A 55,731-nucleotide genomic window follows, 5' to 3' on the forward strand; every position below is an offset into this window, starting at 1 on the left:
ACCCGCAGGGCAAGTTCTCCAACCAGCTCTGGTTGCGCTATCTCTGAGCCCGGGGATTGTCGTTCGGCGACCGCATCGGGGGTTTTGGAGGAACCCGCGTGGCGGGCCGCGGAAGATAGTCGCACGCATGGGTTCCCACGCTTTGTCACGGCGGCGCTTTCTGGCCTTGGGCGCGACCCGCCTGTCTTGGGGCGCAGGCGCGCGCGCGTCGGCGCGCATGTCGGTCGATGTGGTGATCGTGGGCGCGGGCGCGGCCGGGCTGACCGCGGCGCGGCGCCTGCAGGCCCAGGGCCACAGCGTGCTGGTGCTCGAAGCCGCGCAGCGCATAGGCGGGCGCGCCTTGACCGACGCGCATTCGTTTGCCCTGCCCATGGACCTGGGCTGCAGCTGGCTGCACCAGGCCGACCGCAATCCGCTCACGCCCATCGCGCGCGCGCTCGGCTTCACGCTGCTGGCGCATGACGGCGCGGCCCGGCATTATCTCGATGCCGGAATTGCGCTCGACGCTTACCAGCGCGCGGCCATTCTTGCCGCCGAAAAGCGCCTGGCCCAGGCCATGGCCCGCGTGGGGCCGGCCGACCGGGCGCTGGCCTGCCTCGTTGACGACCCCCGGGATGCCGCAATGCTGCGCGCGCTGCGCCAGATCGGCGAACTCGATGCGGGCGGCGCTGCCGAGGACACTTCGGTGCTGGGCCTGCGCGCGCAAGGCAGTACCGCGCCGAACTGGCTGGTGCGCCAGGGCATGGGGCGCATCGTCGCGTCGCTCGGCCGGGGGGTGAACATCGCCCTGGGCCAGCGCGTCACGGCCATCACGCAGGGCGCGCGCAGCGTCAAGGTCGCGACCGCCACGGGCGGCATCACGGCGGCGCACTGCCTGGTCACGGTGTCGACGGGCGTGCTGCGCGGCGAAGGCATACGCTTCACGCCGGGCCTGGGCCAGGGCGCGCTCGCGGCGCTCGATGCCTTGCCCATGGGGCATTTCAACAAGGTGATCCTGGAGTTCGACGGCCCGCTGTCCGGCCTGGCACCCGGCGACTGGTTCGGTGAAGGGCGCAGCTTTCAGCCGGACAAGGCGCTGGACTTTCTGGTCCACCCCTTTGATTCCCGCCTGATGGTCGCGTTCGCGGGCGGTGCCTATGGCCGCGCGCTGTCCTGCGCGCGCCCGCGCGACGCGGCGCATGAAGTGCTGGCGCGGTTGCGTGCCTGCGTGGGCGGGCTGGGCAGGCCCAAGACCTGCGCCGTGACCGACTGGTCGCGCAATGCGCTGTTTGGCGGCAGCTATGCCTATCTGCGCAGCGGCGGCGGCGCTGCGCGCGCGCAACTGGCGCAGGCGGGCGGACCGCGCCTGCACTTCGCCGGCGAGGCCTGTGCCAGCGAACTGGTCCAGACCTGCGGCGGCGCCTGTCTGAGCGGCCTGCGCGCCGCCGACACCATCCACGCGCGGCTCATTTCAGCCGCTTGAGGCCCTGGGTAATGGTTTGCCTTGTCGTCCAGTAGTCGCTCCACGGGTCGCTGTTGCGCAGGCTCAGATAGTCGCGCGCCGTGGCAATCGTCCAGTGCGCCGCGCCCGACAACGTGGGCAGCTGCTCCCAGGACACCGGCATCGACACTCCCATGCCGGGCCGCGCGCGCGCCGAAAACGCCGCCACCGTGGTCTGGCCGGGGCCGTTGCGCAGGTAGTCGATGAAGATTTTGCCCACGCGCTTTTGCGGCCCCATCACCGCGACGAACTTTGATGGAATGACGCGCGCCATATGCTGGACCAGCGCCTGCGAGAACGCCTTGACCTGGGCGTGGTCGCGCCGCGGCGTCAGCGGCACGACGACATGCAGGCCCTTGCCGCCGCTGGTCTTGGGCCAGCTTGCCAGGCCCAGCTCGGTGAGCATCACGCGCGTGAGTTCCGCGGCTTCCAGCAGCTCGGCCCAGCCCACGCCTTCGCCCGGGTCCAGGTCCAGAACCAGGCGATCGGGCTTGTCGATATGGGTGATCTTCGAATTCCAGGTATGGAACTCGATCACGTTCATCTGCGCCGCGGCGATCAGCGCCTGCGCCGAATCAATCGCCAGCAGCGGCGCATGGCCGGGCGACAGCGCGGGATCGAGTTCCTTGACGCCGGCAATCTTGCCTTCGGCGTGCTTCTGGAAGAACTGCTGGCCGACTACGCCCGCGGGCGCGCGCAGCAGCGAGACCGGCCGGTTCTTGAGATGCGGCAGCAGCCACTCGGCAACGCTTTCGTAATAGCGCACCAGATCGATCTTGCGCAGCCCGGTCGTCGGGTCTATGACGCGCTGCGCATGCGTGACCGTGACCGCGCTGGCGCGCGTACGTGCCGGTGCCGGCGCGGCGGCGGCTTGCCTGGCCTGTTCCCTGACGACTTCCCTGGGGGGCTTGTCGCCGCGGATTGCCTTGAACACCGCATGGCGCAGTTGCTGGTCGGGCGTCCAGGCGCCAAAGCCGACTTCGACCACCAGCGACGGCCTGACCCAATGTTCGCTGCCAGACTTGCGCTGCGGCCAGCGGCCGGGCTTGGGCGGGGCTGCGGCGGGCTGGTCGATTTCCAGCGGCCGCAGCAGCGCCAGCAGCTGGCGCGCCGTTGCCGCGTCCCAGCCCGTGCCCACGGCGCCCGCGGCGCGCAGTTCGCCGTTCTCGTGGTAGCCCAGCAGCAGGCTGCCGACCTCGCGGCTGGCGCCGGCGCGCAGCGTGAAACCCAGCACCACGAATTCCTGGCGCAGCTGGCACTTGAGCTTGAGCCAGGTCGTGCTGCGCCCCGATACATAGGGCGCATCGGCCTGCTTGACCATCACGCCTTCGAGACCCATTTCGCAGGCGGCGCTCAGCAGCTGCGCGGGCGCCGCCTGCAGGGTCTGGCTCAGGCGCAGCTGCGCGTTCTCGCGCCCGTCCAGCAACTGTTCGAGCAACTGACGCCGGGCGCGCAGCGGCAGCGCGCGCAGGTCGCTGTCGCCCAGAAACGGCAGATCGAACAGGAACAGCACGATGTCCCCGGCCTGGGCGCTGTCGATCGCGTTCTGCAATCGGTGCAGGTCGGGCAGGCCTGCGTCGTCGAAGACCACGATTTCGCCGTCCAGCCAGGCATGGGTCAATCCAAGTGCGGCAATGGCCGGCACCAGCGGCGCGAGCTTGTCGCTCCAGTCATTGCCGTTGCGCGTGAACAGCCGCACCTCGTCGCCATCGACACGCGCCAGCACGCGGTAGCCGTCGAACTTGCTCTCGACAATCCAGTCGCCCTCGGGCACCGAGGACACCAGCGTGGCCAGCTGGGGCGTGAGTTGCGCGGGCAGCGCGGCCTTCTTGGCGCCGGTCGGCGCGCCCACGGTCAGCGCGGGCGCCGCCAGCGGCTTCTGGATGACGCTGTCGGGCAGCGCCGTGAGCACGTCGTACTCGCTGCGCGGCCTGGCCCAGGCGTCGCGTTTCTTGAACAGCAGCCACTGGTTGCGCTTCTTGTCCGCAGGCTTGGAGATGCGCACCAGCTCCCACAGGCCCGCGAGCTTTTGCCCGTGCAGCGTGAAGACCAGCTTGCCTTTGGCCAGGCCCGCGCGCGCGTCGCTCTGGGGCTGCCAGCTGCCGCGGTCCCAGACGATCACCGTGCCCGCGCCGTACTCGCCCTTGGGAATCTCGCCTTCGAAGCGGTTGTAGTCCATGGGGTGGTCTTCCACCTGGATGGCCAGCGTCTTGACGCCGGGGTCCAGGCAAGGGCCCTTGGGCACGGCCCAGCTGCGCATCACGCCGTCGAGTTCCAGGCGAAAGTCGTAATGTAGATGCGAGGCCCAGTGCTTCTGGATGACGAACTGCAGCGGCCCGCACGCGCTGCGCGGCGCGACCACGCCCGCGGGCTCGGCGGTCTTGTTGAAGTCGCGCTTGGCGTTGTAGGGCCCCAGCGGCGCGGCGGGCTTTGTCATCGCGGGTGCTGCTGCGCTCAGGCGGCTTTCTTGCGCACCGTGGCCGCGCCGGATTTTCTGGCGGCGGCCTTGGCCGGCGCCTTGGTCGTTGTCTTGGCGCGCGCCTTGGCCGGCGATTTTTCCGGCGTTTTTGTGGGCGCCTTGGCACCGCGCAGGCTGCGCTGCAGCAGCGCCGTGAGGTCCAGCACCTGCGCGCTGTGCGGCGCTTCTTCCTCGGGCTCGACGACTGTGTGGCTGTCGCCGGCCTTGGCTTTCTTTTCCACCAGCTGCATGACCTGCAGGCGAAACTCGTCCTTGAAGTCGGCCGGATCCCATTTGCCCGACATTTCGGCGACCAGTTGCTTGGCCATCTTGAGTTCGGTGGCGTTGACGTTCTTCGCGCCCGCGGGCGGCAGCTCCAGGCCTTCGAAAGTCCGGACTTCGTCGCCCCAGCGCAGCAGGTTCAGCACCAGCGCCGGCCCCGAAGGCACGAGCGCGGCAAGATGCTGCCTGGTCGAGATCACCACCTTGGCCAGGCCGATCTTGCCGGTGGCAAGCAGCGTCTCGCGCAGCAGCGCATAGACCTTGTCGCTCTTGTTGATGGGCGCGATGTAATACGGCCGCTCGAGGAACACGAACGGCATTTCGCGCGCATCGATGAAGCGCTCGATCTCAATCGTCTGCGTGGTCCTGGGAAACACCGCTTCTATCTCTTCGGGGCTGATCAGCACGTACTTGCCGTCTTCGTACTCCACGCCCTTGACGATGTTGTCCTGGCCGATCTCGCGGCCGGTGCGCTTGTTGATGCGCTTGTAGCCCACGGGGTCCATGGAGCGCTTGTCGAGCCAGTCGAAATCTATGCCCTGCTCGGTGGCCGCGGTGTGCAGCGCGACAGGAATATGCACCAGGCCGAAGCTGATGGCGCCTTTCCAGAGCGTTCGACTGGCCATGTCTGCCTCCTTACGTTCCCGTATCGTCAGGCGCCGGGCGCCGCCCGCCGACCCACATGCCCATGGCCAGGCCCAGCACGCCCATGGCGACCACCGTGCCCACGGCCCGTTGATTGGCCTGTCGCTGGCCGCCATCGATTGCCGTGACCACCGACGGCGTGAACAGATTGCCGTCGGAAGGCATCGCCGGGCGCGCGCGCCCCAGCGCCCAGCGCGTCACGCGCTGCATGCTGGCACCCAGCCACTGCGGCGCGATCGCCTGGGCCAGCCGGCCCGCACCCGCGCCCGCGCCCACCCAGGTCACGGCGCGCGGCCGCTGCGCGAGCGCGACCACGGCGCGCGCGACGCGGCGCGGGTCGACCAGCGGAATCGGCACGCGGATATTGCTGCCCGTGTAGTTGGCGCCGTGCGAGAGTCCGGGCGAGTCGACAAAGGTCGGCGCGACATCGCAGACATGGACCTGCGGCAGATCGGCGACTTCGGCGCGCAGCGCCTGCGAAAGCCCGCGCAGGCCGAACTTGCTCGCGGTGTACGCCGCCGCATAGGGCGCGGGAATCCAGCCGCCCACGGAAATCAGATTGATCAGCGTGCCGCGTCCGCGCTCGCGGAAGTGGCGCAGCGCGACATGCGCGCCCTGCAGATGGCCTATGAGATTGGCTTCGACCACACGGCGGTGCGCTGCCAGCGGCGTTTCGTCGAAGCGCCCGATGGCGCCCACGCCCACGCCGTTGACCCAGATATCGATATGGCCGTGCAGCGCGAGCGCGGCTTCGGCCAGCCGCTCGACCGCATTGGCATCGGTCACGTCGGTGGGAACGACCAGCGTCGAGGGGGCGCCGGCCGCGCGGCAGGCCGTGGCCACGGGAGCGAGCGTTGCCACGTCGCGCGCCGCGAGCACCAGGCGCGCGCCGCGCTCGGCAAAGGCCAGCGCGCTCGCATGGCCAATGCCGCTGGAAGCCCCGGTGATCACGACCACCAGGTCCTGGGGCTGTGTGGAGTTCTGGTCATCGGCAGAAATGGGTTCGGAGCGTTCCATCGTTCTCAGCCCTTTCCGGCCGCTGCGGGCGTGATCACGCCGCAGGCGATGCGTCCGCCCGAGTTGCCCGCAGGGTTGCTCGCGTAGTCGTCCTCGCGCTCATGCACCACCAGCGCGCGGCCCATCACCGAAGTCTTGCCGGGCTGCAGCGTCACATGGGGATTGGTGAAGCGCAGACTGCCCTGGCGGTCGGTGCCCACGAGAATGTTGGGCGCTTCGCCCGCATGGGCTTCGTGCGCCGACTGGCCGGGCCGGCCATGCTTGCCGGTCATGAACGGATCGAAATGTCCGCCGGTCGCGCCAAAGGCAATGGTCTGGCCCGCGGCATCGGGTCCGGGCGCGCAGGCGCCGTTGGTGTGGATATGGAAGCCGTGCGGGCCCGGCGTCATGTCCTGCACCTGGATGGTGATTTCCACGCCCGCGCCGCCGGGCAACACGCGCAGCGTGGCATTGCCCGCGGGCGCGCCGCTGGCCGTGACCAGGGCGACCCGCGCGCCCGGCGTGGAGTTCGCGCCGGACATGCTGCCGCTGGCGGCGCAGCCGGTCAGAAACAGCGCAAGCGCGGAAAGCACGGCGGTGCTGGCGGGAATCAGGGGGCGGTGGTTCATGGCGGCAGGTTCCTCAAAAAATCGATCGGCGGACGGCAGCAACAGCGGTGCGCCGCAGCGTTCTATCCTCCGCGCAGGCGCCAAATCATTGGCAGGCGCATTCCTCCAACCGCTGTAGGACACGCTCGGTCTTCGTCGCGACCTCGACGCCCGACCATCTGCAAAATTGATAGCTTTTAACTTTCAACTTCAGTTTTTTGATCTGAGGATTGCATGTTTTGCAATCCGGCGCCGAGCGTAGGCGCCCAGCGCGATGGGGAAATCACAATGGAGAACGACAGCGACGCGGCAGGACTTCACGATGGCGCGGCCCTGGGCACGCGCGACATCGTGGTCAGCCGCTCGGGCTACCACCTGGTGCTGCGCCTGCGCGATGGCACGCACAGCCTGACCCTCAACGACTACTTCCGCAGGAGCGCCATGGGCGGCTATGTGCGCGATGAAGTGCGGCTGGTCGACGGCGGCCTGTGGACGCTGGCCCAGCTCCAGGCCCGGCGCAAGCCCGCTCCCGTACCCGCGCCCTAGGCCGGCTGGCTCCGCATCTCGAAGAACTGGCTTGGGGTCTGCCCGAAGTGCTTGCGGAACATGGTCGCGAACGCGCTCGGACTGTCGTAGCCCAGGGCCAGCGCGACGTCGATCACCTTGTCGCCGCCGGCCAGCAGCTCGAGCGCGCGCAGCAGCCGCGCCTGCTGGCGCCAGCGGCCGAACGTCATGCCGGTCTGGGCCGCAAACAGCCGCTGTATGGTCTTGGCGTCGATTGCGGCCTGGGCCGCCCAGTCGGCCAGCGTCGAAGTGTCGTCGGGCCGCAGCTGCAGGCGCCGGCAGATGGCCAGCACGCGCGGGTCGGTGGGCATGGGCAGGTGCAGCGGCAGCACGGGCAGGGCGTGCAGCTCGTCGAGCAGCAGCCGCAGCAGGCGCGCATCGCGCGAATCGGGCGGCGAGGGCGGCTGCACCTGGACCGCCGCGCGTATCAGCTCGCGCAGCAGCGCCGAGACGCCCACGACCTGGCAGCTGTCGAACAGCTGCGGCGCGGCGTCACGCTGCACGAACAGGCTGCGCATCTGCACTTCGCCTATGCAGCGCAGCGAATGCGTCATGCCCGCGGGCATCCACAGCCCGCGGCTGGGAGGAACAATCCACTGGCCGGCGTCGGCATGCACCACCATCACGCCCTGCAAGGCATGCAGCAGCTGGTGCTTGCCGTGGGCATGCGGCGGAATGGTCCAGCCCGCGGGATAGTCGGTCGCGCGGCAGGTCACGGCGGCGGCGCTGCTTTCGACCTGGGCCAGGGCCTGCGGGTGGGGCGTGGTTTGCGGCGTGTGGTGCATGTCCTTTTTGCGATGGTTGAGCACCAAATGGCGCAAGACAGACTTTAGCGCGCTTTCTAGAATCCGTACGGCTGCCCGGCACTTCCGCGGGGCGAGCTTGCTACATCACAAGGTTACTGTCCCATGTCCCTTTCCAGCGCTGCCGTGACCATCGATGCACCGCCGCAGTCCCCACCTTCTCCGCCTGCGGGATTCGCCTACCGCATCGTCGGCGCCGCGGCCTTCGCCCACTTGCTCAATGACCTGATCCAGGCGCTGCTGCCGTCGATCTACCCGATGCTGAAAACCGATTTCGCGCTGAGCTTCGCGCAGATCGGCTGGATCGCGCTGGCCTACCAGATCACGGCTTCGCTGCTCCAGCCCTGGATAGGCCTGTACACCGACAAACACCCCAAGCCCTACCTGCTGCCGGCGGGCATGACCGTGACGCTGATCGGCATCGCGCTGCTGGCGACCGCGGGCAGCTATCCCATGCTGCTGGTCGCGGCCTGCGTGGTCGGCGTGGGCTCGGCCACCTTCCACCCCGAAGCTTCGCGCGTGGCGCGCATGGCTTCGGGCGGGCGCTTCGGCACCGCGCAGTCGACCTTCCAGGTGGGCGGCAACACCGGCTCGGCCATAGGGCCGCTGCTGGCCGCGGCCATCGTCGTGCCGTTCGGGCAGTCGGCAATTGCCTGGTTCATGCTGGTCGCGCTGCTGGCCATCTGGGTGCTGTGGCGCATCACGGGCTGGACGCTGCGCCACGGCCAGGCCCAGGCCAAGAGCATGGCGCGCCACCACGCCAAGGGCCTGGAGCGGCCCGAAGTGATTCGCGCGATGGCGGTCATCGCCGTTCTGATGTTCGCCAAGTTCGTCTATATCTCGGCGTTCACCAACTACTTCACGTTCTATCTGATCGAGCGCTTCGGCACCAGCGTGCGCGAAAGCCAGCTCTATCTGTTCGTGTTTCTCGCGGCCGTCGCGCTGGGCACGTTTGCCGGCGGACCGGTGGGCGACCGCATAGGCCGCAAGGCTGTGATCTGGGTGTCGTTCCTGGGCGTGGCGCCGTTTGCGCTGGCGCTGCCGCATGCCAATCTGTTCTGGACCGCGGTGCTGGCCGTGGTCATCGGCCTGGTGATGTCGTCGGCCTTCGCCGCGCTCGTGGTCTACGCCCAGGAGGCCGTGCCCGGCCGCGTGGGCATGGTCTCGGGAATCATGTTCGGCCTGATGTTCGGCATTGCGGGCATGGCCGCGGCCGGCCTGGGCCAGCTGGCCGACGTGCACGGCATCGCCTGGGTCTACCAGCAGTGCGCGTATCTGCCGCTGCTGGGACTGGCGACGGCGTTCCTGCCCAGGACCGGAGGCAAGCGCTAGAGGCCAGGGATGAACGGGCGTCTGGCCTCGGGACGAGACGCCCTTCGACAGGCTCAGGGCGAACGTTGGGCGGGAAGACTGCCCACCGCGCCACATGAAAAACGTTGGTCCTGAGCCGGCATCGCCGGCGGTGCATCAACTTTTTGCCTTGGCCCCCGCCGCGCGCCTGGCCGGGCGCTGCAGGCTTTCCGAACGGTAGTCGCGCACCACGTCAAGCATGGAGTACAGCAGCGGGGAGCGCTCGTTCTTCAGGTAGAAGCAGTGCAGGTCCATGTAGGCATCGGGGCTGGCTTTGAGCGGGATGTAGCGCACGCCGGGAAACATCACATGGGTCATCGAGGTGGGCACCAGCGCTACCTCGGTGCCTATGGCCGTGAGCAGCGTCGACATGATGACGTCGCTGGCCGCGGGCGCGAAATGCGGCTCGAAGCCATGGCGGTGGCACATTTCGACCAGGCGCGCGGCTTCCATGGGCGCGTTGCCTATGCGCAGGGTCTCGGTGCGCAGCTGCGTCATCTCCACCGACTTGAGGCCCGCGAGCCGGTGGTTCTCGTTGACCGCGACGACCAGCGGCTCGCGCGCCACGAGTTCGATCTCTATGTCCGCGTCGTTGGGCAGCAGGCGCTCGAAGACGATGGTCACGCGGCCCTGGCGCAGCGCCGATACCTGGGCCGGCGACTGGGCGTAATGCAGCTGGATCTCGACATCCGGGTGGCGGGCGCGAAAGCGGTTGAGCACCTCGGGCACGGCGCCAAAGGTCGCCGAGCCGTAGATGCCCACGTCCAGGCGGCCGAGCTGGCCCAGGCCCGAGCGCCGGGCGCGCTCGCCGGCCGACTCGACCATGCCGAAGACCGCGCGCGCGTCGCGCAGCAGCGTCTCGCCGGCATTGGTCAGCACCATGCCGCGCGGCGTGCGCACGAACAATTCCACGCCCAGCTCCTGCTCCAGCGCCTTGATGTGGCGCGTGAGCGGCGGCTGTGACAGGTGCAGGCGCTCGGCGGCGCGGCGCAGATGGCGTTCCTCGGCGACCGTGACGAAATAGTGGAGTTGTCTGAGATCCATGTCTTCCTAAACAAAAAGGTATCAATGTCTGCGAACCGAGAATATCTGCTGTTGGCACCGGCAGCGCATGAGTCGAACCGCTCCAGTAAGTGAAAAACTGCGGGTTTCCACTATATCCAGCGGCACCGTAGCTCGCGAAGCAGGTCAGAGCGTGAGAAACAAAAAGGTATCAACATCCACTAAATAAGAAATAGAAGTTTTGCGCATACGGTTTCAGAATTGCAGCATGCGCCAGCCTGGCAACGGGCGGACGCTGACAAGAGGGCCCAGCCACCGTGCATGGGCTCCAAAAGGAGACAGCAAGGACTCGTGACGATGCGCGCGATAGAGGCTGCCTGAAATGTTCTACCCGGCGGCTGGGCGTCCATGCCCCGTTCGCGCATCCAAGGAATCACATGAAGAAGTTCTTCCACGGCGCCATTGCCATTGCCATCGCGCTCACGGTCTCGGGCGTCTCGGCACGCGAATTCCGCTCCTCCGACAACCAGCCCACGGATTACCCCACGGTCGAGGCCGTGCGCTCCATGGCCAAGGCGCTCAAGGAGCAGTCGGGCGGCAAGCATGGCATCAAGGTGTTTGCCAACGCCGTGCTCGGCGCCGAGCGCGACACCATCGAGCAGCTGAAGATCAGCGGCCTGGACATGATGCGCATCAACGTCGCAGTGCTCAACAACATCGTTCCCGAGACGATTGCAATCTCGCTGCCCTTCGTGTTCCAGTCGACCACGCACATGCGCCAGACGCTGGACGGCCCCATAGGCCAGGAAGTGCTGGACGCGATGGCCGCGCAGGGAATGATCGGCCTGGCCTACTACGACAGCGGCGCGCGTTCGCTCTACACGGCCAAGCGCCCGATCAAGAGCTTTGCCGACGTCAAGGGCATGAAGGTGCGCGTGCAGCAGTCCGACCTGTTCGTTGCCATGGTCGAGGCCATGGGCGCCAACCCCACGCCCATGCCCTACGGCGAGGTCTATACCGCGCTCAAGACCGGCATCGTCGACGGCGCCGAGAACAACTGGCCCTCGTATGAATCCTCGCGCCACTTCGAGGCCGCGAAGTACTACAACGTCACCGAGCATTCGATGGTTCCCGAGGTGCTGGTGTTCTCCAAGAAGATCTGGGACACGCTGCCCAAGGAAGACCAGGCGCTGATCCGCAAGACCGCCAAGGAGTCGGTGCCCGTGATGCGCAAGCTCTGGGACGAGCGCGAAGCCAAGTCGCGCCAGGTCGCCGAAGCCGGCGGCACGCAGGTGATCACCATTTCCGACAAGAAGCCGTTTGTCGATGCGATGGCGCCGGTCTACGCCAAGTTCGCCAACACGCCCAAGCTGCAGGATCTGGTCAAGCGCATCCGCGAGTCGGCCAAGTAAGCCCGCGCCAGGAGCTCCATCATGAATGTCCTGATTCAAGGGGGCAGCGGCAAGGCCGGCCCCGGCAGCGCCGTGCCTGCGCCGGCGCGGCTTCTGACGCGCATCAACGCGCCGCTGGCCAAGGCCTGCATGGTCGCCAGCGTCGCCGGCCTGCTGTTCATCGTCGTCATCGTGTTCTGGCAGGTGTTCGGGCGCTATGTGCTCAACAGTTCGCCGACCTGGACCGAAAGCCTGTCGCTGATCATCGTGCTCTACGTCACGCTGCTGGGCGCGGCCGTGGGCGTGCGCGACGCCGGCCATATCGGCCTGGAGTCGCTGCTGGTGCTGGCGCCCGACAAACTGCGCCAGCGCATCGAGTTCGTGATCCATGCGCTGGTGGCCATCTTTGGCGCGGCCATGGTCTACAACGGCCTGATGCTGGGCGAGTCGGTGATCAGCTACAAGATACCGAACCTGGCCCTGCCCGAAGCGGTGCGCTACGCGCCGCTGGTGCTGTCCGGTCTGCTGATCATTTTGTTTTCCATAGAACACATCGTTGCCCTGATCGACGGCACGGAAGTGGAGCCCTCATGGCACTGACCATTCTCTGCATTGCATTCTTCGGCCTGCTGGTGCTGGGCGTGCCCGTGGCGTTTGCCATCGGCCTGGCGTCCATCGTCACCATCCTCTACGAGGGCCTGCCCATAGGCGTGCTGTTCCAGCAAATGATGTCCGGAATGAACATCTTCTCGTTCCTGGCAATCCCGTTCTTCGTGTTCAGCGGCGAGCTGATGCTCTATGGCGGCGTGGCCGACAAGATCGTGCGCCTGGCCAACAGCGTCGCCGGCCATGTGCGCGGCGGCCTGGGAATGTCCAACGTCGTGGCCTGCACGCTGTTTGGCGGCGTCTGCGGCTCGGCCGTGGCCGATGTCTCGGCCATGGGCTCGGTGATGATTCCGGCGATGAAGAAGGAGGGCTATCACGCCGACTACGCGGTCAACGTGACGACCCATGCGGCCCTGGTCGGCGCGCTGATGCCCACCAGCCACAACATGATCATCTACGCTTTGGCCGCGGGCGGCTCGGTGTCGATAGGCGCGCTGATCACCGCGGGCCTGCTGCCGGCCGCGCTGCTGATGATCTGCATGCTGGTCGCGGCCTATCTGGTGGCCGTGCACCGCGGCTATCCCGCGGGCACTTTCCCCGGCTGGTCCGGTGTCTGGCGCGCTGCCGTGGCCGCCGTGCCGGGGCTGCTGATCATCGTCGTGATCCTGGCCGGCATCCTGTCGGGCGTGTTCACCGCGACCGAGGCGGCGTCGGTGGCCGTGGTCTACACCATCTTGCTGACGTTCTTCATCTACCGCACGATGAGCTGGCACAACTTCATCAAGGCCGCGGCCAAGGCGGTGAAGACCACGGGCGTGGTGCTGCTGCTGATCGGCGTCTCCGCCATGTTCCAGTACCTGATGGGCCTGTATGAAGTCGCGGACTTCATGGGCAGCTGGATCTCCAGCGTGTCGCTCGAACCCTGGCAGGTGTTCCTGCTGATCAACGTGATCCTGTTCCTGCTGGGCACGTTCATGGACATGGCGGCAACGATCCTGATCGCCACGCCCATCTTCCTGCCTATCGCCATGAAGTACGGCATGGACCCGGTGCAGTTCGGCATCGTGATGCTGCTCAACTGCGCGCTGGGCCTGAACACTCCGCCCGTGGGCACGACGCAGTTCGTCGGCTGCGCCATCGGCGGCATCTCGGTCGGACAGGTGATGCGCACCATCTGGCCGTTCTACGGAGCCTTGGTGGCGACGCTGATGCTCGTCACCTATGTACCTGCGTTCTCGCTGGCCTTGCCGCGATTGCTCATGGGCTATGCACACTGAAATCGCAAGGAAGAAAAAAATGGTCAAGGTTGCACTGAGTGGTGCCTGCGGGCATGTAGGCACGGTATTGCGGCGCGAGCTGCCAAAGCACGGCATCGATCTGCGCTCGTCCGTGGGCCTGGAGGCGGCGCCGGCGCTGCATGCCGGCGAGGATCTGACGCATGGCGATCTGCGCGATGCGGCGGCCGTGGACGCGCTGCTGCAGGGCGTCGATGTGCTGATCCACATGGCGGGCACCAGCATAGAGCGGCCGTTGCAGGAAATCATAGACAACAACCTGATTGCGCTGCACGCGGTGTATGAAGGCGCGCGCCGCAACGGCGTCAAGCGCGTGGTGTTCGCCAGCTCCAACCATGCGTTCGGCATGTACGGCGCGGACGTCAAGCTGCGCTCGGACGCCGCCTACCGGCCCGACGGCCTCTATGGCCTGTCCAAGGTCTGGGGCGAGGCGATGGCGCGCATGTACTGGGACAAGCACGGCATCGAAGGCATCTGCCTGCGCATAGGTACGACCAAGGACTGCCCGCCCGAGGACTTTCGCCAGCTCAGCACCTGGATGGGGGCCAAGGATCTGGTCGCGCTGGCGCTGCGCTGCATAGAGGCTCCGGTCGATTTCGCCGTGGTCTGGGGAATTTCGGACAACGAACGCGCCTACTACGACCTGTCCGAAGGCAACCGCATAGGCTTTGCGCCGCAGCAGAACGCCGAGGATTTCGCGCCCGAGATCCTGGCGCGGCCCAACCGCATGAACGCCGTGGCGCGCAGCTTCCAGGGCGGCGAGTTCGTCACGCTGGACTACACGCCGCCCGCGCAGCGCCCGGGCACGCAGCGCGCGGGCTGAAACGACAGGCCGTCACGGCCAAAGGAGTGGGCAGATGGAAGTGAAGGTCGAATTGCTGGTCGATGGCCGGCATGCCACGGGCGAAAGCCCGGTGTGGCGTGCCGAGGAAAATGCGCTGTTCTGGGTCGATATTCCGGCACGCAGGATTTGGCGCTGGCAGGCGCATGGCGCCAGCCTCGTGCATTGGCTGCTGCCCGAGCAGGTCGCATGCATCGCGCCCGCAGCAGGGGGGCGCTGGATCTGCGGGCTGGAAAGCGGCGTTGCGCTGGCCACGCTCGCCCCCGAGGGCGGGGCGGCGCAGCTGCAGTGGCTTGCCAGGGTGCAGCATCCGCTGGCGCAGATGCGCTTCAACGACGGCCGCTGCGACCGCCAGGGGCGGTTTCGCGCCGGCACCATGTTCCAGGACATGGCCGCGGCGCGCGCCGTGGGCACGGTCTACGGGCTGGACGCGGAATCCGGCGCGGACCTGCAGCCGCTGCACACGGGCCTGCTCACGCCCAACGGCATGGCCTTCAGCCCCGACGGGCGCACCATGTACCTGAGCGATTCGCACCCGCAGTCGCAGCAGATCTGGCAGTTCGACTATGACCCGCAGGACGGCACGATGTCGGGCCAGCGGCTGTTTGTCGACATGCGCCAGCACCCGGGCCGGCCCGACGGCGCGGCTGTCGACGAAGACGGCGGCTACTGGATCTGCGCCAACGACGCCGGCCTGCTGCTGCGCTTCACGCCCCAGGGCCGGCTGGACCGCTCGATTGCCGTGCCGGTCAGCAAGCCGGCGATGTGCGCGTTTGGCGGCGCGGGGCTGGACACGCTGTTCGTGACCTCGATACGCCTGCCAGGCACGCCCCAGGACTCGCCCGCGGGCGGCGTGTTCGCGCTGCGCCCGGGCACGCGCGGCATTGCGGAAACCGAGTTTCCCGCGCGCGCCGCTACGCCAGCAGCTCGGTGAAACGCGTCTGCACCCAGGCCGCGGTGGGCCCGGGCTGCCAGCCCTGGCACCAGAGCACGCGCACCGACAGCTGGGGCAGGGCCAGTGACGGGCAGTCGAGCTGCTGCAGCGGCTTGCGGTAGGTATCATCGGTCGCGATGTTGACCGGCAAGATGGCCCAGCCCAGGTCGTCGGCGACCATTTCGGCCAGGCTGTAGAAGCTGTCTGAGCGCCAGACCTTGGGGCTGTAGGCGGTCTCGTGCACGTCTTCGGCGTGCAGTATCAACTGGCGGTAAGGCACGAGGTCCTTGCGCTGCACCGGCTGACGCCGCGTCAGCGCATGGCCGCCGGGCACGAACAGGCCCTGGGCCACGGTGCCTATATGGCGTTGGTCGAAGCGCGCGGAAATCGCGCCGCGCACGAAATGGATGGCCATCTGCGCGCGCTGCTGGTCCACATAGTCCGCGACTTCGGTCGCCGTGCCGTTGAGCAGCGTCAGTTCCAGATCGGGAAAGCGCTGGGCGATCTCGCGTATCAGCGTGCTCACGGCCGTATAGGGCAGGGCTTCGTCCAGCGCCAGCGCCAGCTTGGCTTCGCCGCCGGCACTCAGCGACTGCGCGCGCTGGTCCAGCGATTGCGCCTGGCGCAGCAGCTCGCGCGCTTCGAGCAGCAGCAGCTCGCCGGCATCGGTGAGCTGGGCATTGCGCCGTGAGCGATCGAACAGCGCGATGTCGAGGTCGGCCTCGAGCAGGCCTATGGCGGTGCTGACGGCCGACTGCGCGCGCCCCAGCCGGCGCGCGGCCTCGCTGAAAGAGCCGCTTTCGGCCGTGAGTACGAATTGACGTAATTGGTCCAGAGTCCAGTGCATGGCGCTACTCTATCTAAAAATCAGATGGATGTTGACTTTTTCAATTGGAAGAGTGCTTGAAATAATGGCGGCACAGCGGCAACAACGCTGTTCTTCTTCTCAACTTCAAGGATGGACATGGTCTCGCGCCCCTGGATTTTTCTGCTCGCGGCGGTGGCCACTGAAATCGTCGGCGTCAGCGCCATGAAGCTGGTTTCGCAGGACGCGGGCTGGACGGCGCTGCTGTTCATGTACGCCATGATCGGCCTGTCGTTCTTTCTGCTGGCCACGGCCATGGAGCACATTCCCATGGCCGTGACCTATGCCACCTGGGAAACGCTGGGCCTGACGGCCGTGGCCTTCATAGGCTGGCGCTTCTTCGGCGAAAGCATAGGACCGCTCAAGGCATTGGGAATGGCGGTGCTGGTGGCCGGCGTGGTGCTGGTCAACGCCAGCGGAAAGCCGGCCCAGGAGTAAACCATGCAAAACGCACAATTCATCCACTATGCGTACATGGCACTGGCCGTGCTGCTCGAAGTGGCGGCCAATGTCTTCATCAAGCATTCTTCCGGCTGGCGGCGCAAAAGCTGGGGCTTGCTGGGCATCGTGTGCGTGCTCGCGTCCTTCACCGCGCTGTCCCAGGCCGTGCAGGGCATCGATCTGTCGGTGGCCTATGCGCTGTGGGGCGGCGCGGGCATCGTGCTGACCACGGCGGCGGGCTGGATCTTCTTTCGCCAGCCGCTGGCGCGCCGCGGCTGCGTGGGCATTGCGCTGATCGTCGTCGGCGTGCTGCTGCTCAAGCTTTCCTGAAACCTGCTCACCATGCAATCAAGCACCATGCCACCGATCTTCGCTCACCTGTTGGCCCTGGCCGCGTCCGGGAGACGCGCATGACGCTGGCAATCCTGGCCGCACTGGTCGTTCTCGCCGCGGCCTGCTCCGTGCTGCGCTGGCGACGCACGGGACGTTCGCTGTACGCGCTCGCGGCGCTGCTGTTCCTGGCAGTGGGCTGCGGCATTCTTCCTGCGTGGCTGCTGGAAAATTTGCAGTCGGCCTATGAAATCAAGCCGGCCGGCGTTTGGGCGCAGCGCAATGCGATCGTGGTGCTGGGCGGTGACACGCAAAGGATCGCCGCCACCGGCGAGGTCGAGCCCGGTGCCACCGCCCAGGCACGCATCGCCGCCGCCGCCACGCTGCAGCGCGACTGCCGCAAGACCGGCGCACAGTGCAAGATCATCGTAAGCGGCGGTGATGCGCGCTGCACCGGAGTCGCCGATGCGCTGGTCTACCGGCATGCGTTTCTGGCGCTGGGCATGGACGCGGCCGACGTGCTGGTCGAGACCCACAGCACCGGCACCTGGCAGCATGCGCAGCTGACCAGCGACGTGCTGCGCAATTTCGCTGCCGACCACGTGGTGCTGGTTTCTTCCGGCGTGCATCTGCGGCGCAGTCAGCTGTATTTTTCGCACTTCGGCGTCGCGGCGACCCAGGTGCGCTCCGACCACCTGTGCGCCGTGAAGTCCACGCTGCCGACGGCGCACAACTTCCGCGCCGCCGATCTTGCGCTGCATGAATACTTGAACATCGCGCGCTACCACGCGCGCATCGCGGTGGGTGAGCTGCAACGCAGCCGTGGCTGACGGGCTGGCTGGAACTCAGCGCGCCATCCTTGTAATCCCTGTGGACGCCATCGTACAACTGGGCTACGTTCCAGGGCATATGGCGCAGCGCAGACTGCGCTGGGAACAATCTGCTGGAGGGGACATGAGAAACTGGCTCGCAACCGGGGCGCAGCACATGGCTCCGGACACCACGGTGTCGCTGATCGAATCGGTGGGTACGCGCGGCTTCGCGGGCACAGCGCTGGCCACCTTGCAGTCGCTGATTCCCGCGGCCTCCTGGAACGCCTATCAGGTGGGCTGCGAGCCGCGGATGTATTTTTCTGCGAGCCACGAGGTGCCTGACCGCACCACCCACTGCTGGCAGGCCTATCTGACCGGCCCCCATGCCCAGGACCGCACGCTTCAATGGGATGGCGCCGACGCGGGCCGCGCCCACCTGTGTCATATCACTTCCGGTGAAGTACCCGACGAGCATCGCCAGCGCGTCTACGACGCCCATGGCGTCGCCGAGCGCATTTCCATCGTGCGCCAGCAGGCCGGCGGGCAGATCTTCGCGGTCAATCTCTATCGGCACCGGCACCAGCGCGCGTTCAGCGACCGTCATCTGGCGGCGTTCGAGACCGTGGGCCCGGTGCTGCTGGCGCTGGCGCACAAGCATGTGGAGCTCGCGCCGCCCGCGCGTTCGCCGCGCGACTGGATCGCGCATTGGCGCAGCCGCCTGCAGCTCGACGCGGCCAAGCTGACCGAGCGTGAGCTCGACGTGTGCGCGCGCATTCTCGCGGGCTTGAGCCTGGACGGCATCGCTGTCGATCTGGGCGTTTCGCTGACCACGGTGAAAACTTACCGCAAGAGGGCTTTCGACCGCATGGACATCCACTTTCGCAACGAGCTTTTCTCGCGCGTGGGCATAGCCAGCGTCACGCCCTGAGCGCCACAACGCGCGGCTGTCGTCCTCCAGGAGGACAGCGTTGCTGGCGCATCCTTTCTACATTGGAAGCCACCGCCTCGAGCGGTATGGCATTTCTTCTGTGGGACACGTGCAATGGCAATACGCGGCGAGGCATCCGTATGGGATGCGGAGGCGGAAGGTTTCGAGCTTCTTGAAATGACACTGGGCGATCTGCTCGATCGCCAGGCCCAGGCCTGCGGCGCGCGGGACGCGGTCGTTTACCACTATCCCGAAGACGGCCTGGAGCTGCGGCTCGATTACAGCGGCCTGCGCGAGCGCGTCAACGCGGTCGCCAAGGGCCTGATAGCGCTGGGGGTGCAGGCGGGCGACAAGGTCGCGGTGCTCGCGACCAATGTGCCCGAGTGGCTGCTGCTGGAACTGGCCGTGCCCAAGATCGGCGCCATTCTCGTGACCGTCAATACCAATGTGCGCTCCAGCGAACTCGAATACCTGCTGCGCCAGGCCGAGGTGCATACGCTGCTGCTGATGGCCGAGCACCGCGGCAATTCCTATTACGCGGCGCTGGCCGATCTGGTGCCCGAGCTGGCGGCGCGCGCGCCGTCGCTGCCGCTCGCGTCGGCGGCGTTTGCCGATCTGCGCCAGGTGGTGCTGCTGGGCGCGGAGCGCGGCTGCGCGGGAGCACTGCCTTTCGACGCCATGGTGGCGCTGGGCCGGGGCGTTTCCAGCCAGGCCCTGGCGCAGCGCCAGGCGGCGGTGCGGCCAGGCGACGTGTCGCAGATCCAGTTCACCAGCGGCACCACCGGCGCGCCCAAGGGCGCGATGATCACGCACCGCGGCACCATCAACAACGCCCGGCTGTTCGGCGCGCGCGCGGGCTTTCGCGCCGGCGACCGCATGGTGAGCGCCATGCCGTTCTTTCACACCGCGGGCAATGTGGTCGACGTGCTGGGACTGCTGAGCCATGGAGGCACGCTGGTCAAGGCCATACAGTTCGAGCCGCTCAAGCTGCTGCAGCTGGTCGCGCAGGAGCGCGCGACCATTCTGCACGGCGTTCCCACGATGCTGATCGCCATGCTGCAGCACCCGCGGGCCGGCGAATTCGATACGCGCAGCCTGCGCCTGGTGCTGTCGGGCGGCACGCCCATTCCCGTGCCGCTGCTCGAGCAGGTCAAGCGGCAGTTCGGCGCCGACCCGGTGATCGGCTTCGGCATGACCGAGGCCAGCCCCATGGTCACGGGCACGCTTGCCGGCGACAGCTTCGAACTCAAGTCGGCGACGGTAGGCAAGCCGCTGGCGCATGTTGCGGTGCAGATCGTCGACGCCGACAACCGCCCCGTGGCGCTGGGCCAGGTGGGCGAGCTGCTGATCAAGGGCTTTGGCGTGATGCAGGGCTATTACAAGATGCCCGACAAGACAGCGCAGGCGATAGACGCCGACGGCTGGCTGCACAGCGGCGACCTGGCGACCATGGACGCCGACGGCTATATCCGCATCGCGGGGCGCATCAAGGACATGATCATCCGTGGCGGCGAGAACGTCTATCCCGCCGAAGTGGAGAGCTTTCTGCTGCGCCACCCGGCCATCGAGCAGGCTCAGGTGGTGGGCATTCCCGACCCCTACATGGGCGAGGAATCGGCGGCTTTCATCCAGTGCCGCCCCGGCCATGCGCTGGACGAAGACGCGGTCCAGGCCTATTGCCGCGCCCACATCGGCCGGCACAAGCTGCCCAAGTACATACGTTTCGTCGACTCCTATCCGCTTACGCCCAGCGGCAAGGTCAAGAAGTTCGATCTGCGCGACCGCCTGGTCGCCGCGCTGGCGCAGGAGGAAAACCACCATGACTGAAGCGGTGCCGCTGCTGTACGAGAAGTCGGGCGCGATCGCCACGTTCACGCTGAACCGGCCCGCGGCGCGCAACGCGCTCACGCCCGAGCTGGTGTGCCGCCTGGCCGATGCGCTGCGCGATTTCGCCGCCGATCCCGCACTGCGCGTGGGCATTCTCACGGGCACGGGCGACAAGGCGTTCTGCGCGGGCGGCGATCTGGCGACGATGCTGCCGCTGATCAGCGGCGACCGACCCGCGGCCGATGCCTGGGATCTGCGCGTGCTGCATGAGCCATTCGTGATGGCGGCTTCGTCGCTGCGCGACTATCCACTCGACAAGCCGCTGATCGCCGCGATCAACGGCACCTGCCTGGCCGGCGGCATGGAGATGCTGCTGGGCACCGACATCCGCATTGCCGCCGAGCACGCGCAGTTCGGCCTGCCCGAAGTGCGCCGCGGCGTGATTCCGTTCGCGGGCGCGCTGGTGCGGCTCACGCGGCAGATTCCGCATGCGCTGGCCATGGAGTTCCTGCTGACGGGCGAGCCGGTCGACGCGCCCCAGGCCCAGCGCCTGGGGCTGATCAACCATGTCGTGCCGGCGCACGACGTGCTGCCGCGCGCGTGGGCGCTGGCGCAGCGCATCGCGGCCAACGGTCCGCTGGCGGTGCAGGCCGTCAAGCGCACCGTGCGCGCGACCAGCGGCCTGGCACTGGATGAAAGCTATGCCATCGAGAACGAGGCCAAGCGCCTGGTGATGGCTTCGCAGGATGCGCGTGAAGGACCACGCGCTTTCATGGAAAAGCGCGCAGCGCGCTTCACGGGACGTTGAGGAGACCGCAATGAACGAGAACAGCATGGATTTGTCGGGCCAATCGGCCATCGTGACCGGCAGCGGGCGCGGCCTGGGCCTGGCCTTCGCCCGCGCGCTGGCGCGCGCCGGCGCCGGCGTGGTGATCAATGACGTGGACGCCGAGGCGGCGGCGCGCGCGGTCGCGCTGATAGAAGCCGAAGGCGGGCAGGCCGTGGCCGAGGTGGTCGCCGTGGGCACGACCGAGGCCGCGGACCGGCTGGTGGCGCGCGCGGTCGAGAGCTTCGGCCGGCTGGACCTGATGTGCACCAATGCCGGCATATTGCGCGACCGCGTGCTGTGGAACATGTCGGACGAAGAGTTCGATCTGGTGACGCAGACGCATCTGCGCGGCAGCTTCACCTGCGCGCGCGCCGCGGTGCGCCAGATGCGCGCCCAGGGCCAGGGCGGGCGCGTGGTGCTGGTGAGCTCCATTTCAGGCCAGCGCGGCAAGTTCGGCCAGGGCAACTATGCGGCCGCCAAGGCGGGGATCGCCGCCATGGCGCGCACCTGGGCCACGGAATGCGCGCGCGCCCACATCACCGTCAACGCCATTGTTCCCGTGGCCATGACGCAGATGGTGGCCAGCATTCCCGCGCTGCAGCCTTTCGCCGAGGCGGCCGGGCGCGGCGAGCCGCTGCCGGCATCGCTGCGCCAGGGCCTGGGCCTGGGAACGCCCGAGGACGTGGCGCCGCTGCTGGTATTCCTCGCTTCGGCCCAGGCCGCGCAGATCACGGGCCAGTGCATAGGCATAGGCGGCGACAAGCTGTCGCTGTGGTCCCAGCCCACGGAAGTGCGCGTCGCCTTGCGCGACGGCGGCTGGGATGCCGAGGCCATCGCGCGCAGCTGGGCCACGGGCGTGGGCCGGCAGCACGAGCCCTTCGGCGACGACATCCAGTTGCCGGTGTGAACGCTGCCGCGCAGGCGGCAGCACCGATAAAACCAACCATAAGACGAGACATGAAATCCACCCCCTCTTCCTCCTTTGCCCCCAGCCGCCGCGGCGTGCTCACGCTCACGGCCGCCAGCCTGCTGGCGACGCTGCCTGGCGGCCTGGCCCTGGCCCAGGGCTACCCGGACCGGCCCGTCAAGGTCAGCGTCGGCTTTCCTCCGGGAACCGGGCCCGACACCGTGGCGCGCATCGTCGGCATCAAGCTCGGTGACAAGCTCAGGCAGCCGGTCACGGTGGAAAACCGCGCGGGCGCGGGCGGGCAGATCGCGGTCCAGCTCGCGACCAAGACGCCGGCCGACGGCTACAACGTGCTGCTTGCCGAAGTCGGCTCGATCAGCATCGCGCCTTCGGCGTTCGAGAACCTGCGCTACGACCCGCTCAAGGAACTGGTCGCCGTGACCGAAGTCGCGCGCGCCAACTTCCTGCTGGTCGTGCCCGCGCACTCGCCCTACAAGACCGTCGAGGAGTTCGTGAGCGGCGTCAAGGGCCGGGCGACCAAGGTCAACTTCGCGACCTTTGGCGCGGGCACGCCCGGCCACTTCGGCGCCGAGCTGTTCGCGACCCAGGGCGGCTTCAAGATCGAGCCCGTGCACTACCGCTCGACGGGCGACGCAGTCAGCGCCATCATTTCGGGCGACGCCGAAGCCGCGTTTGTGACCACGGCCCTGGGCATTGCCCAGCTCAAGGGCGGCAAGATGCGCGCGCTCGCGACCACGGCCAACCAGCGCTCGGCGCTGCTGCCCGAGCTGCCGACCTTTGCCGAAGCCGGCCTGCCCAAGGTCAATTTCTCGTCCTGGATGGCATTCTTCGTGCCCACGGGCACGCCGCGTGCCATCGTCAACACGCTCAATGCCGCCATCGTCGAAGTCATGGGCGACGCCCAGGTCAGGAACACGCTGGGCGAAGCCGGCTTCCAGGTGCTGGGCAGCACCCAGGCCGAAGCCGAGAAGATGGTCAAGGACGAAGCCCAGCGCTGGGCCGAGATCGTCAAGGGCACGGGAATGAAGCGCTTCTGAGGCCGGGCGCGCGCGCCTTTTTTAGCAGCTAGAACGCAGGCGCCCGACCTCGGGGGGTAGGACAATAGGCCCCTATGCGCATTCTTCATACCTCCGACTGGCATCTGGGCCAGCATTTCATGGGCAAGACCCGCGAGGCCGAGCACCAGGCGCTGGTGGACTGGCTGCTCGAACAGGTCCAGGTCCAGGCCGTGGATGCGGTGCTGATCGCCGGCGACATCTTCGACACCGGTGCGCCGCCCAGCTATGCACGCGCGCTCTACAGCCAGCTGGTCGCACGCCTGCATGCGGCGGGCGTGGCCCTGCTGCTGCTGGGCGGCAACCACGATTCGGTCAGCGTGCTTCAAGAGAATCTCTCGCTGCTGGCCTGCCTCGACACCACGGTGATCGCCGCCGTGGGCGACATGGACGCGCATGTCGTGACCCTGGCGCTGCGCAGCGGCGAGCCCGGCTGCATCGTCTGCGCCCTGCCTTTCATCCGTGCGCGTGACGTGGTGCAAAGCCAGGCCGGGCAGACGGCGCAGGAAAAGCAGCAGGCGCTGCAGTCCGCGATCCAGGCCACCTACCAGGCGGTATATGCGAAGGCGCAGCTGCTGCAGACGAAGTTGCAGGTGTCGCTGGGGCGCAGCCTGCCCATCATCGCCACCGGCCATCTGACCACGGTGGGCGCGAGCAGCAACGAGTCGGTGCGCGAAATCTATGTGGGCGCGCTTGAAGCCTTTCCCACGAACGCCTTTCCAGCGGCCGATTACATCGCTCTGGGCCATATCCACAAGCCGCAAAAAGTAGGCGGACTCGAACACATCCGTTATTGCGGCTCGCCGATTGCACTGGGCTTCGATGAATCACGCCAGGCCAAGCAGGTGCTGATCGTCGATCTGGATGCCCAGGGCCTGCAGTCCGTCACGGCCTTGCCGGTGCCGGTGTTCCAGCCGCTGGTCGCGGTCAGCGCGAGTCTTGCGGCCCTGCCGCCGCTGCTGCAGGCGGCCGCGGCCGGTGGCACGGCCGAGCGGCCCGTGTGGCTGGAAGTCACGGTGCAGGACGACGACTATCTCAACGACCTCGCGGCGCGCGTCGAGGCGCTGGTACAGGGCCTGCCGCTGGAGACGCTGCGCATCCGGCGCCAGCGCGGTCCGCAGGCCGCGCAGCTCGCGGCCCAGGGCCGTGAGTCGCTCGATGAGCTGACTCCCGATGAAGTGTTTGCGCGCCGGCTGGCCGAGGAGACGCTGGCGCCCGAATTGCAGGATGCGCTCAGCGAACGCTATCGCGGCGTCGTGGCGCGCCTGCAGGCCGCCGCCGAGGGGCATGCCGAATGAAGATCAACAGCCTGCGCTTCAAGAACCTCAACTCGCTCAAGGGCGAGTGGACCATCGACTTCACCCAGGCACCGTTCACCGAAAGCAGCCTGTTTGCCATCACCGGGCCCACGGGCGCGGGCAAGTCCACGCTGCTGGACGCGATCTGCGTGGCGCTGTACCACCAGACGCCGCGGCTGAGTACGCTCAGCGCTTCGGCCAACGATTTGATGACGCGCCACACGGCCGACTGCATGGCCGAAGTGGAGTTCGAAGTCCAGGGCAAGCATTACCGCGCCCATTGGAGCCAGCGGCGCGCGCGTGACCGCGTGGACGGCGCGCTGCAGGCGCCCAAGGTCGAGCTGGCGACGCGTGAAGGCCAGATCCTGAGCACCCAGAGCAACGACAAGCTCAAGCGCGTGACCGCGATCACCGGCCTGGACTTCGCGCGTTTCACCAAATCCATGCTGCTGGCCCAGGGCGGCTTTGCGGCATTTCTCACGGCCAGCGCCAATGAGCGTGCCGAGCTGCTCGAGGAACTTACGGGCACGGAAATCTATGGCGACATCTCCACGGCGGTGTTCGAGAACGCGCGCGAAGCGCGCCAGACGCTGGCCCGCCACCAGGCCCAGGCCGACGGCGTGCAACTGCTGTCCGACGACGAGCGTGCGGCGCTGCTGGCCGATGACCAGCGCCTGCAGGCAGCGCTGGCCGGCGCGCAGCAGGCCTGTGCGACGGCCCAGGCCCAGCACCAATGGCTGCAGCAGCTGGCCCAGGCCGGCGCGGACCTGCAGGCCGCGGCCAGCGCCTGTGTCCAGGCGCAGCAGGCCCTGGCCGAAGCCGCGCCCGAACTGCAGCGCCTGGCGCTGAGCGCTCCGGCCCAGGCCTTGCAGCCGCTGCATCTCGCCTGGCAGCGCGCCGAGGCGGCGCGCAGCGAAAGCCAGTCTCGGCAGGCCCGGCTCGCGCAGGCCGCGCAGCAGCTGCGCAGCGATCAGGCCCACCACCATCTCCAGGCGCGCCAACTCGCGGGTCAGGCCGCGCAAGACGCACAGCAGCAGCTCGAGCGCCTGGCCATCGAGCAGCAGTCCCTGGCGCAGTACCGCGCAGCGCATGCGGCCGACGCCCAGTTGGGCGAACTGCTCGGCGGCTGGCGCCAGCAGTTCCAGCAGCGCGCCGCGCTGCAGCAGCAGCACAGCGCGCAGCAGCAGGGCGCAAACGCGCTGCAGCTGCAGGTGGCCCAGGCCGCGCAGGAGGCCGCGGCGGCGGCGGCGCGCATCGCGCCCGCCCAGCAGGCGCAGGCCCAAGCCCAGGCCGCGGCGCACACCGCGGGCGGCGCGCTGCAGATGCTGCTCGACGGCCAGGGCGACAGCGCCACGCTGCGCGCGCGCTGGCAGCAGTTGCAGGCGCAGGCGCACAGCTGGCAGGGGCTGCAGGAACGCGCGCAGGAGCGCCAGGGCCTGGAGCAGCAGCTGCACGCGCTGCAGCAGGGCGAGGCGCAAGCGACCCAGAAACAGCAGGCGCAGGCCGCGCTGCGCGCGCAGCTGCGCAGCCAGTGGAAGCTCACCAATGAACTGGTCAACAGCCAGCAGCAACTGCTCGAGCGCGAGCAGCTGATTCAAAGCCTGGCCGAACACCGCCAGGCGCTGCAGCCCGGCGAAGCCTGTCCGCTGTGCGGTGCGCTCGAACACCCGGCGGTCGAAAGCTATGCGGCGCTCGATGCTTCGGCCACGCGCCAGCAGCTCGCGCAGCGGCGTGCCGAACTCGATGCGCTGCGCCAGCAGGGCGAGGCCGCGACCGAGGAACTCGCGCGCATCGAAGCCACGCAGCGTGCGCTGCAGGCCCAGCGCGCGGCGCTGGAGCACGATCTCGCGGGGCGCTGGTCGCAGGCCTGGGCGGCGCTGTGCGCGCAACTGCCCGCGCAGCTGGCGCCAGCCGACGCCGGCTGGCAGCAGCCCGAGCGGCTGGCCCATGCCCAGGCGCAATGCGCGCAGGCGCTGGGCGCGCTGGGCGAAACGCTGCAGGCCGTGGAGCGCGCCGAACGCGCGCTGCGCGACGCCGGGGAGCGCGCCGGCGCGGCCGAACGCGCGCTGCTCACGGCGCGCAATGCCCAGGCGCTGGCCGACCAGACGCTGCAGGAATCGACGGCGCGCGCCGCAGCCGCGCAGGCAGGGTTGGAGACACTGGCCCATTCAGCTGCAGCGCTGCAAGCCCAACTGCAGGCGTCACTGGCCGACGCCGGCCATGGCGGAGTGCCGTCGCCCGAGGAAGCCGCGCAATGGCTGCAGCACCAGCAAGGCGCCTGGCAGCAATGGCAGGCCGGCGAGGCGCGGCTGCAGCAGCTCGCCCAGTCCATGGCCCAGCAGCAGCCGCTGCGCGATGCGGCCCAGTCCCTGGCGCTGCTGTGGGCACAGCGCGCGCGCGAACAGGAAGCGCTGGCGACGGGGCCGGCGCCGGCGCCGGCCCGCGATCTCGCCGAATGCCTGGCGTTGATGGAGCAGGGCGCGCAGCAGCTCGCCGGCCTGCAAGGCCAGGCGCTGCAGGCCCAGGCAACGCTCGATGTGCAAACCCGCGAAGCCGCCGATGCCCAGGCCGCATGGCAGCAGGCGCTGCAGCAAAGCGCGTTCGCCGATGAAGAGGCCTATCTGCAGGCGCTGCTGCCAGCGGCCGAGCGCGACCAGCTCGCCGCGCTGCAGCAGCAGTTGCAGGAGACCGTGCAGCAGCAGCGGGTGCGGCAGACGGCCGCGCGCGAGCGCCAGGCGCAACTGCAGGCCCAGGCGCTCACGGGCGACGCGCCAGATGTGGTGCTGCAGCGCCTGCAGTCGCTGGAAGACGAGCGTGCGCAGCTGGGCGCGCAGCGCGGCGCGGCGAATGCGCGCCTGCAAGACGATGCCCGGCGGCGCGAAAGCCAGCAGGCGCTGTTCGCGCAGATCGCGCTGCAGGCCCGGGACAGCGACCTGTGGCAGCACCTCGACGGCCTGATAGGCTCGGCCAAGGGCGACAAGTTCCGCAAGTTCGCGCAAGGGCTGACGCTGGACCATCTGCTGCATCTGGCCAACCGGCATCTGCTGCGCCTGCATGGCCGCTATCTGCTGGTGCGCAAGCCCACAGGGGTGCTGGAGATGGACATCGTCGACAGCTGGCAGGGCGACGTGGCGCGCGATACGCGCACGCTGTCGGGCGGCGAGTCGTTCCTGGTGAGCCTGGCGCTGGCACTGGCGCTGTCCGATCTGGTGAGCCGCAAGACCTCGATCGATTCGCTGTTCCTCGACGAAGGCTTTGGTACGCTCGACGGCGATACGCTCGAAGTCGCGCTCACGGCGCTCGATGCGCTCAACGCCAGCGGCAAGATGATTGGCATCATCAGCCATGTCGAGGCGCTCAAGCAGCGCATTCCCGCGCAGATCCGGGTGGAGAAGGGCGGGGGCGTGGGCTACTCGAAGCTGTTGATTTGAGCCCGAGGTCGGTCAGTCGAGCTTGACTTTCTTGAACTGCTCGGACCAGTGCACGACTTCGGCCTGCAGCTGCGACTTGAACTCGGCGGGCGAATTGCCGATCAGCACCGCGCCCTGGGGAATCAGCGTGTCCTTGAACTCCTTGGACTGCACGGCCTTGGCGATGGCCCGGGCCAGCTGGTCGATCACCGGCTGGGGCGTGCCGGCCGGCGCGAGCAGGCCGTTCCAGGAGTCGGACACCATGCCGGGCAGACCGAGTTCGGCAAACGTCGGCACATTGGGCAGGCCGGGCAGGCGCACCGGGCCGGCAATCGCCAGCGGAATCACCTTGCCGGCCTGCAGATTAGGCATGGCGCCGGTCGACGTCATGAAGGCCGAGTCGACCACACCGGCAATCAGGTCGTTGAGCACGCCCGAGCCGCCCGAATAGGGCACATGCAGCATGTCTATGCCCGTGAGCTGCTCCAGCCGCATGGTCGCCATGTGCTGGGTGCCGCCGGCGCCGGTCGTGCCGTAGCTCAGCGCATTGGGCTTCTTCTTCGCCAGTTCCTCGAACTCCTTGTAGGTCTTCACAGGCATCTTGGGGCTCACGGCCAGCACGCCGGGCGCCGAGGAAATCTTGGAGACCGGCTCGAAGCTCTTGAGCGGGTCGAACTTCTGCTTGGGAAAGACAAACTTGTTCATTGTCAGCGGCGCGGCGGCGAGCAGCAGGGTGTAGCCGTCGGGCTGGGCCGCGGCAACGGTCTCTGAGGCGATGTTGCTGGTCGCGCCGGGCTTGTTCTCGACGACAAACGCACCCTTGAGCTCATCCTGCAAGGCCTTGGCTACCAAACGTGCGACCACGTCGGTCGGCCCGCCGGCCTGGAAGCCCACGACGATCTTGACGGGTTTCGATGGATACTTGTCGGCCGCGGCGGCCCCGTTGCCAATGGCCAGGCCCGCGAGGGCCAGCAGGGCGGTGATTGCGGTGAGGCGTTGCATTGTCTTGTCTCCTGGATGAAGCGATTCTTGTGGTGAACGGCTGCATCTTCGGCCCTGCAAGCAGCGGCCAGTTGTTCCAATTTCGCGGGCTGGCATGAGCAAAGGATATGTCTGGACAGGTACGGCAGACATATCCTTTGTTCATCTGCAATTCCCTGGTGCTTGCCGCCAGCCATCACCCATGTACGTCAGCGAAACCCTGGGCCATTTCGGCGCCCGCTTCCATTGCGCACCCGTGACGTCCGACGTCATGCACCATGCCAAGCGTGCGGTCGTCGACTGGTATGCGGCGCTGATCGCCGGCTACGGCATGAACCCCACGCCGCTGCTGGAAAAGGCCATGGCCGAAGACCTGGACCGCGGCGCGGCGCGCCTGGCGCTGGGCCGCCAGGCAAGCGTCAAGGCCGCGGCGCTGATCCACGGCACGGCCTCGCACGCGGCCGAAGTCGACGACATCTTCAAGCACGCCATCTACCACCCGGGCGCGCCGACGATTTCCGCGGCGCTGGCCGTGGCCCAGCAGCAGCAGGCCAGCGGCGAGGAATTCCTGCGCGCGGTGATTGTCGGCTACGAGGTGTCGACGCGCATAGGCCAGATCCTCGGGCGCGCGCATTACCAGCACTGGCACAACACCGGCACCGTAGGCACGTTTGGCGCGGCCGCGGCCGCGGCCTATCTGCTGCGCCTGGATGCGGCGCAGTTCACGCATGCGCTGTGCACTGCGGCGACCTTTGCCGCCGGGCTGCAGCAGGCCTTCCAGATGGACTCGATGTCCAAGCCGCTGCATTCGGGCCGCGCCGCCGAGGCCGGCGTCGCCGCGGCCGCGATGGCACAGCAGGGCGTGACCGGCTCGCTCGATGTGTTTGAAGGCAAGATGGGCATGGGCGTGGCAATGAGCAACGCGCCCGACTGGGCGCCCGTGCTGGCCGACCTGGGCGAGGTCTTCAACATCTGTTCGATGACGTTCAAGAACCATACCTGCTGCGGCCACACGTTTGCGCCCATAGACGGCGCGCTGGCCCTGCAGCAGGCGCATGGCATCCATGCCGCGGACATCGCCGAGATCCGCGTCAGCACCTACGCGCCCGCGCTGGCGGTTGCCGGCAACCCCACGCCGACCACGGCTGCCGAGGCGCGCTTCAGCATTCCCTACGTGGTGGCAACGGCCTTGCTGTTCGGCAGCGTGCGCCTGGCGGCATTTGACGCCGCGCGCCTGGCCGACCCCACGCTGCGCGCGCTGATGGCGCGCGTGGTGCTGGAAGTCGAGCCCGTGCTCGACCAGCAGTTCCCCGGCCAGCGCGCGGCTGCCGTGGCGATCACGCTGCACGACGGCACGCAGCACCGCTTCCTGCAGCCCACGCGCAAGGGCGACCCCGACCTGCCGCTGACCGACGACGACCTGCAGTCCAAGCTCGAGGAGTTTGCCGGGCCGGTGCTGGGGGCCGACGCATTGGAACGCGTTGCGCGGCAGTTGTGGGACCTGGAGCGTGCGGAGAATGTGGGATTCTTTTGAGTCACGCAACTCTCTTTCCTTGAGCGCAGGCCATTCATCCTGTGCCTCGAGCATCCACCGTTCGTGGTGAGCCTGTCGAACCATGAACGGCCCGTTCTCATGCCTGGAGCGCAGACCGTCCATCCTTTGACGCCCCCGGCAAAGCAAGCGCACGACGCAGAGTTTTGACCCGTTTGCCGCCCACCGACGCGCCTTCCCCTACGCCCTGACCAACAAGCCGCGCAGCAGCAGATCGAGCGCCTGGCTGGCGCGCGCCAGGCGCGCATCGCCGTCTTCGCCGTCGGCAATCCAGAACGCGGCTTCGCTCAGGCTGCCGTAGATCAGCGCGGCCAGCGCGCGCGCATCGGCGTCGGCCACCACGCCCCGGGCCATCAGGTTTTCAATCAATCGCTGCATGGAATCCAGGCAGTGGCGCTGGGAATCGGGCGAGGCGCCGCCCAGCACCGCGCGTGCGTCGCGCAGCACGATGCGCTGGATTTCGGGCTCCAGCGCCATTTCCAGATAGGCGCGGCAGCGCTGGCAAAAACCTTGCCAGGCGTCCTGGGCGCCGTCGGAGATGGCCTGCAGGCGCGCATCCATCTCGGCGTCGATCTGCGCCGTCACCGCCGCCAGCAGGCCCTTCTTGTCGCCAAAGTGGTGATACAGCGCGCCGCGCGTGAGGCCGGCCTGCGCGGTCATTTCATCCATCGACGTGTCGGCATATCCCTGTTCGCAGAACACCTGACGCGCGGTGGCCAGCAGGGTTGCACGGGTTTCTTCCATCTCGGCGCGGGTGCGACGAACCATTCCTTCTCCTTACATACGGTGTGCATGATTGTTTACATACGTTGCGTATGAATGTACGATTCTATTCATACGCTGTGTATGTATTGTCGCTGCCTCGCCCCTTGCCGGCAAGCGCGCGTTCCGCGGAGAAAGAGATGAGCAACCCCTATCGAGAACTTTTTGCCGCACCCGGCGCCAAGGCCTTTGCGCTGGCCGGCCTGCTGGCGCGGCTGGCGCTGCCCATGACGGGCATAGGCATCATCACCATGCTGGCGCTGCTGCGCGGCAGCTATGCGCTGGCCGGCGCGGTGTCCGCGACGTTTGTGCTGGCCTACGCCTTGCTGTCGCCGCAGATCTCGCGCCGGGTCGACCGCCGGGGCCAGGGCCGGGTGCTGCCAGCCGCTGCCGCCATCAGCGCGCTCGGCCTGCTGCTGCTGTGCGCCAGCGCCTGGTGGCAGGCGCCCGACTGGACGCTGTTTGCAGCTGCGCTGCTGGCCGGCGCCATGCCCAGCATGTCGGCCATGGTGCGTGCGCGCTGGACCGCGATCTATCGCGGCCAGCCGCGCCTGCAGACCGCCTATGCGCTGGAAACGGTGCTCGATGAAGTCACGTTCATTGCGGGGCCGCCGCTGTCGGTGGGCCTGTGCGTGGCGCTGGCGCCCGCAGCCGGTCCGCTGGCCGCGGCCCTGCTCCTGCTGCTGGGCGTTGCGGCCCTGGTGCTGCAGCGCGCCACCGAGCCGCCGCTCGAAACGCCTGCCGCAGGCAGGGCGGGCGCTTCGGTGCTGCGCCTGGCCGATGTGCGGCTGCTGGCGCTGCTGATGGTGGCCATGGGCGTGATTGTCGGCACGGTCGATATCGTCAGCGTCGCCTTTGCCGCGCAGGCCGGCCAGCCGGCGGCGGCCAGCTGGGTGCTGTCGGCCTATGCCGCGGGTTCGGCGCTCGCCGGGCTGCTGTTTGGCGCCGCTTCGCTGACAACGCCTTTGCACCGCCTGCTGTTGCTCGGCAGCCTGGCGACGGCCGCCACCACGCTGCCGCTGCTGTGGGTGTCCAGCATTCCCGCGCTGGCCGGCGCCGTGCTGCTGGCCGGGTTGTTCTTTGCGCCGACCATGATTGTCGCGATGTCGCTGGTCGAGCGCCTGCTGCCCGCGCAGCAGCTGACCGAAGGCATCACCTGGCTGCTGGCCGGGCTCAATGTGGGCATCGCGCTGGGCGCCGCGACCTCCGGCCGGCTGGTGGACGGCGCCGGTGCGGCGGCGGGCTTTCGCGTGGCGCTGTGCGCCGGGGCCGGCGTGCTGCTGCTGGCGCTGTGGGCCCACGGCCGGCTGCGCCGGCAGGGCCTGGCCCTGGCCACGGCGTGATGCCCGCTCTCCCATTGTTTGTTTCAAGGATTCGCGCCATGCCATTGTCTTCCTGCGCCGCCGCACCCGCGGCCCGCCATCCCTGGGCGGCCGTGGCCGCCGCCGGCCTGTCTACCTTCTGCGTGGTGACGACGGAAATGCTGCCCGTGGGCCTGCTGACGCCGATTGCCGACAGCCTGCAGACCTCGACCGGCACGGCCGGCCTGCTGATCTCGCTGCCCGCCCTGCTGGCCGCGCTGTTCGCGCCGCTGGTGGTGATTGCCGCGCGCGCCATGGACCGGCGCCGGATTCTCGGCGGCCTGTTGGGCCTGCTGGTGATTGCCAACCTGGCTTCGGCGCTTGCGCCGGGGCTGGGCTGGATGCTGGCGGCGCGCGTGCTGGTGGGCTTTTGCATGGGCGGAATCTGGGCCATTGCCGGCGGCCTCGCGGCGCGGCTGGTGCCCGGCCCTGCGGTCGGCCTGGCCACCTCCATCATCTTTGGCGGCGTCGCGGCGGCGTCGGTGCTGGGCGTGCCGCTGGGCGCGCTGGTCGGCGATCTTGCGGGCTGGCGCTGGGCCTTTGCCGGCATGGCCTTGCTCAGCGCCCTGGTGCTGGCGCTGCACCTGGCCGTGGTGCCGCCGCTGCCGGCCACCGGCTCGGCGCGTCTGCGCCACTTCGGCGAACAGCTGGCCAACCGCCGGCTGCAGGCCGGGCTGGCGCTGACGCTGCTGCTGGTGGCCGGGCATTTCATGGCCTTCACCTTTGTGCGCCCGCTGCTGCTGTCGGTGGCGCGGTTCGACGCGCAATGGCTGGGCGGCCTGTTGCTGGCTTATGGCGTTGCGGGCCTGGCCGGCAATTTCCTGGCGGGCATCAGCGCCGCGCGGCGCAGCGCGGCCACCGTGGCGGTCATTGCGCTGGGCCTGCTGCTCGCACCTTGGCTGTTCCTGGCCGTGGCCGACTCGCATGCGGGCGCGGGCGCGGCACTGCTGCTCTGGGGCCTGGCCTATGGCGGGGTCTCGGTGGGTCTGATGACCTGGATGATGCAGGCCGCGCCGCGCGCCGTGGAGATCGCCGGCGCCCTGTACGTGGCGGTGTTCAATGTCGGCATTGCGCTGGGCGCCTGGGCGGGCGGCCGCGTGGTCGATGCGGCTGGCCTGCCGGCCACGCTGTGGCTTGCGGGCGGCCTGGCCGGACTGGCCCTGCTGCTGAGCCTGGCCCTGGCGCGCACCCGGCCTCAGGCAATGCGGTAGATATGCGCGCCCGGCGCGGGCACGCGCTCGAAGCGTTCGCAGACCAGCGGGTCATGGCCGGGAACGATCAGGTCGGCGCTGCCGGCCAGCGCCTCGATGCGGTCATAGCCAGCCATCATGTCCGCGCGGCTGTGGATGGCGGGAAACGGGTTGCGCTGCTGCAGGTTCTCGTAATAGTGCGCGGCGTCGGACGCCAGCACCACCCAGCCTTTGGCCGTCGTCACCGACACCACCTGCAGGCCGTCGGTATGTCCGCCTATGCGGTGCAGGTCGATGCCGGGCGCAAACGCATGCTCGCCGTCGATCAGGCGCACATCGCCTGCATACAGGCGCTTGAGCACCACGGCTATGTCGTCCAGCGCGAAGAAGTGGTTTTGCCTGGCATCGCACATGCATTGGCCGGTCGCATACGCCATCTCGCGCTGCTGCAGCCAGATGCGCGCGTTCGGGAACAGGTGCACATTGCCCGCATGGTCGTAATGCAGATGGGTGATGGCGATGTCCCGGATATCGCCGGCTTGCACGCCCAGCCGCTGCAGCGATTCGACCGGCGACAGCAGGAAGCTGCGCTGGCGCGCCAGCGCCGAGACCTGGCTGAAGCCGGTGTCCACCAGCAGCAGCTGGCCATGGCCCCGGACGAGCCAGACAAAGAAGTCCAGCGCCATGGGCGCCGCGGGATCGCCGCCGGCCGGCGCCAGAAAGTTGCTCTGGCGCGGCCGGTCCACCGACGCGTACTTGATCGCAAACACCTCGTAGGCCGGCATGGCGCGGCCTACTTCCTGACCAGCGAACACTTGCTGTCGTTCAGGCCGGCAAAGGCGTCCTTGCCGGCCACGGTCTCGACGATCTTGTAGTAATCCCAGGGCTTCTTGGATTCGGCCGGCGTCTTGACCTGGACCAGGTACATGTCGTGCACCATCTTGCCGTCGGCGCGCAGCACGCCGTTCCTGGCAAAGGCATCGTTGATCTGCATGCCCTTCATGGCCTGGATCACCGCGCCCACTTCGTCGCTGCGCGCCTGCTCGACGGCCTTGAGATAGGTGCGCACCGCCGAATACTGGCCGGCCTGCAGCGCCGTGGGCATCTTCTTCATCTTCTTGAAGAAGCGCTCGGCAAACTGGCGCGAGGCGTCGTCCAGATCCCAGTAGAAGGTCTCGGCAAACATCATGCCGCCGGCGTTCCTCAGGCCCAGGCCGTGCACGTCCATGATGCTCATCAGCAGCGCGACGCTGGCCTGCCCGCCCGCGCCCAGGCCGAATTCCCGGCCCTGCTTGATCGCGTTCTGCAGATCCAGCCCGGCGGTGGCAATCGCCACCGCATTGGCCTTGCTTTCCTTGGCCTTGAGGATGTAGGAGGCGAAGTCGTTGCCCGGGAAGGGATAGCGCGAGGCGCCCAGCACCTGGCCGCCGGCCTCCTCGATGAACTTCCTGCCGTCGGCTTCGAGCGAATGGCCGAAAGCGTAGTCAGCGGTCAGGTAGTACCAGGTCTTGACGCCGCGCTTAACCAGCGACCTGGTGCCGACGTTGGCCAGCGCATAGGTGTCGTAGACCCAGTGCACATTGTTGGCCGTGCAGTCCTCGTCGCTGATGCGCACCGCGCCTGCGCCAGTGACCATGGACATGCGGCTCTTTTCCTGGGCAATGCGCATCGCGGCCAGCGCCACCGCGCTGTTGCCCAATTCGGTCACGGTATCGACCTTGTCGCGGTCAAACCATTCGCGCGTCTTGGTCGAGGCAATATCGGCCTTGTTCTGGTGGTCGGCCGACACCATTTCAATGGGATATCCCAGCACCTTGCCGCCAAACTCCTCGATGGCGATTTCGGTCGCGGCAATCGAGCCGCGGCCGACGTTGTCCATGAACGGCCCGCTGATATCGGTGAGCACGCCTATGCGCACCACGCCGTCGGAGATCTTCGCGCCGCTGCCTTGGGCCTGGGCGCCGCAGGCCAGCGCGAGGACGCCGAGAAATACCGCGGTATGACGTTTGAATTTCATTCTTGTCTCCATTGTGGTTTCAGGCTTGTCAATGAAATTTCTGCAGCACGGGCAGCAGGTGGGCGATGAATTCCTCGGGCGCCTCGCTCATGGGGAAATGGCCCAGGCCGGGCATGATCTTCAAATGCGCGCCGGCAATCATCTGCGCCAGATCGCGCGAGTCGTCGGGGGTGCACGAATAATCGAATTCGCCGGTGAGCAGATGCAGCGGGCATTTGCGCGTGTCGATCTGGTGGGCCAGGGCGCGCAGATCGCCTTGCGCTTTGTAGAAATGCAGATCGCCTTTGAATACCCCGGGCCCGCCCTGCATGTAATGCCACAGCGTTTCCCAGCGCTCGGCGTCGGCCGCGTGCGGGCCTATCAGCCCGGAGACGATGCCGGCGCAGACTTCGCCGCCATGCACGTCGGGCCGGTGCAGCCATTCGAGGTTGTAGTAAGGGTTCACATGCGCGCCCGACTGCAGTCCTATGAGGCCGCGGAACTTCTCGGGATGCTGCAGCGCCAGGTGCAGCACCACGCGCCCGCCTATCGAGCAGCCCATGGCCAGCGGGCGTTCGATGTCCATGGCCTGCATGAAGCCGATGATGGTGTCCACATAGAGCTGCGATGTCAGCTGGTACTCACGCTGCTGCCAGCCTGCGGGCGGCGACGATTTGCCGTGGTAGGGCAGGTCGAAGCAGACCACCTGGAAGCGCTCGGTGATGGCGGTGCAATTGAGAATGCCGCGGTACTGGCGGCTATCGCTGCCCGCGGTGTGCAGGCACAGCAGCACCGGCCCCGTGCCCGCGCTTTCAAAATAGACGCGGTGGCTTTGGCCCTGTATGTCGAAATGCACATAGCCGCCGGAGATTTTCTCGATATGGCTCATTGCACGACTCCCGAAAGCGCCTTGATCAAATCCTTGAAATACAGCAGGTTGCACATGAAGCCGTGCTGGTCGCCTTCGATGCGCAAATGCTGGAATTTGCACATCGCCATCAGGTCGTGATAACCGGGCGTGGGCGTGGCGGCGTAATGTTTTTGCCAGGCGTCGCTGCCGGCGGCCAGGCGAAACGTCCAGCGCGGCATGACAAACGGGCCGGCCTGAAGGCTGTCAATCGCGCCATCGCGAATCCTGATCAGCCATTCCTTTTCACCGCTTTGCAGCATGAATACGAGATTCACAAAGCGCCCGCGGTGCACCAGCCATTCATCAAGCACAGGTAGTGGGTTCATGGTTTTTTCCCCTGGTCTGAAATCACGCGGTACATCACCGGGTAATAGTTCTGCGCATAACCGCGGTCCATGGATTGCTGCAGCTGGCGCGCCGTGCATTCGGTCAGGCCGTCGTCCAGTCCCACGTTGCGCGACAGCGCCAGCGCGAGCTGCAAATCCTTGTGCGCATAGGCCGCGGAAAACATCTTTTCCGGAAAGACGTCCTTGGCCAGATATTGGCTGCCGGTGAGCTGCAGCGCAAACGAAGCCGCCGAGCCCAGGCCCAGCGCCTGGCTCAGCAAGTCCTTGGCGACTCCGGCGCGCTCGGCAATCGCGCAGGCCTGGGCCAGCGCATGCACGGTGTTGATCAGCACCATGTTGTTCATGATCTTGACCACCTGGCCCGCGCCCGTGGGGCCGCAGTGCAGCACGTCGCTGCCCATGCAGGCCAGGTGCGGCTGCAGCGCCGCGAACTGCGCCTCGCTGGCGCCCACGGTGATCAGCAGCGTGCCTTTTTGCGCGGCCTCGCGGCTGCGCGCCACCGGGGCATCGACCAGCGCAATGCGGCGCGCCTGCAGCTTCCCTGCCAGAGCCCGCGTGCGCGCGACATCGCTGGTGCTCATGTCGACAATGGTGTGCAAGGCCTTGGCGTGGGCCAGCAGGCCGCCGGGCCCGGTGCAGACCGCCTCCACCTGGGCAATCGCCGGCAGCGACAGAAACACGATGTCGGCGCTGCGCGCGATCTCCTCGATGCTGCTTGCGACCACGCCGTCGGCGGCCAGCGCCCGCACATTGCCCATGTCCAGATCGGCGGCCAGCACCGTGCAGCCCGATTTTTGCGCCAGGTTGCGGCACATGCCCGCGCCCATCACGCCCACGCCTATGAAGCCCAGGGTCGTGCTCATGCCAGACCTCCCTGGCGCACGCACTTCACTTTGAGGAACTCGCGCAGGCCTTCGATGCCGCCTTCCGAGCCCAGACCGCTGTCCTTGTAGCCGCCAAACGGCGTCTCGGGCAGCGAAGCCTGCAGCTCGTTGATGCAGACCACGCCGCTCTCGATCTCGTTGGCAAAGCGGTGGGCCAGCTGCATGTTCTGCGTGAACGCATAGGCGGCCAGGCCGAACGGCAGGCGGTTGGCTTCGCGCAGCGCCTCGTCGGCGTCCTTCACCGGCATCAGCAGCGCGACCGGCCCGAAAGGCTCTACATGCGCGGCGTCGGCGCGCAGGTCGCGCAGGGCCAGCACCGTGGGTTCATAGAAGAATCCGGGGCCGGCCGGCGCCTTGCCGCCCGTCAGCAGCTGCGCGCCCGATTCCTGCGCATTGGCCACCAGCCGCTCGATGGCGGCGCGCCGGCGCTGGTTCTTGAGCGGTCCCATCTGCGTGCGGCCGTCGAACGGGTCGCCCAGGCGCAGCTTTTGCGCCTGCTCGACAAACCTGGCGCAGAAGTCGGCGTAAATGCTTTCGTGCACCAGGAAACGCGTGGGCGAAGTGCAGATCTGGCCGGCGTTGCGGTACTTGGTTGCAACGCAGCTGGCCGCGACCTGGGCGATGTCCACATCGTTCCAGACAATCACCGGCGCATGGCCGCCGAGCTCCAGCGTCGCGCGCTTCATTGCCTGGGCGGCCTTGGCGCCGAGCTGGCGGCCGACTTCGGTGCCGCCGGTGAAGGTGATCATCGCAATGTCGGGCGAGGCGCACAGCTGGTCGGCAATCTGCGCCGGATCGCCAAACACCATGTTCACGCTGCCCGCCGGCGCGCCCGCGCGCGCCACGGCCCGGGCCAGCAGCAGCGCCACGCCCGCGGTTTCCTCGGAAGGCTTGATGACGATGGTGCAGCCCGCGGCCAGCGCCGCGCTGATCTTGCGCGCGGGCGTGATCGCCGGCGCATTCCAGCCGGAAAAGCCCGCAACCACGCCGCAGGGCTCGAACTGCGCGGTCTGGCGTATGCCGGGCGAGCGCGCGGGAATCACGCGGCCGTAAAGGCGCCGCGCCTCCTCGGCCGACCATTCGAACATCTCGGCCGCGGTATCGACCTCCTTTTGCGCCTCGGCCTGGGGCTTGCCCAGCTCGGCGCTGATCTGGTGCGCGATGGCGTCGCGGTCGGCGCGCATTTCATCGGCAATGCGGCGCAGCAGGTCCGAGCGCTGCATGGCGCCGCTGTTCTTCCAGAGCGCGAAAGCCGTGCTGGCGGCGGCAATCGCGCGCTGCACATCGTCGCCCGACGCCATGGCGTAGTCGCCCAGCGATTGGCCCGTCGAGGGTGACAGCAGCTCGATGCGCTGCGAGGCGCTGCCATCCGTGAATTCGCCGGCAATGAATTGGGAGTATTTCATGGTGTTATTCGAGAACGATGTTGGCGCTCTTGATGATTGCGGCCCAGTTCGCGGACTGCTGCTGGATATGCGCCTTGAACTGCTCTGGCGTGCGCGTGAACGGGTACTGGTCCAGCGTCAGCAGCCTGGCCTTGACGTCGGGCGCGTTCATGATTTCATTGAGCGCGGTGTTGAGCCTGGCCACGATGTCGGGCGCGATGCCGGCCGGGCCCATGAGCCCGTTCCAGGGCTCGGCCGAGAAGCCGGGCAGCTTGTCCTGGCCAATGACCAGCGTTCCCTTGAGGCTCTTGTCGGGCGAGGAGCCGGCCGAGGCGAGAATGCGCATCTTGCCGGCCGCGTCCTGGGGAATCGCCACCACGCCGGCGAGAAACGCGAAGTCGACGCGGCCCGCAATCAGATCGCTGACCGCTGCAGAGTCGCCCTTGTAGGGCACATGCAGCGCGTTGATGCGCGTCTCGCTCTTGAACCATTCGCCCGCGAGGTGGTTGACGGCGCCATTGCCCGCCGAGGCATAGCTCAGACGCTTGTCCTTTTCCCGGCCGTAGGCAATCAGGTCATCGTATTTCCTGAAGGTCGAGCTCGCGGGAACGACGAGATAGTAGGGGTAGCTTGCGACCAGACCAATGGGCGTGAAGTCCTTGATCGCGTCGTACTGCAAGCCCTTTTGCACATGGGGCAGGATGGACAGCGTGCTGCTGCTGCCTATCATCAAGGTGTAGCCGTCGGCCGGCGCCTTCTTGACCAGCGCCGCGGCCACCGCGCCGCTGGCGCCCGCGCGGTTCTCGATGATGAAGCTCTGGCCGAGTTTCTGGCCCAGCTTGTCGGCCACGATGCGCGCCACCACATCGGTGGGACCGCCCGCGGCAAAGCCCACGTAGATGGTGACGGGCTTGGTCGGGTAGCCCGCGGCCAGTGCCAGCGGCGCGGCCAGCAGACCGGTGCTGCCCAGCAGGGCGGCGGCATATTTCAGGGCGAAGCGGCGTTGGAATGGCATGCTGTCTCCTCAGAGTCGGATTTTTTCAATGGCGTTGGCTTCGGCCCAGAAATCGGTCAGGCACGAGGTGTCCTGGCCCGATTTGCCGGCGGCCAGGGCCATGCGGAAGATGTTTTTCGTGGTGTCGCAGACCGGCAGCGCGATCTGTCTGGCCGCGCCGGCATTGGCGGCCAGTGAAATGTCCTTGTAGCCCAGCGTGATGTCGAAGCCCGGCGTGAGATCGCCGGCCAGCACCTTCTTGGGCCATTTCTCCTTGAGCTGGCCGTTGCTGGCCGTGGTGCTGGTGAGCACATCGAAAGTCTTCTGTATGTCCAGCCCCAGCGACTTGGCCAGCACCAGCGCCTCGGAATTGATCTGGCAGTAGCACAGCACCATCATGTTGTTGATGATCTTGGTGCGCGTGCCGCTGCCGGCCGGCCCGCAGTGGTGGATGGTGGTTCCCATGCGGTACAGAACCGGCTCGACCCGGGCGCGCTGCTGCTCGGCAATGCCCAGCATGAACAGCGACTCGCCGATATCGGCATGCATTGCCAGCCGGCCCACGGGCGCGTCGCCAAACACGATGTCGGCGCGGGCAAAGGACTCGGCCAGCAGATCGACGGTGTCCACATCGATGGTGCTCATGTCGATGTAGACCGCGCCGGGCTTGAGGTGGGCGATGATGCCCTGTTCTCCCAGCGCCACGGCCTTGACCTGGAGCGGGCCGGGCAGCATGGTGAACACCAGGTCGACTTGCCGGCACAGGCTGGCGACATCGTACGCCACGACCGCTCCCTGCTTTTCCAGTTGCTGCATCACCTCGGCGTTGGTGTCATACACCACCACCTGGCCTTGGTTCTTCAGCAGAGACCGCGCCAGCGAGAACCCCATACGACCCAGACCAATAAATCCGATTTTCATCATTGCTCCTTGCATCTGGCATTGAATCTATCGGGATGGGGCGCCCGGGGTTTGGATATTTATTCTTTCGGGTATGAGCTTTTGGCATGACTCCTAGGGTTCATGCTATTGACTTGGAATATCTCGATTGATTGATGACAGGTGAGCGTTCCGGCCGATGTGCTGCAGCCGCGCGTCATGAGCAAAGAGACTCTCTGCAGGCGGCCGTGCCGGCGCCCGCGCTGGCTGCGCAAAGATGGCGCTGCGCCTTGCCGGCAGCGCTGCGCACTTCGCGCACAATCGCGGCTGCAAGGACGCACGTTGCGTGCTCCAGACCGACAAGCCGACAGCGCCCACAGCCGCGCCACGACCCCATGCTCAATTGCTTTCCTTCGATCCGATCACGTCATTGCCAATGAATTTCAAGTCCATCGCCAAAATGGATCTGCGGCGCCTGATTCTTGCCCTGACGATTGCAAGCGCGCTCATTTCTCTGGCCAATACGCTGTATGCCAGCTACCAGGTACAACGCCAGCAACTGATCGATGCCGCACTCGAGCGCAACCATGCCTATGCGACCAAGCTCGCGGCCAGCACCGAGGATTTCTTCGATTCGGTGATGCAGCAACTGGGCTATGCCGCGCTGGTGGTCGCCGGAAATTTCAACGACAAGCGGTTTCTCGCTGCCGAGACCGAACGGCTGTTCCTGCAGACCGACAGCTTCAACTCGATTGCCATCATCAACAGCCGGGCCGAAGTGCTGGCCACCTCGCCACAATCGCTGAATCTGGTGGGCATGCAGCTGCAGACGCTGGGCGCGACCCAGTCCATCTCCAGCCGCCGGCCGCTGATCAGCCAGCCCTATCTTTCGACGGCCGGAAACCTGGTGGTGTTCATTTCTCACCCCGTGAACGACGCGCATGGCAACTACCTTGGCGCGATTGCCGGCACGATCTATCTCAAGCACGAGAACTTCCTCAACCGCCTGCTGGCCTCGCACTTCTACGAGGACGGCTCCTACCTCTATGTGGTCGACCAGCACCGGCGCCTGATCTACCATCCGCTCAACGAGCGCGTGGGCACCACGGTGCAAGGCAACCCTGCGATCGATGAAGTCATTGCGGGCATTTCGGGCAAGAAGCAGATCGTCAACAGCCAGCACATCGAGATGCTCGCCGGCTATGCGACCGTTCCTGCGAGCGGCTGGGGCATAGTCGCCCAGCGGCCGCGCGAGGCTACGCTCGCGGCGCTGGATGCGCTGATGCTGCAGGTGCTGCTCAACTCGCTGCCTGCGGCCGCCATTTCGCTGTTGTTCATCTGGTGGTGCGCGCGCCAGATCGCGCGCCCGCTCAAGCAATTGGCCAGCGGCGCCCGAACCATGGACCAGCCCGAGACGGCCGAGGAAATCCAGCGCGTGCATTCCTGGTATTACGAGTCATCGGAGCTCAAGAAAGCCATGCTGCTGGGCATTGGACTCCTGCAGAAGAACATCAACCGCTTGCGCCACGATGCGCATACGGATCCGCTGACGGGCCTGGGCAACCGGCGCACGCTCGATCAGGCGCTGCAGACCTGGGAGCGGGAAAATACACCGTTTTCGGTGATGAGCGTCGACGTCGATCATTTCAAGCGCGTCAACGACACCTACGGGCATGAGGCGGGCGACCGGGTGCTGCAGCAGCTGGCCCGGCACATGCGCGAATGCGCGCGCGAGCGCGATGTGTTTTGCCGCGTGGGCGGCGAGGAGTTTCTGATTCTTCTGCCGCGTACCGCGCCTGACGTTGCGCAGCAGGTCGCGCAGCGGCTGCGCCTGCTGGTCGAGCAGGCGGACATGGCGCCGGCGTCGCATGTGACCATCTCGGTGGGCATTGCGCATTGGCCCGGCAGCGCGCCCGATCTTGCGCGCGTGCTCAAGACTGCCGACGAAATGCTCTACCAGGCCAAGCGCCTGGGACGCAACCGCGTTGAAGTGCACGCCGCCGTGCTGGCGCAGCCGTGATGCACAGAACTTGCGCCATACCATTGTCGCGCGCGGGTAGGATATCCATCAAAGCGAGACCATCTATGCGCCCCATCCTGTCATTTCTGCGTTATGCCCTTCTGGCGCTGGCCGGCGCCAGCAGCTGCCTTCCCGTGCTGGCCCAAGACACCGCGCTGTCGCCGCAATATGCGGCATGCATGGACAAGGCCGGCGGCGTCACGCTGCCCATGCTCGAATGCATGGGCGCCGAGCATGGTCGCCAGGACCGGCGTCTCAATGCGGCCTTTCAAGCGCTGATGTTCGATCTCATTCCCGAGCGCAAGAAGCAGTTGCAGGCCGCACAGCGGCTGTGGATCCAGTTCCGCGATGCCAATTGCAGCTTCTACCACGACCCGGACGGCGGCAGTCTCGCGCGCGTGTCGGCCAATCTATGCCGGCTGCAGATGACTTCGCTTAGGGCCCAGGAACTGGTGGAGCTGCGCGCCGCACGCTGACCCGGGCCGCGCCGCAGACGCCGCCTGTCAGGCCATTGGATCGCCTGCCATGAAGCCAGATGCCGATAGCGAGAAGCCATTAACTGGATGGTGCATACATGAATGATTACCGTACTATTGGGCTTCACGAAGAATTTTTGTTCATGCCGGGTGCGATGCAACTATCGTCTGATCATGAAGGATGCCCCCATTGAAATCTCGCGCAGAAGGCTCCAGACCATGGGGCCCTGATAAAACGAATGCCCGAGGGGATTTCTTCGAAACCCGTCCCGCTTTCAATGCCAAGGCGCTCGCGGTCGCTGTACTCGCGGCGCTGGTGGCATCGCTTATCCCTGCGCTTTATTGGGTGTCGCGAAATCAGTTGGCCAACCAGGATATGCGCTCCACCATCATGCTGGAGAGCAGCCACATAAAATACCTTCTGGCCAATCAATTCAACAGCTTTGAATTGATTGCGCGCAGTGTCAAGGGATTCATCGACGGTTCTGAATATGTGAATTCGGGCGAGTTCAAGATTTTTGTGAATTCCTTGAATCTGCGCTCCATTTCTCCCGGTCTGCAAGGCGTTGGCTTCGCGAAGTTTTTCTCTGGCGATGATGCGGCCGCGCGTGCGCAGCAGCTGTTGAGTCAGGAGCAAGGCGAAGTTGGCTATCGTATCCATCCGGCTGGAGCGAGGCAGTCGTATGCGCCCATCATTTTCATGGAGCCCAAACAGGGTAATGAGAAATCCATAGGATTTGATATTTTCTCCGTCGAGGAGGCCAGGAACTCGGCGACGCTGGCCATCGAAACAGGAGATCTGATCGCCTCGCAGAAATTGACGCTGGTGCAGGACGAGCCGGGCAAGAATGTCGCGGGTTTCGTTCTTTACCTGGCAGTCTACATGCCGGATAAAAGAGAAGCGCCAAGCGCCGAGGTACTGCGCGGGTGGGTGGATCTGCCTTTTCGGCTGGTCGATGTTTTTCAACCCATCGCCAAAAGCCTGGCGCCAGGCCTGCAGCTCGTCTTCTACGAAAGGGAGACGCTCGATGTTTCCGCGATTTCGCACCGCTTCCTGGATGGAGCAACGGTCGAGGACGAGTCGGTCGCCGACAATAGATTCACCAAGGTGGATTACCTCGATTTCGGCGGCAGAAAATGGTATTTCGGAATCACGCCCACCGAAAGCTACATCACCCAGCACCAGACATCGACGCACCACTGGATTGCTTCCATAGGCATTCTTCTGAGTTTCTCCCTGGGGGTCATTCTTTTTCTGTTGTTGACCTCGCGCGAGCGTGCCAAGGCATTGGCGATCGCGATGACGGCCAATCTGCGCGGAATCACCGCGGATCTCAACGATACGCTGGATGCGATTCCCGACCTGCTGTTCGAGATGGATATCAATGCGCGCTACCTCGCCGTGAGAACCAGCAACCAGGCGAGTCTGAACATGCCGGTCGCGGACGTGCTGAACAAGTCCGCCTGGGATGTGCTGCCCTCCAAGGCCGCGAAAGTGCTGTATGACTCGATTCACGAAGCGCAGGCGATGGGGCGCAGCACGGGCAATCGCATCGAGCTGGATGTGGGCGGGGGCACGCGCTGCTTCGAGCTTTCGGTCGCGCGCAAGCAGGGCATGGCCGGCATGCCGCCCAATTTCATCGTGCTGTCGCGCGACATCACCGAGCGCACGCGCGCCGAGCAGCAGGTGCGCCAGCTCGCGTATTTCGATGTGCTGACCGGTCTGCCCAATCGCGGAAACTTTCTGGAAGTCGCGCCCCAGCTGATAGAGCAAAGCAGCGCGCTCAACGGGTTCGGCGCGGTGCTGATGATAGACATCGACAACCTGAAACTCATCAACGACCATTGGGGTCATCAATGCGGGGACGCGGTGCTCAAACATGTGGCGAACCGCGTCTGCCAGGCGGTGGGGCCGCAACATGTGGTGGCGCGATTCGGCGGCGATGAACTGGTCGTGGTGCTCAGCCGCCTGGGCACGGAGCTCGAGCAGGCCAGAGCCACTGCCGAAAGGATTTGCCAGCGCATTCTGCGCGAGATTTCCGCGCCGATGTCGTTTGCCTCGCGCGAGCACTACATTACTTCAAGCATAGGCGTTGCCTTCTTCGACAGCAGCAAGAAGTCGGTCGATGAAATCGTCAGCGGCGCCGACTCGGCGATGTTCCACGCCAAGAACGACGGCCGCAATACCTATAAGTTCTTTGACCGGCAACTGCAGAAAGTGATTGCCGAGCGCGTGCAGCTAGAGCATGACATGCGCGTCGGGCTGTATTCGGACGAGTTCTTTCTGATGCTGCAGCCGCAGGTCGATATGCACGGGCGGGTCACTGGCGCCGAAGCGCTGTGTCGCTGGAAGCACCCGGAAAAGGGACTGATCCCGCCATCGGTGTTCATCGACATCGCCGAGAAAAGCGGCTTCATCTTTCAGCTCGGACAATGGGTATTGCAGCGCGTCTGCGAGACGCTGCACTCCTGGAGCAGCGATCCCGAGCTGTCGCAGCTGCGCCTGGCGGCCAATGTCAGTGCCAAGCAGTTTCAGCATCCCGATTTCCTGGCGCAAACCATGGCCATCATCGAGTCCAGCCAGATCAATCCGCTGATGCTCGAACTGGAAATCACCGAGAGCATCTTTGCCCAGGATGCCGACGATATCGCCAAGAAAATGGGCGCGCTCAAATCCATGGGCATTTATTTTTCGCTGGACGATTTCGGCACCGGCTATTCGTCCCTCAATTATCTCAAGCGTCTGCCGCTCGATCAGCTCAAGATCGATCAGTCCTTCATTCGCGATGTGGTCAGCAGCAGCTTCGATGCGTCCATCGTCGCGACCATCATTTCGCTGGGTGAAAGCCTGGGCCTGCAGGTGCTCGCCGAAGGGGTGGAAACCAGGGAGCAGCATGCCTTCCTGCTGGGCAAGCGCTGCCGCCACTTCCAGGGCTTCCTTTTTGCCAAGCCGCTGTCGGAGGCCGATTTTCTCGCCTACGTGGAACAGGCCTCGCCGGTGCAATAGTGCGCGCGCGGGTGCCGGCGCATTGATGCAGGTCAAGAGGGCGCGCTGCGTTGACCCGGTGGCCTGGCCGGACGGGGCAAACTGTCGGCTGCTGCAGCGCGCTCGGGTGCTGCAGGTCCATGGGCCTCTTGCGGTCCGCAACGATTGACGGAAGGACAGGGGCCATGTGGAAGACGATTGTGAAAGTGTTCAGGTATTTCGAGGGCGCGGTGCCGTTCCGGCTGATCCCCGCGCTGGCCGCGACAGCGGTCCTGGTGGCCCTGCTGCTGATTCCCACGCCCGACGGGCTCACGCCCAAGGCCTGGAGCCTGGTGGCGATATTCCTGACGACCATCGTCGCCATCATTCTCAAGGTCATGCCCATAGGCGTGATGGCGCTGATGGCCATCGTGATCGTGTCGCTGTCCCAGGTCACTTCCAATTCCTCCAAAGGCGCGATCGCCGACGCCTTGAGCAGCTTTTCCAGCCCGCTGATCTGGCTGATCGTGATTGCCATCCTGATTTCGCGCGGCCTGAAGAAAACCGGTCTGGGCAATCGCATAGGCTTGATGTTCATTGCCATGCTCGGCAAGCGCACGCTGGGCATAGGCTATGGGCTGACGATCTGCGAGCTGGTGCTGGCGCCTTTCACGCCCAGCAATACGGCGCGCGGCGGCGGCATCGTGCATCCCATCATGAAGTCCATTGCCAACGCCTTCGACTCCGATCCCGCCAAGGGCACGGAAGCCAAGGTGGGCACTTATCTCGCGCTGGTCAACTACCACGCCAACCCCATCACCTCGGCGATGTTCCTCACGGCCACGGCGCCCAATCCGCTGGTGGTGGACTTCGTCGCCAAGGCCACGAACCAGAGCTTCCATCTGAGCTGGACCACCTGGGCGCTGTGCATGCTGCTGCCCGGCCTGGTGTGCCTGCTGCTGATGCCGCTGGTGATCTATCTGCTGTCCCCGCCCGAACTCAAGGCCACGCCCGATGCCGTGGTGTATGCGCGTGCCGAGATGCAGAAGATGGGCCCGTTCTCGGGCAGCGAGAAGGTCATGATGGCCACGTTCGGCCTGATGCTGCTGCTGTGGGCCAACGTGCCGGCGATGCTGTTCGGCGCGGCGTTCACGCTGGACCCGACGGTGGTTGCCTGCGTGGGGCTGTTCATCCTGATCATCACCGGCACCATCGACTGGGACGACGTGTTGTCGGAGAAAAGCGCCTGGGACACCTTGATCTGGTTTGGCGCGCTGGTGATGCTGGCCGAGCAGTTGAACAAGCTGGGCGTGATCACCTGGTTCTCGATAGGCATGAAGGACGCCATTGTCGCCAGCGGCATGGGCTGGCTGCCGATCGCCGCCGTGCTGGTGCTGGCCTTCGTGTTCTCGCACTACCTGTTTGCCAGCACCACGGCCCACATCAGCGCGATGATGCTGGCCTTTCTCACGGTGGGCGCGCAGCTGATTCCTCCCGAGTATGTCGTGCCTTTCATGCTGATGATGGTGGCCGGCTCGGCCATCATGATGACGCTCACGCACTACGCGACCGGCACCTCGCCCATCATCTTCGGCAGCGGCTATGTGACCTTGGGCAACTGGTGGCGCGTCGGTGCCGTGATGTGCGTGCTCGAGTTGCTGGTGTTCGCGCTGGTCGGCACCGTATGGTGGAAAGTGCTGGGTTACTGGTGAAGCGCTGGCTCAGGGCTGGGCCTCGAGCACATAGCCCAGTCCTCTGAGCGTCGAGATCTGTACCCCGGTGTCCATGAGGCGCTTGCGCAGACGGTGTATCAGGACCTCGATGGCTTCGGGGTGCACGGCGTGGTTTTCGGGAAACACGTGGTCGACCATCTCGCGCTTGGTCAGCGGCTCGCCCACGCGCTCAATGAGCGTGCGCAGCACCGCATGTTCGCGCGAGGTCAGTGACAGGGCCTCGTAGCCTATGTCAAAGCGTTTGGTCGCGACGTCGAACACCAGTTTGCCGCAGCTGTACTTCGTCGGCTCGCGGCCCTTGGCGCGGCGATGCAGGGCGAGCAGCCGAGCCTCCAGTTCCTCGACTTCGAAAGGCTTGGCAAGAAAGTCGTCGGCGCCGCCTCTCAATGTCGCGACTTTCTGCGCCAGCGTATCGCGCGCCGTGAGCACAAGAATGGGAACGGGATCCTGCGCTTCGCGCAGTTGTTCGAGCACCTCTTCTCCGCCCAGGCCCGGAAGGCCCAGATCGAGTATCAACGCGTCATAGCGATTGCCGCGCATGGCGCGGCGCACGAGACGGCCATCCGCCACCCAGTCGACCTGATTGCCGCTTTGCGCGAGCGTGCGCATCAGCCAGTCGGCCAGCGCCGATTCATCTTCGGCCAGTAAAAGTCGCATGCCCATTCCGTTGTAGCTCCCAGTTGTCCAAGCCATTGTCCCGAGTGCGCGGCGCTGCTGCCAGTCCGGAGGAAACCCTTGTGGCCCGGGCCGATTTTTGACAGCGCAATGAAAGCTGCGCCCACCTATCTTCGTCGGGCAAGTCCCGGCGAATTCCTCGCCGCAACCATCAAGGAGACAAGTCTTGAGAATCCAATACAAATACAGCCTGGGCGCGCTTGCCGTCGCCTGCCTGGTGATCGCCTGTGGCGGTGACGGCGGTGATGGCGATGTGGTCGCCGAGCCACCGCTCGTCGACACCTCGCCGAAGAATGTGCGCATGACCTGGTTCGGGGTCACCAACTGGCACTACCAGGTGGGCGAGCTGGGCATACTGCTTGACGGCGCGGTCGGCTATCCCGCGCGCGACGCAAACCCGGCAATGGTCACCAAGGTGCACGATGCGCTCAAGCTCAAGGGGGATGTCGACGTCGTTCTTCTGGGCCATCTGCATGGCGACCACTCGGTCGATACACCAGAATGGGCAAAGCAGACCAAGGCCCAGTATTACGGCTCCAAGGCCGCGTGCCAGGAAGCGGTGGCCTATGGAATTGCCGCGGCGAAGTGCACCGCGCTGTATGGCGGCGAGAAGGTGCAGCTCAACGAACATGTGACCATGCGCGTGGTGCGCTGGGTGCACAGCATAGGCTGCGGCCTGCTGCAAAACGGCGGCGGCATTGAAACCTTCGGCTACCTGTTCACGGCCAAGACCGCCGAGAAGACGCTGACCTGGTATGTGACCGATTCGGGCGCCGGCGGCAAGGATTTGACCACCGACCAGATAGACACCGATGGCGTCAATCGCGGCGCACCGCTTTCCAATCTTTCGAAGGCCGTGCGCGACGCGGGCATCGATGGCTTTGAAGTGTGGCAAGGCGGCCCGGAATCCCGCGTGGTGAACCAGGCGCGCGTGGTGGTGCCGGCGTTTGACGTCAAATACTTCATGCCCCACCATTTCGGCGCGCGCGGCGGCTTCAACATCACCAACGGTCTGCACTATCCCTATGTGGAAGACGAGATGCCCGAGCTCAAGAAGTTCCTGGCCAAGTCCGGGGTTCCGCAGGTCTACGCGACCAACTACTTCGACGCCTACCTCTACGATGCCAAGGGTCTGCGCCCGGACGGCAATGCCGAGGTGAAGCTGGCGATGGGACTGCCCGCATCGGGCGTCGGCCCGGGCGTGCAGGGCAGCAACCCGCGCCAGGGCGAGATGGAATGCCCGGGCGACTGACGCCCGTGGGGCCGCGAAGCGCTTCTACGCGGCCTGCAGCCAGCTGGCCAGCAGCGTGTTGACGGCTTCGGGCCGCTCGTACTGCACCCAGTGGCCCGCGCCCGCAAGAATGGTCCAGTCGCGTCCGGGTCGCTGCTGGCTCAGCGCCTGCGCGGCTTCGGCCGGAATGGCGGTGACATCGTCCTCGCCCCAGACCAGCAGCACGGGCTTGTCGAAGTCCTGCAGCGCCTGCAGCAGCAGCGGGCTGCGCGAAATCGCCTTGCTGCGAAAACGTGTGCGCTCACAGGCCTGGCCATGCACCTGCAGCGCCAGCGCGTCGGCCGGGCCGGCGAGCATGAAGGCTTCGACGTTCTGCAGCAGCGCCTGCCAGCGCTGCGCGCCTTCATGCGCGCGCCAGTCGTGCAGCGCCTGCTTGTCGCGGCGCGCGCCGCCATGGCCGCCGCAGCCCAGCAGCGCCAGGCGCTCAAGCCGGGGCAGGCGCGGCGCGAGCAGGCCGGCCACCGCGCCGCCAAACGAGAAGCCCGCCAGGTGCAGCGGGCCCTCGGGCGCCAGCTGCTCCACGCCCAGGCGTAGGCTTTCCACCAGCAGTTCCAGGCGTTCGGGCGCATGCGCTGCGGCCGCGAAGTCGGCGGAGTCGCCAAAGCCCGCGAGGTCGGGAACGATCACGCGGAAATGCGCCGCCAGCGCCTCGATGTTGCGAATCCAGTGCGTCCAGGCGCCATGGCCGCCGTGGATCAGCACCAGCGGCGTGCCGCTTCCCCAGACGCGCCAGCGGGTTTCACAGCCGCCCAGGTCAAGAACATGGTGGGTGGCACGGCGGTCGCAGTCGGCAATCAGCGCGGCCGCGGCCTGGATTTCATCGGGGGGGAAGGCAATCATCTGCGCAAGGGTCTCGGTCAATATTGCATTATCAGCGCGTCCACGGCCATCACGCCCCGGCCTTCGGGCATGACCATCAGCGGGTTGACTTCGGCTTCGCTGACCCGCAGCTCGGGCCGCAGCGCAAGCTGCGACAGATTGGCAATCGCCTGGGCCAGGGCCTCGAGGTCGCCTCTGGGCTTGCCGCGCAGGCCGCAGACGGTCTGCAGCATCTTGACTTCGCCAATCATCTCGCGCGCTGTCGCCACGCTGACCGGCGCCAGGCGGATGCTGCGGTCGCGCATCACTTCGGCCCAGATGCCGCCCGCGGCCAGCATGATGATGGGGCCGGCATCGGCGTCGACGCGGTAGCCGACCAGCACTTCGGTCAGGCCGCGGCGCATGGGCTGGACCAGCACCTGGTCGCAGGCAATGCCGGGCGCACGCTCGGCGAGATTGGCGCGCAGGGTGGCGAAGGCGTGCGCGAGTTGCTGCGCGTTCTCAATGCCCAGCACCACGCCGCCGACTTCGGTCTTGTGCGGAATCTGCGCCGAGCAGACCTTGGCCACGACGGGGTAGTCGAAGGGCAGCGCAACCGGCGGCGAGGCGATATCGAAGGTCGCCGCGGGCGCATGCGGCACCTGCAGCGTGTCGAGCAGCGCATAGGCCTGGGCTTCGTTCAGCGCCTGGCCCTGGCCGGCGCTGGCGCGCACCGTGGCGGGCGTGCCGGGAATGCGCCGGGCCAGCACCGAGGCAATCGCATCGGCGCAGGCTTCGGGCGAGCGAAAGCAGGGAATCTGCGCCTGCGTCAGCTGCGCCAGGGCCTGGGGCGCATCGGGCACCAGCATTGCCAGCAGCGGCTTGGCGTGGTGGGCGCTGTCGATGATGGGCTTGACGGCCAGATCGGGGTTGAAGCGCGCCGACGAGCCCACCACGGCCACCACCATGTCGAACTCGGGCGCCTCGAGCAGGATGTCTAGCGCTTTCTTCATGACTTCGTACTTGGTGCCGGCCAGCGTCAGATCGAGCACCCGGCCCGCGCTGCCCGGGATGTTGGCGGCCTGGAGCTTGGCCAGCGTTTCGGCCGAGACCGGTTGCACGGTGACGTCGCGAATGCCCAGCTGGTCGACCACCATGGCCGCGCCGCCGCCGGTGGTGGTGACCACGCCCACGCGCTTGCCGGTCTTTGGCACCAGTGGAATCTTGCGCGCCAGCGGAAACACCTCGAACAGGGTTTCCAGCATTTCCACGCGCACCACGCCCAGGTCCTTGAGAAATGCGTCGGCAATGTCGTCTTCGCCGGCAAGCGCGCCGGTATGCGTCGCGGCCATTTCCGCGGCGGCGCTGGAGCGCCCCAGCTTGTAGGCGACCACGGGCTTGCCGCGTTTCGCGGCCGCGCGCGCAAACGCCTGGATGGCGTCGCCGTGGCGCAGGCTTTCGAGAAACAGCACATAGCCCTGGATGGCGGGGTCGTCGAGCGTGGCCGCGCAGATTTCGCCCACGCTCAGATCGACTTCGCTGCCCACCGAGACCAGGCCGGCAAAGCCCACGCCGCGCGCCTTGCCGCGCGAGACCAGTGCGCCAATCATGCTGCCGCTGTGCGAGGCGACAAACACATTGCCCTTGGGCATGTCGGGCTCGGCAAAGGCCGCGTTGGCGGTCAGCATCAGTCCGTTGCCGGGATTGACCACGCCCAGGCTGCTCGGGCCAAGTATGCGGATGCCGGTCTTCTGGGCGATCGCCCGCAGCGCGTCCTCTCGCGCCAGGCCTTCGGCGCCCGACTCGGAGAAACCGCTGGCCAGAATGGTCACCAGCTTCACTCCCAGGTCGGCGCATTCCTGCACCGTGGGCACGACCGAATCGGTGGGCGAGAGCACAAACACATGCTCGGGCACTTCGGGCAGCGCGGCAAGACTGGGCCAGGCTTTCTCGCCCTGCACCTGGGTGCGGTTGGGATTGATCGGGTAGATCGTTCCCGCAAAGCCCGAGCGGCGCATGAACTGCAGCGGCCGCCCGCCGGTCTTGTTCACGTCATCGGACACGCCGACCAGTGCAATGCTCCTGGGGTAGAGCAGCGCCTGGCAGATGGAGGCGGAGGAGGAAAGAGGCATGAAGGATTTCTGGTTGGAAAGGGGAGCGGCGGGTGCGGTCGCAACGTGCATGTTCAGGCCTTGGCCGGACGCTGGGAGAACGTGCGGCCGAACACGCCTTCGGCAATGCGGTTCTTGAGCATCTCTATCGAGCCGCCGGCAATCATCCAGCCGCGCGTGCGGCGCACGCAGTATTCGACCAGCGCCTCCTGGCTGAAGCCCATTCCGCCCATCACCTGCATGGCTTCATTGGACGCTTCCCAGCCCGCGAGATTGCAGGCCAGCTTGGCCATGGCCGTGCTCTGCGCGCTGGGCAGGCCATGCTCGCCTTCGAGCGCAGCCTTGTACAGCAGCAGCTGCGCCTGCTCGAGCTTCATCCACATCTCGGCGAATTTCCACTGCAGGCCCTGGAACTCGCACAGCTCGCGGCCGAACTGCTTGCGAATCAGCGCATGCTCGCGCGCCTGGTTGAACGCATAGCGGCCCAGCGCCAGCGCGCGCGCCGAGTTGCCCAGCCGCTCGACATTGAAGCCCGAGATCTGCTTCTTGAACCCGCCCGGGCCCAGCAGCAGATTGGCCTTGGGAATGCGGCAGTCCTCGAAGTACAGCTGCGACCATTGCTCGCCGTTCATGAAGTTCGACGGCGTGCCGACGACAAAGCCGGGCGTGCCTTTCTCGACCAGCACCGAACCGATGCCGCCGACGCCGGGGCCAAAGCGCACATAGATGAGAAACAGCTCGGCTTCGGGGCTGTGGGTGGAGAACACCTTGGAGCCGTTGATCACATAGCTGTCGCCGTCTTCGACGGCGCTGGTCTTGAGTTCGGTCGCGGCCGAACCCGCGTCGGGCTCGCTCATGCCCAAAGAGATGAGCTTTTTTCCAGCCAGCAGATCGGGCAGAAAGCGCTGCTTCTGCTCGGGCGTGGCGTACTCGACAAAGGTGCGGATAGGGCCGAAATTGCCGGCCTGCACGATGTCGGCACTCTTGGGGCAGGCCAGGGCAATCTGCTGTATCGCCAGCACCGCGTGCATCAGCGTGCCGCCCTGGCCGCCGTCTTCCTCGGCAAACGCAATGCCCAGCAGGCCCTGCTCGGCCAGCAGCTGCGCGGTCTCCCAGGGGTAGTGCTTGGCATGGGCACGCTCAAGCGCGCCGGGCGCGAGCTTGTCCTGGGCAAAACGGGCGACGCTGTCGGCAAATGCCTGGTGTTCTTCGGAAAGTTCGAAATTCATGGTGTGACTGGCCTGTGGGTAGTTGGGCCAATGATGCGGGGAATTTCGCCGTCCAGTCTTTCCACTTGGTTGCCCAGAGATGACTAAAAGTCATTTCACAGCAAGCAGAAAAAGAAGCCTTCTTCAGCCTTGCTCGAGCTCCTGCAGGAACGCTTCGTAGAAGTCGCGCAGGCGCTGCTGGCGCAGGGCGGCGCGGCGCGCGCCTTCTGCTGTCTGAAAGCCTTCGGCCAGGCGCAAAAGTTTGGTCTGGAAATGATCGAGGGTGTAGCGCGTGTCGTCCAGCGGGCGCTGGCCGGCGCGCGGGTCGGCCGGCTCGTACAGAGCGCGCCCCAGCCGCCCGCCGACATAGAAGCAGCGCGCCGCGCCTATCAGGCCGATCGCGTCAAGCCGGTCGGCGTCCTGCAGGATGCGCGCCTCAATGCTGCGCGGCGCAATTGCCGCGCTGTGGCTGTGCGCCTCGATGGCATGCGCGGCCACCTCGATGCGCGCCTGGGGCCAGCCCAGGCCGGCCAGCACGCCGGCGGCCTTTTGCGCCGACAGCCGCGAGGCCTGGGCGCGCAATGGCGAGTTCTTCTCCACATTCACGCAGTCGTGCAGCAGCGTGGCGGCCAGCAGCGCCTCGAGATCGCCGCCTTCGACCGCCTGCAGTGCCTGCACGCTGCGCCACACGCGCTGCAGATGGGCGGCGTCATGCGCACCGTCGCCGCTGCCGGCTGTAGTGTCGATGGCATGCGGCAGCAGTTGCGCGGCCAGCGCGGTGTAGGGGGTAAAGGCGTGGAGCTCGGTCTCGGGGGCTATGCAGGTCGTCATGGCCCGATTCTAAGTTTGCGCATTGCACGCGGCCGCATCGGGAGTGGCCGGCATTGCCGCTGGCACAAGCTTGCGGTAGCCTACGGACTCCATAGTGCTCGGGAGTCTTTCCATGCCACGTCGTTTTGTTCTGTCCGCCTGCACCGCTGCTGCAGCGGTGGTCCTGGTCGCTGCCTGCGGCGTCACGCCGCCCACAAGCGGCAACGCCATGGGCTTCTTCATCACCAGCGACAACCCGGGCAAGGGCGGCGACCTCGGCGGCCTGGCCGGCGCCGATCGCTTCTGCCAGTCGCTGGCCACCAGCGCCGGGGCGGGCCACAAGACCTGGCGCGCCTACCTGAGCACCGCCGCGCTCAATGGCCAGCCGGCGGTCAATGCGCGTGACCGCATAGGCAGCGGCCCCT

Annotated in this window: 50 protein-coding genes (2 of these 50 running past the window's edge); 28 read left to right on the forward strand and 22 right to left on the reverse strand. The window is 66.6% G+C overall.

The window, feature by feature from the left end; all coding sequences use genetic code 11:
* Both ACSVDO_RS22525 and ACSVDO_RS22530 read left to right on the forward strand, forming a co-directional pair.
* On the forward strand, positions 1-47 hold the final stretch of the coding sequence (locus tag ACSVDO_RS22525; protein WP_489597324.1) for a D-arabinono-1,4-lactone oxidase. The gene continues 172 nt to the left of window position 1, outside the view; only the last 47 of its 219 coding nucleotides appear in the window; its start codon lies beyond the left edge, outside the window; it ends in the stop codon at positions 45-47.
* Positions 48-127: 80 nt separating this feature from the next.
* On the forward strand, positions 128-1,462 hold the full coding sequence (locus tag ACSVDO_RS22530; protein ID WP_489597326.1) for a flavin monoamine oxidase family protein: 1,335 nt from the start codon (positions 128-130) through the stop codon (positions 1,460-1,462).
* On the opposite strand, the gene ligD is transcribed toward ACSVDO_RS22530, so the two are convergent.
* The 4 genes from ligD to ACSVDO_RS22550 are packed head-to-tail and all read right to left on the reverse strand — an operon-like array spanning position 1,446 to position 6,490.
* A complete protein-coding gene (gene ligD / locus ACSVDO_RS22535; RefSeq protein WP_489597327.1) occupies positions 1,446-3,917 on the reverse strand; it encodes a DNA ligase D in 2,472 nt (823 codons plus the stop codon). The two genes, ACSVDO_RS22530 and ligD, sit on opposite strands and share 17 nt — an antisense overlap.
* Positions 3,918-3,934: 17 nt before the next feature.
* Positions 3,935-4,846 carry a non-homologous end joining protein Ku gene (gene ku, locus ACSVDO_RS22540; RefSeq protein ID WP_489597329.1) on the reverse strand — a complete coding sequence of 304 codons (912 nt, stop codon included), beginning with the start codon at positions 4,844-4,846 and terminating at the stop codon, positions 3,935-3,937.
* 10 nt (positions 4,847-4,856) lie between these two features.
* Positions 4,857-5,882 (reverse strand): SDR family oxidoreductase, encoded by a 1,026-nt coding sequence (locus ACSVDO_RS22545; RefSeq protein ID WP_332548392.1) that lies wholly within the window; start codon positions 5,880-5,882, stop codon positions 4,857-4,859.
* Positions 5,883-5,887: 5 nt separating this feature from the next.
* On the reverse strand, positions 5,888-6,490 hold the full coding sequence (locus tag ACSVDO_RS22550) for a superoxide dismutase family protein (RefSeq protein ID WP_489597330.1): 603 nt from the start codon (positions 6,488-6,490) through the stop codon (positions 5,888-5,890).
* 267 nt (positions 6,491-6,757) lie between these two features.
* Between ACSVDO_RS22550 and ACSVDO_RS22555 the strand changes: the two genes are divergently transcribed.
* Entirely contained in the window at positions 6,758-7,015 is a 258-nt protein-coding gene (locus ACSVDO_RS22555) for a hypothetical protein (RefSeq protein WP_489597332.1), read from the forward strand.
* Here the strand turns inward: ACSVDO_RS22555 and ACSVDO_RS22560 are convergent.
* Positions 7,012-7,818, reverse strand: coding sequence for an AraC family transcriptional regulator (locus ACSVDO_RS22560; protein ID WP_489597333.1), 807 nt, complete (start codon positions 7,816-7,818; stop codon positions 7,012-7,014). The two genes, ACSVDO_RS22555 and ACSVDO_RS22560, sit on opposite strands and share 4 nt — an antisense overlap.
* 123 nt (positions 7,819-7,941) lie before the next feature.
* Here ACSVDO_RS22560 and ACSVDO_RS22565 point away from each other — a divergent pair, with 123 nt between their 5' ends.
* On the forward strand, positions 7,942-9,168 hold the full coding sequence (locus ACSVDO_RS22565; protein ID WP_489597335.1) for an MFS transporter: 1,227 nt from the start codon (positions 7,942-7,944) through the stop codon (positions 9,166-9,168).
* Positions 9,169-9,303: 135 nt separating this feature from the next.
* On the opposite strand, the gene ACSVDO_RS22570 is transcribed toward ACSVDO_RS22565, so the two are convergent.
* Complete coding sequence (locus ACSVDO_RS22570) at positions 9,304-10,230, reverse strand: LysR substrate-binding domain-containing protein (RefSeq protein ID WP_489597336.1); 927 nt, start codon at positions 10,228-10,230, stop codon at positions 9,304-9,306.
* 395 nt (positions 10,231-10,625) lie between these two features.
* Here ACSVDO_RS22570 and ACSVDO_RS22575 point away from each other — a divergent pair, with 395 nt between their 5' ends.
* The 5 genes from ACSVDO_RS22575 (at position 10,626) to ACSVDO_RS22595 (ending at position 15,255) form a co-directional block, all read left to right on the forward strand.
* Positions 10,626-11,600: a TRAP transporter substrate-binding protein gene (locus tag ACSVDO_RS22575; protein WP_489597337.1), complete on the forward strand. Its 975-nt coding sequence runs from the start codon at positions 10,626-10,628 to the stop codon at positions 11,598-11,600.
* Between the two features lie 129 nt (positions 11,601-11,729).
* Positions 11,730-12,179 carry a TRAP transporter small permease gene (locus ACSVDO_RS22580; RefSeq protein ID WP_489597386.1) on the forward strand — a complete coding sequence of 150 codons (450 nt, stop codon included), beginning with the start codon at positions 11,730-11,732 and terminating at the stop codon, positions 12,177-12,179.
* Positions 12,170-13,462, forward strand: coding sequence for a TRAP transporter large permease (locus tag ACSVDO_RS22585; RefSeq protein ID WP_332538043.1), 1,293 nt, complete (start codon positions 12,170-12,172; stop codon positions 13,460-13,462). The genes ACSVDO_RS22580 and ACSVDO_RS22585 overlap by 10 nt, the downstream gene beginning before the upstream one ends.
* Positions 13,463-13,481: 19 nt before the next feature.
* On the forward strand, positions 13,482-14,303 hold the full coding sequence (locus ACSVDO_RS22590; protein WP_489597339.1) for an NAD-dependent epimerase/dehydratase family protein: 822 nt from the start codon (positions 13,482-13,484) through the stop codon (positions 14,301-14,303).
* A 34-nt stretch (positions 14,304-14,337) separates the two neighbouring features.
* Entirely contained in the window at positions 14,338-15,255 is a 918-nt protein-coding gene (locus ACSVDO_RS22595; protein WP_489597341.1) for an SMP-30/gluconolactonase/LRE family protein, read from the forward strand.
* On the opposite strand, the gene ACSVDO_RS22600 is transcribed toward ACSVDO_RS22595, so the two are convergent.
* The gene (locus ACSVDO_RS22600) at positions 15,236-16,102 is read right to left on the reverse strand and encodes a LysR family transcriptional regulator (RefSeq protein ID WP_332548399.1); all 867 of its coding nucleotides are present in this window, start codon (positions 16,100-16,102) and stop codon (positions 15,236-15,238) included. The two genes, ACSVDO_RS22595 and ACSVDO_RS22600, sit on opposite strands and share 20 nt — an antisense overlap.
* A gap of 117 nt (positions 16,103-16,219) precedes the next feature.
* Between ACSVDO_RS22600 and ACSVDO_RS22605 the strand changes: the two genes are divergently transcribed.
* From ACSVDO_RS22605 to ACSVDO_RS22650, 10 genes are all read left to right on the forward strand, one after another.
* Positions 16,220-16,558 carry a DMT family transporter gene (locus ACSVDO_RS22605; protein WP_489597343.1) on the forward strand — a complete coding sequence of 113 codons (339 nt, stop codon included), beginning with the start codon at positions 16,220-16,222 and terminating at the stop codon, positions 16,556-16,558.
* A 3-nt stretch (positions 16,559-16,561) separates the two neighbouring features.
* Positions 16,562-16,891: a multidrug/spermidine efflux SMR transporter subunit MdtI gene (mdtI, locus tag ACSVDO_RS22610; RefSeq protein ID WP_332548401.1), complete on the forward strand. Its 330-nt coding sequence runs from the start codon at positions 16,562-16,564 to the stop codon at positions 16,889-16,891.
* An 80-nt stretch (positions 16,892-16,971) separates the two neighbouring features.
* Positions 16,972-17,721, forward strand: a complete 750-nt coding sequence (locus ACSVDO_RS22615) for a YdcF family protein (RefSeq protein WP_489597345.1) — start codon at positions 16,972-16,974, stop codon at positions 17,719-17,721.
* A 124-nt stretch (positions 17,722-17,845) separates the two neighbouring features.
* On the forward strand, positions 17,846-18,631 hold the full coding sequence (locus ACSVDO_RS22620; RefSeq protein WP_489597347.1) for a helix-turn-helix transcriptional regulator: 786 nt from the start codon (positions 17,846-17,848) through the stop codon (positions 18,629-18,631).
* 114 nt (positions 18,632-18,745) lie between these two features.
* Positions 18,746-20,458, forward strand: coding sequence for an AMP-binding protein (locus ACSVDO_RS22625; protein ID WP_489597349.1), 1,713 nt, complete (start codon positions 18,746-18,748; stop codon positions 20,456-20,458).
* Complete coding sequence (locus ACSVDO_RS22630) at positions 20,451-21,266, forward strand: enoyl-CoA hydratase/isomerase family protein (RefSeq protein WP_489597350.1); 816 nt, start codon at positions 20,451-20,453, stop codon at positions 21,264-21,266. Before ACSVDO_RS22625 ends, ACSVDO_RS22630 begins: the two co-directional genes overlap by 8 nt.
* 10 nt (positions 21,267-21,276) lie before the next feature.
* Entirely contained in the window at positions 21,277-22,194 is a 918-nt protein-coding gene (locus ACSVDO_RS22635; RefSeq protein ID WP_489597351.1) for an SDR family NAD(P)-dependent oxidoreductase, read from the forward strand.
* 50 nt (positions 22,195-22,244) lie between these two features.
* Positions 22,245-23,252, forward strand: a complete 1,008-nt coding sequence (locus ACSVDO_RS22640; protein ID WP_489597353.1) for a Bug family tripartite tricarboxylate transporter substrate binding protein — start codon at positions 22,245-22,247, stop codon at positions 23,250-23,252.
* 74 nt (positions 23,253-23,326) lie between these two features.
* Positions 23,327-24,568: an exonuclease subunit SbcD gene (gene sbcD / locus ACSVDO_RS22645; protein WP_489597355.1), complete on the forward strand. Its 1,242-nt coding sequence runs from the start codon at positions 23,327-23,329 to the stop codon at positions 24,566-24,568.
* Positions 24,565-27,999, forward strand: coding sequence for an AAA family ATPase (locus ACSVDO_RS22650; protein WP_489597357.1), 3,435 nt, complete (start codon positions 24,565-24,567; stop codon positions 27,997-27,999). Before sbcD ends, ACSVDO_RS22650 begins: the two co-directional genes overlap by 4 nt.
* 12 nt (positions 28,000-28,011) lie before the next feature.
* Here the strand turns inward: ACSVDO_RS22650 and ACSVDO_RS22655 are convergent, their stop codons facing one another.
* Positions 28,012-28,980, reverse strand: a complete 969-nt coding sequence (locus tag ACSVDO_RS22655) for a Bug family tripartite tricarboxylate transporter substrate binding protein (RefSeq protein WP_489597358.1) — start codon at positions 28,978-28,980, stop codon at positions 28,012-28,014.
* A gap of 181 nt (positions 28,981-29,161) precedes the next feature.
* Here ACSVDO_RS22655 and ACSVDO_RS22660 point away from each other — a divergent pair, with 181 nt between their 5' ends.
* Positions 29,162-30,493, forward strand: coding sequence for an MmgE/PrpD family protein (locus ACSVDO_RS22660; protein ID WP_489597360.1), 1,332 nt, complete (start codon positions 29,162-29,164; stop codon positions 30,491-30,493).
* Between the two features lie 198 nt (positions 30,494-30,691).
* Here the strand turns inward: ACSVDO_RS22660 and ACSVDO_RS22665 are convergent, their stop codons facing one another.
* Positions 30,692-31,279: a TetR/AcrR family transcriptional regulator gene (locus tag ACSVDO_RS22665; RefSeq protein WP_489597362.1), complete on the reverse strand. Its 588-nt coding sequence runs from the start codon at positions 31,277-31,279 to the stop codon at positions 30,692-30,694.
* Positions 31,280-31,413: 134 nt separating this feature from the next.
* On the opposite strand from ACSVDO_RS22665, the gene ACSVDO_RS22670 reads away from it, so the two are divergent.
* On the forward strand, positions 31,414-32,616 hold the full coding sequence (locus ACSVDO_RS22670; RefSeq protein WP_489597363.1) for an MFS transporter: 1,203 nt from the start codon (positions 31,414-31,416) through the stop codon (positions 32,614-32,616).
* A gap of 38 nt (positions 32,617-32,654) precedes the next feature.
* Entirely contained in the window at positions 32,655-33,845 is a 1,191-nt protein-coding gene (locus tag ACSVDO_RS22675) for an MFS transporter (protein WP_489597364.1), read from the forward strand.
* Here the strand turns inward: ACSVDO_RS22675 and ACSVDO_RS22680 are convergent.
* The 8 genes from ACSVDO_RS22680 to ACSVDO_RS22715 are packed head-to-tail and all read right to left on the reverse strand — an operon-like array spanning position 33,830 to position 41,261.
* Complete coding sequence (locus ACSVDO_RS22680) at positions 33,830-34,609, reverse strand: N-acyl homoserine lactonase family protein (RefSeq protein WP_489597365.1); 780 nt, start codon at positions 34,607-34,609, stop codon at positions 33,830-33,832. The two genes, ACSVDO_RS22675 and ACSVDO_RS22680, sit on opposite strands and share 16 nt — an antisense overlap.
* 8 nt (positions 34,610-34,617) lie before the next feature.
* The gene (locus ACSVDO_RS22685) at positions 34,618-35,841 is read right to left on the reverse strand and encodes an ABC transporter substrate-binding protein (protein ID WP_489597367.1); all 1,224 of its coding nucleotides are present in this window, start codon (positions 35,839-35,841) and stop codon (positions 34,618-34,620) included.
* 28 nt (positions 35,842-35,869) lie between these two features.
* Positions 35,870-36,709, reverse strand: a complete 840-nt coding sequence (locus ACSVDO_RS22690; protein ID WP_489597369.1) for an alpha/beta fold hydrolase — start codon at positions 36,707-36,709, stop codon at positions 35,870-35,872.
* Positions 36,706-37,056 carry a hypothetical protein gene (locus tag ACSVDO_RS22695; RefSeq protein ID WP_332548934.1) on the reverse strand — a complete coding sequence of 117 codons (351 nt, stop codon included), beginning with the start codon at positions 37,054-37,056 and terminating at the stop codon, positions 36,706-36,708. The genes ACSVDO_RS22690 and ACSVDO_RS22695 overlap by 4 nt, the downstream gene beginning before the upstream one ends.
* Complete coding sequence (locus tag ACSVDO_RS22700; RefSeq protein WP_489597371.1) at positions 37,053-37,940, reverse strand: NAD(P)-dependent oxidoreductase; 888 nt, start codon at positions 37,938-37,940, stop codon at positions 37,053-37,055. Before ACSVDO_RS22700 ends, ACSVDO_RS22695 begins: the two co-directional genes overlap by 4 nt.
* Positions 37,937-39,367 (reverse strand): NAD-dependent succinate-semialdehyde dehydrogenase, encoded by a 1,431-nt coding sequence (locus ACSVDO_RS22705; RefSeq protein ID WP_489597373.1) that lies wholly within the window; start codon positions 39,365-39,367, stop codon positions 37,937-37,939. Before ACSVDO_RS22705 ends, ACSVDO_RS22700 begins: the two co-directional genes overlap by 4 nt.
* Before the next feature lie 4 nt (positions 39,368-39,371).
* Positions 39,372-40,361: a Bug family tripartite tricarboxylate transporter substrate binding protein gene (locus ACSVDO_RS22710; RefSeq protein WP_332538607.1), complete on the reverse strand. Its 990-nt coding sequence runs from the start codon at positions 40,359-40,361 to the stop codon at positions 39,372-39,374.
* Between the two features lie 9 nt (positions 40,362-40,370).
* On the reverse strand, positions 40,371-41,261 hold the full coding sequence (locus ACSVDO_RS22715; protein ID WP_489596479.1) for an NAD(P)-dependent oxidoreductase: 891 nt from the start codon (positions 41,259-41,261) through the stop codon (positions 40,371-40,373).
* Between the two features lie 394 nt (positions 41,262-41,655).
* Between ACSVDO_RS22715 and ACSVDO_RS22720 the strand changes: the two genes are divergently transcribed.
* The 4 genes from ACSVDO_RS22720 to ACSVDO_RS22735 all read left to right on the forward strand — a co-directional run bounded on the left by ACSVDO_RS22720 (position 41,656) and on the right by ACSVDO_RS22735 (position 48,392).
* Complete coding sequence (locus ACSVDO_RS22720) at positions 41,656-43,239, forward strand: sensor domain-containing diguanylate cyclase (protein WP_489596481.1); 1,584 nt, start codon at positions 41,656-41,658, stop codon at positions 43,237-43,239.
* Between the two features lie 65 nt (positions 43,240-43,304).
* Positions 43,305-43,715 (forward strand): lysozyme inhibitor LprI family protein, encoded by a 411-nt coding sequence (locus ACSVDO_RS22725; protein ID WP_332538604.1) that lies wholly within the window; start codon positions 43,305-43,307, stop codon positions 43,713-43,715.
* 181 nt (positions 43,716-43,896) lie between these two features.
* Positions 43,897-46,722 carry a bifunctional diguanylate cyclase/phosphodiesterase gene (locus ACSVDO_RS22730; protein ID WP_489596483.1) on the forward strand — a complete coding sequence of 942 codons (2,826 nt, stop codon included), beginning with the start codon at positions 43,897-43,899 and terminating at the stop codon, positions 46,720-46,722.
* Positions 46,723-46,886: 164 nt separating this feature from the next.
* Positions 46,887-48,392: a DASS family sodium-coupled anion symporter gene (locus tag ACSVDO_RS22735; protein WP_489596484.1), complete on the forward strand. Its 1,506-nt coding sequence runs from the start codon at positions 46,887-46,889 to the stop codon at positions 48,390-48,392.
* Between the two features lie 9 nt (positions 48,393-48,401).
* On the opposite strand, the gene ACSVDO_RS22740 is transcribed toward ACSVDO_RS22735, so the two are convergent.
* Complete coding sequence (locus tag ACSVDO_RS22740; RefSeq protein WP_489596486.1) at positions 48,402-49,070, reverse strand: response regulator; 669 nt, start codon at positions 49,068-49,070, stop codon at positions 48,402-48,404.
* 184 nt (positions 49,071-49,254) lie between these two features.
* Between ACSVDO_RS22740 and ACSVDO_RS22745 the strand changes: the two genes are divergently transcribed.
* Entirely contained in the window at positions 49,255-50,340 is a 1,086-nt protein-coding gene (locus ACSVDO_RS22745) for an MBL fold metallo-hydrolase (protein WP_489596488.1), read from the forward strand.
* 24 nt (positions 50,341-50,364) lie between these two features.
* Here ACSVDO_RS22745 and ACSVDO_RS22750 read toward each other — a convergent pair whose 3' ends face one another.
* The 4 genes from ACSVDO_RS22750 to ACSVDO_RS22765 all read right to left on the reverse strand — a co-directional run bounded on the left by ACSVDO_RS22750 (position 50,365) and on the right by ACSVDO_RS22765 (position 55,327).
* Positions 50,365-51,240, reverse strand: a complete 876-nt coding sequence (locus ACSVDO_RS22750; protein WP_489596490.1) for an alpha/beta fold hydrolase — start codon at positions 51,238-51,240, stop codon at positions 50,365-50,367.
* Positions 51,237-53,309: an acetate--CoA ligase family protein gene (locus tag ACSVDO_RS22755; RefSeq protein WP_489596491.1), complete on the reverse strand. Its 2,073-nt coding sequence runs from the start codon at positions 53,307-53,309 to the stop codon at positions 51,237-51,239. Before ACSVDO_RS22755 ends, ACSVDO_RS22750 begins: the two co-directional genes overlap by 4 nt.
* A 53-nt stretch (positions 53,310-53,362) precedes the next feature.
* Positions 53,363-54,517, reverse strand: a complete 1,155-nt coding sequence (locus ACSVDO_RS22760) for an acyl-CoA dehydrogenase family protein (protein WP_332548948.1) — start codon at positions 54,515-54,517, stop codon at positions 53,363-53,365.
* Between the two features lie 123 nt (positions 54,518-54,640).
* Positions 54,641-55,327 carry an HD domain-containing protein gene (locus ACSVDO_RS22765; RefSeq protein WP_489596493.1) on the reverse strand — a complete coding sequence of 229 codons (687 nt, stop codon included), beginning with the start codon at positions 55,325-55,327 and terminating at the stop codon, positions 54,641-54,643.
* A gap of 112 nt (positions 55,328-55,439) precedes the next feature.
* Between ACSVDO_RS22765 and ACSVDO_RS22770 the strand changes: the two genes are divergently transcribed.
* Positions 55,440-55,731, forward strand: the 5' portion of a protein-coding gene (locus ACSVDO_RS22770; RefSeq protein ID WP_489596495.1) for a hypothetical protein. 389 nt of this gene lie beyond the right edge of the window; 292 of the gene's 681 nt are visible here — the first part of the coding sequence; the start codon lies at positions 55,440-55,442; its stop codon lies off the right edge, out of view.

It is taken from the genome of Comamonas sp. DB36, from assembly GCF_057914905.1.

Excerpts from the sequence above, each read along its gene's own strand:
- ACSVDO_RS22530 (WP_489597326.1), top strand. The coding sequence starts at position 128 with ATGGGTTCCCACGCTTTGTCACGGCGGCGCTTTCTGGCCTTGGGCGCG.
- ligD (WP_489597327.1), bottom strand. The coding sequence starts at position 3,917 with ATGACAAAGCCCGCCGCGCCGCTGGGGCCCTACAACGCCAAGCGCGAC.
- ku (WP_489597329.1), bottom strand. The coding sequence starts at position 4,846 with ATGGCCAGTCGAACGCTCTGGAAAGGCGCCATCAGCTTCGGCCTGGTG.
- ACSVDO_RS22545 (WP_332548392.1), bottom strand. The coding sequence starts at position 5,882 with ATGGAACGCTCCGAACCCATTTCTGCCGATGACCAGAACTCCACACAG.
- ACSVDO_RS22550 (WP_489597330.1), bottom strand. The coding sequence starts at position 6,490 with ATGAACCACCGCCCCCTGATTCCCGCCAGCACCGCCGTGCTTTCCGCG.
- ACSVDO_RS22555 (WP_489597332.1), top strand. The coding sequence starts at position 6,758 with ATGGAGAACGACAGCGACGCGGCAGGACTTCACGATGGCGCGGCCCTG.
- ACSVDO_RS22560 (WP_489597333.1), bottom strand. The coding sequence starts at position 7,818 with ATGCACCACACGCCGCAAACCACGCCCCACCCGCAGGCCCTGGCCCAG.
- ACSVDO_RS22565 (WP_489597335.1), top strand. The coding sequence starts at position 7,942 with ATGTCCCTTTCCAGCGCTGCCGTGACCATCGATGCACCGCCGCAGTCC.
- ACSVDO_RS22570 (WP_489597336.1), bottom strand. The coding sequence starts at position 10,230 with ATGGATCTCAGACAACTCCACTATTTCGTCACGGTCGCCGAGGAACGC.
- ACSVDO_RS22575 (WP_489597337.1), top strand. The coding sequence starts at position 10,626 with ATGAAGAAGTTCTTCCACGGCGCCATTGCCATTGCCATCGCGCTCACG.
- ACSVDO_RS22580 (WP_489597386.1), top strand. The coding sequence starts at position 11,730 with ATGGTCGCCAGCGTCGCCGGCCTGCTGTTCATCGTCGTCATCGTGTTC.
- ACSVDO_RS22585 (WP_332538043.1), top strand. The coding sequence starts at position 12,170 with ATGGCACTGACCATTCTCTGCATTGCATTCTTCGGCCTGCTGGTGCTG.
- ACSVDO_RS22590 (WP_489597339.1), top strand. The coding sequence starts at position 13,482 with ATGGTCAAGGTTGCACTGAGTGGTGCCTGCGGGCATGTAGGCACGGTA.
- ACSVDO_RS22595 (WP_489597341.1), top strand. The coding sequence starts at position 14,338 with ATGGAAGTGAAGGTCGAATTGCTGGTCGATGGCCGGCATGCCACGGGC.
- ACSVDO_RS22600 (WP_332548399.1), bottom strand. The coding sequence starts at position 16,102 with ATGCACTGGACTCTGGACCAATTACGTCAATTCGTACTCACGGCCGAA.
- ACSVDO_RS22605 (WP_489597343.1), top strand. The coding sequence starts at position 16,220 with ATGGTCTCGCGCCCCTGGATTTTTCTGCTCGCGGCGGTGGCCACTGAA.
- mdtI (WP_332548401.1), top strand. The coding sequence starts at position 16,562 with ATGCAAAACGCACAATTCATCCACTATGCGTACATGGCACTGGCCGTG.
- ACSVDO_RS22615 (WP_489597345.1), top strand. The coding sequence starts at position 16,972 with ATGACGCTGGCAATCCTGGCCGCACTGGTCGTTCTCGCCGCGGCCTGC.
- ACSVDO_RS22620 (WP_489597347.1), top strand. The coding sequence starts at position 17,846 with ATGAGAAACTGGCTCGCAACCGGGGCGCAGCACATGGCTCCGGACACC.
- ACSVDO_RS22625 (WP_489597349.1), top strand. The coding sequence starts at position 18,746 with ATGGCAATACGCGGCGAGGCATCCGTATGGGATGCGGAGGCGGAAGGT.
- ACSVDO_RS22630 (WP_489597350.1), top strand. The coding sequence starts at position 20,451 with ATGACTGAAGCGGTGCCGCTGCTGTACGAGAAGTCGGGCGCGATCGCC.
- ACSVDO_RS22635 (WP_489597351.1), top strand. The coding sequence starts at position 21,277 with ATGAACGAGAACAGCATGGATTTGTCGGGCCAATCGGCCATCGTGACC.
- ACSVDO_RS22640 (WP_489597353.1), top strand. The coding sequence starts at position 22,245 with ATGAAATCCACCCCCTCTTCCTCCTTTGCCCCCAGCCGCCGCGGCGTG.
- sbcD (WP_489597355.1), top strand. The coding sequence starts at position 23,327 with ATGCGCATTCTTCATACCTCCGACTGGCATCTGGGCCAGCATTTCATG.
- ACSVDO_RS22650 (WP_489597357.1), top strand. The coding sequence starts at position 24,565 with ATGAAGATCAACAGCCTGCGCTTCAAGAACCTCAACTCGCTCAAGGGC.
- ACSVDO_RS22655 (WP_489597358.1), bottom strand. The coding sequence starts at position 28,980 with ATGCAACGCCTCACCGCAATCACCGCCCTGCTGGCCCTCGCGGGCCTG.
- ACSVDO_RS22660 (WP_489597360.1), top strand. The coding sequence starts at position 29,162 with ATGTACGTCAGCGAAACCCTGGGCCATTTCGGCGCCCGCTTCCATTGC.
- ACSVDO_RS22665 (WP_489597362.1), bottom strand. The coding sequence starts at position 31,279 with ATGGTTCGTCGCACCCGCGCCGAGATGGAAGAAACCCGTGCAACCCTG.
- ACSVDO_RS22670 (WP_489597363.1), top strand. The coding sequence starts at position 31,414 with ATGAGCAACCCCTATCGAGAACTTTTTGCCGCACCCGGCGCCAAGGCC.
- ACSVDO_RS22675 (WP_489597364.1), top strand. The coding sequence starts at position 32,655 with ATGCCATTGTCTTCCTGCGCCGCCGCACCCGCGGCCCGCCATCCCTGG.
- ACSVDO_RS22680 (WP_489597365.1), bottom strand. The coding sequence starts at position 34,609 with ATGCCGGCCTACGAGGTGTTTGCGATCAAGTACGCGTCGGTGGACCGG.
- ACSVDO_RS22685 (WP_489597367.1), bottom strand. The coding sequence starts at position 35,841 with ATGAAATTCAAACGTCATACCGCGGTATTTCTCGGCGTCCTCGCGCTG.
- ACSVDO_RS22690 (WP_489597369.1), bottom strand. The coding sequence starts at position 36,709 with ATGAGCCATATCGAGAAAATCTCCGGCGGCTATGTGCATTTCGACATA.
- ACSVDO_RS22695 (WP_332548934.1), bottom strand. The coding sequence starts at position 37,056 with ATGAACCCACTACCTGTGCTTGATGAATGGCTGGTGCACCGCGGGCGC.
- ACSVDO_RS22700 (WP_489597371.1), bottom strand. The coding sequence starts at position 37,940 with ATGAGCACGACCCTGGGCTTCATAGGCGTGGGCGTGATGGGCGCGGGC.
- ACSVDO_RS22705 (WP_489597373.1), bottom strand. The coding sequence starts at position 39,367 with ATGAAATACTCCCAATTCATTGCCGGCGAATTCACGGATGGCAGCGCC.
- ACSVDO_RS22710 (WP_332538607.1), bottom strand. The coding sequence starts at position 40,361 with ATGCCATTCCAACGCCGCTTCGCCCTGAAATATGCCGCCGCCCTGCTG.
- ACSVDO_RS22715 (WP_489596479.1), bottom strand. The coding sequence starts at position 41,261 with ATGAAAATCGGATTTATTGGTCTGGGTCGTATGGGGTTCTCGCTGGCG.
- ACSVDO_RS22720 (WP_489596481.1), top strand. The coding sequence starts at position 41,656 with ATGAATTTCAAGTCCATCGCCAAAATGGATCTGCGGCGCCTGATTCTT.
- ACSVDO_RS22725 (WP_332538604.1), top strand. The coding sequence starts at position 43,305 with ATGCGCCCCATCCTGTCATTTCTGCGTTATGCCCTTCTGGCGCTGGCC.
- ACSVDO_RS22730 (WP_489596483.1), top strand. The coding sequence starts at position 43,897 with ATGCCCCCATTGAAATCTCGCGCAGAAGGCTCCAGACCATGGGGCCCT.
- ACSVDO_RS22735 (WP_489596484.1), top strand. The coding sequence starts at position 46,887 with ATGTGGAAGACGATTGTGAAAGTGTTCAGGTATTTCGAGGGCGCGGTG.
- ACSVDO_RS22740 (WP_489596486.1), bottom strand. The coding sequence starts at position 49,070 with ATGCGACTTTTACTGGCCGAAGATGAATCGGCGCTGGCCGACTGGCTG.
- ACSVDO_RS22755 (WP_489596491.1), bottom strand. The coding sequence starts at position 53,309 with ATGCCTCTTTCCTCCTCCGCCTCCATCTGCCAGGCGCTGCTCTACCCC.
- ACSVDO_RS22760 (WP_332548948.1), bottom strand. The coding sequence starts at position 54,517 with ATGAATTTCGAACTTTCCGAAGAACACCAGGCATTTGCCGACAGCGTC.
- ACSVDO_RS22765 (WP_489596493.1), bottom strand. The coding sequence starts at position 55,327 with ATGACGACCTGCATAGCCCCCGAGACCGAGCTCCACGCCTTTACCCCC.